Source organism: Mycoplasmopsis glycophila (assembly GCF_900660605.1).
GTDB classification, from domain to species: Bacteria; Bacillota_I; Bacilli_A; order Mycoplasmatales; family Metamycoplasmataceae; genus Mycoplasmopsis; species Mycoplasmopsis glycophila.
This window is the reverse complement of record NZ_LR215024.1, coordinates 403,700-461,370: the sequence shown is the minus strand read 5'-3', so window position 1 is coordinate 461,370 and position 57,671 is coordinate 403,700. Positions and strand designations below refer to the sequence as shown.

The following is a 57,671-nucleotide window of genomic DNA, read 5'->3' as shown; positions in this document are numbered from 1 at the left end:
AGTATAATAAGAACATGAATAAATATAAGGCTAAAATTGTATGTTTAACAGTCTTAACTTTTGGACTTATTTGAATTAAATGAAGAAAACAAAAAAAACATACCAAGAACACAATTTATCAAGTGGACAAAATTCCATTTGACATAAAACAACTTAAAAACTTTTTAGGTGAAAAAGATAATATTTTAGAAATCGAAACTAAACCATCAAGAATTAATATTTTTGTGCAAGATGTTAAAAAAATTAAAGCAGAACAAATCAAAAATCTAAAAGGTATCACTGGAGTTTTTCTTAAAAGCAATAGTATTTCTTTAATTTTAGGAGAATTTTCACAAGCAGTAGCAAAGGAGCTTAAAAATGATTAATAATCAAAATAAATACAAAGTTATATTAGATAATCTACTAGAAGTATCAAATAATGATTCAGCAATTTTTACAAAAGTAAATGACAAGGATTACTTCGATATTTTATCTTTAATGACACTTGATGAATTTAAAAGAATTTGTAATGAAGAGGCTTTTGAAGTTAGCTTATATGAAATTGGATTAAGTAAAGTTATTACAAAATTAAAAGCATCAAATAATGTTGAAGAATTCGTGAATGTTTTAAAAAATTGAACCAATATTTCAAGTGAAGAAATTGCACAAATTAAAGCAAACTATAAAAAAATGCGTGAGCATACAATTGGTAGTTTAGAAGTTAAAATTCAAAAATCGCTTTTGAAATGAAAAATTTTAAATGATAAAACCACAAATATCTTGGACGAAACAAATATTTGACCATTACATTTAGGTTTTCTTTTTGTATCTCTTCGAAAAGAAGATAAAGCTATTTATGCTCCTTTATTTTTTAAAGAAGTACACATTCATTTTAAAAATGGGCGTCCTTTTCTACGTTCAAATGGAGATATTAAAATTAATGAAAAATTACTTTTCTTTTTAAACAACCAAGGTTTTGACCTTTATTTAGATAGTGAAGTTAAGGAAAGCGAAATTAATACACTTCTTAAAAATTTACAAACAAACTGAAATGGTTTATATAGCATTCCATTAAATATTTGCGAAAACTTCAAGAAGTTTAGACCAGATGAAATCGAAAATCAATCATTAAGCTTTTATCCTGGTGCTGTGCTTGGGATCTTTCAACCTGGTGGCGGATTTTCTAGAACAAGAATGAAAGAAATCATTCAAAATGGTGAAATGGAAGAAATTATTGATGTAGAATTTAATAAAAATATTTATAAAAACAGAATTGATCGTTCAATTTTCAATCCAACTCTTGGTCTTTTTAAAATCACAGAGTCAAACTTTTCACAAGATCGTGCAATTTTAAGTGCTCTTAATCAAAACACTGTTATTTGAGGTCCTCCTGGAACAGGTAAATCACAAACAATTGTTAACCTTTTAGCTAATGTTTTAGTTTATGGTAAAACTGCAATTGTAGCATCACAAAAAAGAGCTGCTCTTGAAGTAATTTATCAAAGATTAAATAAATTAAACTGTTTTGCTCTTTTTGTTTCTAATTCAAAAGAAATGAAGAAAAATAGTTTTTATGAACCAATTCAAAATTATTTAGAATTAATTGAAAATTTTGATCAATATAACGAAATTAAACGTTGCAGTACTATAACAGAAGAAGAATTATCATTTATTTCAAAGGCAAGTGAATATCTTGGTGATCCTACTTCACAATTAGTCTTAAAAGCTTACTATTACATTAGTGTCCACAAAAAAGATATTAACTTTGAAAAAGATATCGATTTCTTACTCAGTTTACCAAAAGATATTTTCTATCCTGATCAACAATATAAAGGTAATACAGGTGAAGAATTAGCAAAAATCAATTTAGAATTGCCTAAATTTTTACACTTTGTTTCTAAATATTATCGTGAACTTAAAAAACTAGGAGACCAAATTGATAAAAATTTAGTTGGCTTTACAGGTAACTTACATGACTTAATCCAATTTATTAAACAAATTGGTTATGATAAAGAACAAGAAAATAATCCTTTTTCAAGAATTAATGAATTAATTGCTCTTGAAGATAAAATTTCATATGAAAATTCAATTTCAGATGAAAATTCAATCCGTAACATTGTACTTGAGAGAATCTTTAAGACTATTGCAAACTTTACAGATGAAGAAAAAGCTTTATACCGTGAGTTTGCTCAAAGCATTAGAATCGTCAACTATGAGCCTTATCGTTTCATTAAAAAATACGCTCCAATTATTAAGAAAATTTTCCCAATTATTATCGCAACACCTAACACAGATTTATCAGGATGAACAAAAAATGAGTTTGATTACGCAATTTTAGATGAATCAAGTCAAATTTACATTGAAAATGGATTACCAATTTTATATCTTGCTAAACGTAAGATTTTAGCTGGTGATACACAACAAATGAAACCAAGTAATTGATTTGGTGCAAGACAATCAGATGATTCTATTTTTGGTCAAGTAGATTCAATTTTAGATTACGCTTTATCTTTAGGAGTTTATCCAATCTTACTTGATAAAAACTATCGTTCAAACCATGCTGCTTTAATGACTTTTTCAAGTAAACACTTTTATAATTCAACTTTAGATGCAATCGATTCAGCAGATTCATGAAGTACAAACCCTGTTGAAGTGATCGAAGTTAAAGATGGGGTTTGAGAAAATCAAAAAAATGTAGCTGAAGCTAAAAAAGCAATTGAAATAGCTATTGAAAATCTAAATAAATACGAAAAAATTATCATCCTTGCTTTTAACGGAAAACAAAGCGATTATATAACATGATTAATTTTTAGAAATCATCCTGAATTAGAAGAAGCAATTAAAAAACGTAAACTTTTAATCAGAAATATCGAAAACATTCAAGGAGATGAAGCTGATTTAGTTATTGCTACTTTAGCATATGATAAAAACACAAAAATTGGTTACTCTTATGTAGCTAGACCGGGCGGAAAGAACGCTCTTAACGTTGCAATTTCACGTGCTAAAGATAAAATGATTGTTTTAAAAACAATTAAATCGAGCGATATTCCTTTAACTCCAAATATGCAAGACGACCTTAAAATTTTCAAAAAATGATTAGACTTTTTAGAATTATCAATTGAAGGTCGTAGAACACTTTTAAAAGATTCGTTTAAACAACCTGAAATTGTAAACCAAGTCTTAACAGAAAAAGAAAAATGATTCAAACTTGCTGTTTACACATACTTAAGAGAACTTGCTGTTCAAATTCCAAACTGTGAGATTTTTAGAGATTATGTCGTTGGATCGATGACTTTGGATATTGTTATTACAATTAACAAAATTCCATACAAAAGCTTTATTTTTGATACTTATAATTATTCATTTAAACCAGTAAATTATGCTCTTATGAGAGATAAAATTAGATTCTTTAAATCTAAAAAATACGACGTTTATGTAATCACTCCTATTTCATGAATTAAATTACAAAATGAAATTCTCAAAGATTTTAATCCAGGTGCAATCAACAGATTTTACACTAACTCAATAGCGAGTGCTACAAGTACTTACTTTATAAATAAAGAAATTGAACAAGAACAAGATAAAGATAGTGTCAAAAGCGAAATTGATATGTGAGTTGGTGTAGATGCAAATCAAATCGAAAACGCAACTAAAACAGTTCAAATTAACAAAGAAGAAATTGATAGTTTTAAAGAATTAAATAAATTCGAAATAAATTCACAAAATGTAAGTTGAAACAGTAGAAATACCGAAGAATACTTTAAAACAGTGAAAGTTTTTGTTGATGAAGAAACTGACACTAACCAAAATATTGAAGAGAATAACACCATAAACCCAGAACAAGAAAAACAAAATATTGAATCAAGTGCAAAACAAGAAGCAAATGATATTGATGAAATTAAATTCTAAACTGAAGAGTAGGTAATATGGAAACAACGAAAATACTAACAATTTTATCAAAGGAAGTTAAACTCAAACTTCTTATTCATTTATTTTCATGTGTTGACAATGAATGTGAAGTTAATACTTTCGTTGAAATATTTCAAGAAAAACAAGCTAATATTTCAAAACATCTAAATGATTTAAAGAAAGCTAATCTAGTAGGGAGCAGAAAAGTTAGTACTTCTGTTTATTACTACATGCTAGATGAAGCCAAACAAAAATATGGCAAACTTTTAGAAGAAATTATGAATTTAGAAGCTCTTGAGAAACTTACTTGTAAATGTAATTTAAAATAATAAAAAAGACTAGGTTGTAAGTTAGTTTGCTTACAGCCTAGTTTTTATATATTATTCAAAAGTGATTTTAGCCATTCTTAATCTATTATTAATATCTTTTCTTAATTCGATTTTAAGTTCTTTAGCTAATGAAATTCAAAATTCTTCATGCAAAGGATTGATTTCAAAATACAAAACACCTTTTTGATCCTTTAAATATTCTGGTGCATTCTTGATAATCTCTTTATAAAAGTAAAGTCCGTTGTCACGAGCAAATAAAGCTTCGTGTGGTTCATAATTTAACACACTTTTTGATAAAACTTCACTCTCTATTAAATAAGGAGGATTAGAAACTATTACATCATAGCTATTTTTTTGTAAATTTGAAAATAAGTCAGATTTAATAATTTCTACCTCTAAATTATTTAGATTAGCATTTTCACGAGCTTGCAAAATAGCTTGATCTGAAATATCAGAAAGTATCAAAAAATTATTAGGTAAAGTCTTTTTTAGTGCAAGTCCGATAAAACCGCTCCCTGTACATAAATCTAAAATTCTCAAATTAAAAGAAGATTTCAAATCTTCTTTAACTCATAAAATTAGCTCTTCTGTTTCATATCTTGGAATCAAAACATTGCGACTTACTTGAATTTTAACTTCCTGCATCTCAATATATCCAATAATTTTTTGAACCGGCATATCTTGAGCTAAAAGTTTAAGTTCCAGTTCAGAAACAACTTCAGGAAGTCCATACCTTCTTTTTTCTAAAAGTAAATCTGCTTTGGTTGGCATTAAATACCTGCTTCTTTGATTTTTTCGTTTTGTTCTTCTGCTAAAAGTGCATCAATAATAGGATTTAATTTCCCTTCCATGATTGGAGATAAGCTAGTTGAAAAACCTATTCTATGATCAGTTACACGATCTTGTGGATAGTTATAAGTTCTGATTTTTTCACTTCTTGCTCCACTACCTGCAAGTTTACGATAACCAGCTTCTTCTTGCTGTTTTTTTTGTATTTCAATATCATAAAGTTTAGATTTTAAAATTCTCATTGCTATTTCTTTGTTTTGAATTTGACTTTTTCCTTCTTGACAAGAAACTACAATTCCACTTGGAAAGTGTGTGATTCTAACGGCGGAATCAGTTGTATTAACTGATTGACCACCATTTCCACTTGAACGGAAAACATCAATTCTTAAATCTTCTGATTTGATTTCAATTTCAACATCATCATCTATTTCAGGCATGATAGTGACTGTTGCTGTTGAAGTGTGAACACGACCTTTAGTTTCTGTAACTGGTACACGTTGAACTCTATGAACACCGCTTTCAAATTTAAGTTTTGAATAAGGTTTATCACCCTTTACCGAAAAAGTCACTAATGAAAAACCTCCCCCTTCAGCAGCTGAAGATTCTAAAAGTGTTGTTTTCATGTCGTTTTGTGAACATCATTTTTGATACATTCTAAATAAATCACCAGCAAAAATATTAGCCTCATCTCCACCTGCAGCTCCACGAATTTCAACAATAACGTCTTTATTGTCGTTTTCATCTTTAGGTAAAATTAAAATTTTAAGTTCATCTGCTAGTTTAGACATTTTTGCTTCAGATTCTGAAATTTCACTTTTAGCAAGAAAAATAAGATCTTCATCTTTTTCTACAATTAAAATTTCTTTAGCATTTTTTAAATTTTCTTCAGCTTGCAAATATTGATCGAAAGCTTTGACAATATCTTTAATTGAGTTTATCTCTTTAGTAATTTTAGTGTAATTTTTAATGTCAGAAACAACATCAGGATTTAATAATTGTTTTTCTAATTCATCATGTTTTTGTTTAATTTGTAATAAAGAGTTATACATTGTATTTTCCATAGTGTTATTATTTTACCATTTAAATTAATCAAAAACTTAAAAACCCTTTTAAAAGCTAAATATTTTGGCTTAAAGTATAAAAAACATAAAAGGGGGTGAACCTTTTATGTCTCTTTGCGTTGTTTTAGATTAAATCTTTTTTATTAAATTTAACTAGCTCGATTTTACCTTCAAGAAGTTCTTTTTCAAGTGGTAAAATCATGTTTAGTTCACTTTCCAGTTCAAGAGCTACTTCTAAACTAGGTCTTGTAACTGGTTCTTTTGGAGCAAAAAGTTCACATGTTTCATTAGCTTGAATGATAGAAATATCATGTGTATCTATTTTTTTAGCAATATCAATGATTTCGTTTTTATCAAAAGTAAGTAATGGTCTTAAAATTTCCATTTGTGTAGCACTACCAATCACTGATAAAGATTCTAAAGTTTGAGAAGCAACTTGACCTAAATTATCACCATTACTGATTGCTAATTGACCGTATTTATGAGCAATTTGTTCAGCAATTCGATAGAAACTACGACGCATTAGAGTGATTTTATATGACTCTTTTGAAACCATAGCAATATAGTTCATTAAATGCGAATAATCAGCAATTAATAAATTTGAACTCACTTGATATCTATTAAGAGTTTTGACTAAATTTGAAATTTTATCAATTGTTCTTTGGTCAGTTTGAGGTGGTGTAATGAATGTTAAAAAATCTACCTTAAGTCCTCTTTTCATCATTTGAAATGCTGCCACAGGTGAATCGAACCCTCCTGAAATAAGATGTAAAACTTTCCCAGAAACTCCAACAGGTAGACCACCAAGGCCTTTTTGATAGTTTGAGAAAATATAAGTTTGATTATGTCTTACCTCAACGTAAAAAATTTGATCTGGACTGTGAACATCTACTTTTAAATCAGTATTTTTAAGAACATGTCCACCTAATAAATGATTAATTTGATCGCTTGTATATTCAAATTTTTTGAAATTTCTACGTGCTTGAATTTTGAACGTTTTTGTTGTTGGCAAAATCATTTCTAGAACTTTTTCTTTGAAAAGTTCTACATCATTTTGAACAACCACAACAGGTGAGTATGAACTAATTCCGAAAATATAATTTAGCTTTGAAAAATTTTCGTCTGTATAGTCAAGATACATACGGTCAAATTCAACTGTCGGTTGAGACCCAACAATATGTTTGATGTTATTTGTTAACTGATTGATGAATGCTTTCCGATTTTTCTTTTTTAAAACTAGTTCACCGTAGCGAATTAAAATTTTGTCGTATTTCATAATTCATTCCTTTTGTTTTTGCTTATATATTTTTTTAATGAAAAGTAAGCTTCTTTAAAGTTTTTTTGATTTAAAAATTCATAAGAACTAGTAAGTATCTCATGCACTTCTTTTGTTTTATTACGATATTTAGAATTTGAAACTAAATAACTTTCAAGTTTTTTAAACATTAATAAAAACATTTCATTTTGAGCAATGACCCCAAGTGAAGTGCTTAATAATTTAATTCAATCAAGTCAAATTTTTTCAATAACTTCTTTTTCAATTTTTTTAGAAAAATAACTATTATAAAAAGATTTTAAATGAGCTAATAACTCAGCTGAATCTTTGCTATTATCTCAATAGATACTAGTTGCAAGTTTATAATAAATGTTTAAACTATTAAAAATTTCTTTTGCCTCTTCTTTGATTGCAAAATCTTTTAAAGTATTCTTGTTTAAAACATAAAAGTATTCTTTCTCAATTCTTTTAGCATGAAAAATAAATTGCTCCACTTTTTGTTTATATGTTTCGGTGTTATCAAGAGTATCATCCTTAAATTGATTTTGAATAAGATTTAAAGAGTCAATCATTTTATCATTCGGTTCTTTTAACCTATTTAATTTGTCTTTGATGTCTAAAATAATTTTTTGAATTAATGCCTTATTGTTTCTTTGAAACTTTTGAATCAGTGCTCTTTTATTAATTTCGCTTTGTTTATCATATAAAACTTCATATGAACTCTTAATTTTTAAGATAGTTGAATTTATATCAAAATCCTGAATATTTTTATGACTATTTTTAATATCAGAAAGTAATAGACCATAATATTCTTTATCACTTTGAGATAAAATATTGTCTTGGACATATCTTTGCAATGTAGCTGGAAGTTTATAAAATCAAACATATTCAATTTTCTCGATTTTATTAATTTCAACCAATAATTTAGCAATTAATTCTTTTGCTTTCGCAATATCTTCGTGAGCTTTTTCGAAGTCTGCACTTAATTTAGATTTTTCGATTGCATTTAAACTTTCTCTAAATGACTGAATTTTTGTTTTTCAAAGCGGATGAAGGATTGTTAGGTTATATTTTTTATTTTCAAGTAAATTAAGAAGATTTTGCGAAATATCAAGCATGTTCGAAAAGTCATCATCAATAATTAACCAAGGGATATTGAAACTTTTTGATTTTTCGATTAATTTTTCCTCATACTTTGAAAATGCAGCTTCAACATTATTGATTTTGTCTTTTTCTTTGAAAAACTTACTTAATTTACGATTTTTAAGAAGGTCTAAAAGTTCTTCTTTATCTTCTTTAAATTTATAAGCAATTTGATTCATATTTTTTAATATTTTAGTAAGTTCTTCGTAAAGTGCGCCATACTCTATTTTTTTAGTTCTTTGTAATGATTCTGCTTTTTTAACAGTAGCTTCCGATGTGTTTAATGATCTTTGTATCTTTAAGAAAAGATTATTAATTTTATTTTTATTTTTCTTAATAATTAAATTTTGAACAAACTTAAAAATGAAGAAAAATAACAAAATAAACAATAAAATAACAATAAAAATAAGTAATGATAGAATGTATTTTGGCATTTGACCTCTGTTTTCCTTTTTTATTTAAAAGTAATATTTTAATTATAAATAAATTTAATTTATATCTTTCATTTTTTAACAAAACTTATTAAAAGAATCTAAATTTACTGAATTTTGTATTGGTGCTGATTTTGGATTTTGGAATATCAAAAAAAGAAAATAAACAATTTCTCTTTTTAGATGTATAACTGTATCTGTCATAAATACAATTTAACAAAGAAAGGTAGTTTATAAATAATGTTAAACTGTCTGTTGCTATTCACATTTTGATTATGCTTTCTAAACCCAAGGAAAAATTAACATCAGAACAAATAGCAAAAAGCATCAATACAAATGCAAGTTTTGTGCGAAAAGTAATAGGTATGCTTGTTAGTTCTAATCTTATTCAAAAAGAAAAAGGTTCATTCAACTTTAATATTCATAAACTTAAAATCAAACCTTCTGTGGATACTGTTTTTGATTTTATCAATATAAATAGTGCGCTAGATAAAGTTGCTAAAGGAAATTCAAAAGTAAAAACAATAATTAAGTTTTCATAATTAATTTGTAAATTACAATCACAAAACAATAAGAAAAAAAACACCTTTTAAGGTGTTTTTTTGCAAAAACTAGATTTTTAATATATCTGGTGTTTAAGTGTTGAATCTATTTTTTAATTAAATATTTTTCATCAAAAACACCAACAAAAGGTAAATTACGTAATTGTTCTTGATAGTCAAGTCCATAACCAACCAAAAATTCATCTGGTACTTGAAAACCATAAAAATCAGCATGTAGATCTACTTTACGATTATATGGTTTGTCCATTAAAGTAATTATTTTAAGAGACCTTGGGTGACGAGCAAGTAAGATTTCTTTAATTTTTGAAAGTGTAATTCCGCTATCAATAATATCTTCAACAACAAGAACATCCTTACCTGTAATATCTTGTGCTAGATCCATAATAATTTTAACATTACCTGTTGATGCGTGAGTTCCAGCGTAACTACTTGCTGTCATAAAATCAATTGCATGATCAATTTTGACATTTTTAATAAGTTGAGCTAAAAATGGTACAGAACCTTTTAATAAACCAACAAGAATTAAATTATCAGAATTAGCATAAGTTTGATTAATTCAATTTGAACAATCTAAAATTCTTTGTTCGATAAATTCTTGATCAAAAAGAATTTTTTTGATTTTTGGATGATTTTTCATAATTATTTTTCCTTTTTGTGCTTTTCAATTAATTCGACTGCTTTTTCAAAAACTTGTTGTTCTGTTAAATCATTTGTATCAATAATTTCGAATTTAATTTGATATCTATTAGCTACTTTTTCAAAAGTATCTTTGTAAATTCTTAAAAGATGGTCGAAATAATCTTTATTTTGGTCAAAACTATCAATTTCAACCTTTCTTCCTCTAGCAAAAAGCCTCTTTTTAAATTCAGTTGGAGAAACATCTAAAAAAATTGCAAATTCAGGAATATCTTCTTTAGTAACCATTTTCGCAAAAAGAGCTTCATAAGCGTCTTTAATTTTTTGACTTGAATGCGAAAGATTTACGGTTGCAAAAACATAGTGCTCTGCAATAAAACGATCTAAAAAGATAATGTCTTTTGCAGGATTCATTGCTTTATTTTTAAAATCATTTTTAATTTGTTCCACCATACCTAAATGGTGCTCGATTGCATAAGTTTGAAATGTTATATCAAAATTAGGTTTACGATCATAAAGTCATTTTAACATTGTGTTAAAAACTTCATCTTCTTCTTCGAATTCATTAAGTAAAAGTGCATTTTTCTTGTAATGTTTAATCAATTTTTCTGATAAAACACTTTTACCGCTACCTATCATTCCTGAAATTCCAATTAACATATTGTTTCTCCTTTTAAAATTTGTATTTAGTATTTAAATTAATAAATTTTTAATTGAGAGAGCAAAAAGAGACAAGCTGTTTCTGCTCTTAAAATTCGACTACCAAGAGAAACAGAGTTAACTCCATTTTCAATTGCTAATAAATTTTCTTTGTCGCTAAATCCACCTTCTGGTCCAACTAAAAAAAGTACATTACCATCAATATTGTTCTTGATTGGCATAGATAAATTATTTTTTTCATGAGCAAGAAATCTAAAATCAGCTTGAATTTTGATAACTTCCTCAAATTTCATCAACTTGGTTAAGTGAGGGATAATATTTCGAAAAGATTGTTCCGCTGCGTTTTTCAGAATTGTTTCAAAACGCTCTCTTTTCTTTTCGAATTTGTCATATTTTAAGAGTTCAAAATTAGTGTGTTCACTAATCATCGGGATAATTTTGGTAACTCCAAGTTCGGTTGCTTTTTGTAAAAGTCATTCGAATCTTTCAAATTTAATTACACTAATTGCTAAAATCACTTCAAAAGGATATTCGTGATTCTCGCTAATTTTTCGAATAATTTTAGCTTTTTCTATTTCTAAAACACATTCATAAAATTCATTTTGGTAAACGCAAATAAATGGTTTTTCACCAATTCGAATTACTTTAAGATGTTGCAAATTTTCTTTTGACAAAAGAAAACTTTCGCCTTGTTTTTCAGTAACGAAAAAACGATTCATTCTTAATTATCTTCTTCCATAATGGCTTCGTAATCTTCTAAACTTCCTCTAAATAAGAAGCTTTCTGTTGGTGATTTGAGTTCTAAAATAACATCTGCACATTGATTAACAAAAGCTCTATTATATGTTGTGAAAATTGCTCCACCTTTGTATGATTTAACACCTTCAATTACAGAATCGATGCTTTCTGCATCCAAATGGTCAAGTGGTTGATCTAAAATAATGAAATTACTTTCAAGTAACATCATTCTAGAAAACATTAATCTTGCTTTTTCTCCCCCGCTTGTAACATTAACTTTTTTAAATACTGAATCATTGCTAAAAAGCATTCTTCCTAAAAATCCACGCATTCTAGCATCATCGTTTTCACGATTTTCTTTTTCTTTATTTTCAAGTGGTCATTTTGAAATTCACTCTAAAATTGTTTCATCAGTATTGAAATACTTTGCATTATCATTTGGAAAATAACTAAAGGTAATAGTTTGTCCTCATTCAATGTTTCCAGCAAGTGGTTTTCTAATTCCGACAAGGCATTCCAATAATCTTGTTTTAGCGATATCGTCATCACCTACAATAACCATTTTTTCACCAGGTCTTAATGTAAAACTTACATTTTCAAAAAGAGTTTCTCCCTTTTCATTTTTATAAGTTAAATTTTCAACTGTTAAAATTTGTTTTCCGTGATCACGGTTCATATCTCATCTAACATAAGGATACTTACGATTTGATGGTTTAATTTCATCAAGTTGAATTTTAGCTAATGATTTTTTTCTCGAAGTTGCTTGTCTTGATTTAGATGCATTAGCACTAAAACGAGCAATGAAATCTTTTAATTTTTCAATTTGTGCTTCTTTTTTCAAGTTGCTTTGTTTCATCATTTCACGTGCTAATTCTGATGATTCTTTTCAAAATGTATAGTTACCTGTATAGATTTTAGCTTCATTATAATCAATATCGACAATATGAGTACAAATAGCGTCTAAAAAGTCGCTGTCGTGGCTAACTACAATAACAACATTTTCATAATCAATTAAAAAGTTTTCTAATCATCTAATGCTTCTTAAATCAAGGTGGTTTGTTGGCTCATCCATAATTAAAATGTCCGGGTTACCAAATAAAGCTTTAGCAAGAAGAACTTTAATTTTTTGATTAGCTGTCAGTTCAGACATTTTAGAATTTCATTTGTCTTTTGGAATGTGTAAATTACTTAATAATTCTTGAGCATCATTTTCAGCTGTTCAACCACCAAGTTCACCAAATTTATCCTCTAAATCTGCTGCTCTTTCATAATCTTCCATGGTTGCTTCTGGATTAGCGTAAATTGCATCTTTCTCTTCTTTAATTTTATATAAGTCAGTATTACCCATAATCACAACTTCTGTAACTTCATAATCATCATAAGCGTTATGATCTTGACTAAGTACAGAAATTCTTTTATTTTTTTCTCTTAAAATTTGTCCACTTGTTGCTTCGATATCCCCAGCTAGAATTTTTAAAAAAGTACTCTTTCCAGCCCCGTTTGCTCCAATTATTCCGTATGTATTACCTGCAGTAAATTTTAAATTAACATTTTCAAATAGCTTTTTATCTGTAAAAATTTTGCTTAAATTTTGAACTTCTAACATATTTCTCCTTAATTATTTTTAAAACTAGCTCTTCATAATTTGAAGATTAAAGTACTGATATTTATTAATTATTATAATTGAATTTTATTAAAACAATTTGACTTTTAAAACATATTAAAAAAACTGGTAAAAAACGAAGTTGCTTGTTAAAAACTTAATCAGAGTTTTCAAATTTTTGATAGCAGAATTAGCTTGCTCATCTTGTATTTTCATTTTTAAAAATATGTAATATAATCTAAATATGAAAAAATTAGGTATTATCATCGACTCTTTCTCAGGATTAACTGTAGAAGAAGCAAATCAATTAGGATTCTATTTTTTACCTTTACAAGTAGAAATAGATGGACAAAAATACCAAGATGGTAAAGATGATCATCTTAGTATTTTACTTAAGCTACAAAGCGCAAAAAGCTTCTTTAGTAGCCTTCCTGTTCTTGACACAATTGAAAAAACAGTTCAAGAAGCTTCAGAAAAGTATGATGATGTAATAGTTCTAACATTGCATGAAAATCTTTCTTCGACAAATAAGTATTTAAAAACCTTTGCTGCAGAAAAAGCGAATGTACATGTAATTGACAATCATTTTTCAGGGATTCAATTTGTCAATGTTGCTCTTTTTGCTCGTAAAAATTACGAAGAAAAGAACATGCCTATCGATAAGCTTATTAAAAGTATTGCAGAAATTAATCAAGACTCACTCACTTTACTTGTTCCTAAAAATTTAGATTACATGATTAAAGGCGGTAGACTAACTGGTGTTAAAAAACTTATTTTAAGCACAATTTCAATGGTTCCACTTCTTAATTATGATATCGAAGGTAAAGTAAGCGTGCTTGGTTTAAAACGTACTCTTAAAGGAGTAATCGGTAAATTATTTGATAAAACAAATGATTTTATTATTCAAAACAATTTAACCCAAGTTGAATTTAATTGAATGCATGGGATTGATGAAGAAGTTAATAATTTAGTCAAAAAAATAGCTAGCGAAAAAGCAATTGCATTCAAACACGAACAGTTAACTTCGTCTGTTGTTGCTGTTCATACTGGCCCAGAAGCATTCAGTGTAACTGTGATGCCAAAACTTGAAACTAATTAATTTATGAAAAGCACAAAAAAGAAAAGAAAAACAATTTTACCAATTAATCATAACTACAAAATTGACAAAAAACAGCAAAAACTAGTTGAACAAATTATTCAAGAAAACAATTTTGATTCTCTTGATCAAGAAAAATTAAATGAACTAAAAAGGTTCCGTCGAACTTATATTTGAGCAATAATAGTTGTTGTTTTAGTCTTCTTAACTTGTATACTTTGCGTTGGTTATTTCTTCTACCGTAGCTTCTTTTAATTAAACTCTGGTGCAAATATAAATAAGCACAAAACTTATAAAACTACCTGCTATATCCCAGGTGGTTTTTATTTTGCATTTTTAACAAAACATAGTTATAAAGTCTAAATTAATAAAGGTATTTACTGTTAAATAAGATAACTATACGCTATTTATGTGGTTTAGATACTAAATTCTATGTAGTAAAATTCAAAAAAAATCCAATTTTTTTCAAATTTAATGCATAAATGTAGTAAAAATAAAAAATTTTGCAATTTTTTTAAAATTTAGTACATTAATGTAGTAAAATTAAAAAAAAGAAGGTTTTTTTTAAAATTTAGTACATAAATGTAGTAAAAATGAAAAATTTAGCCATTTTTTTCAAATTTAGTACATGAATGTATTAAAATGTACATTTTACAAGAAGACAATGGACTTGTGGATATAAGAAAAGGAAAAAATATGAAAGATCATGTTTTTAAAAGAGAGAAATATATAAATCAATTAATTTCAAAAATAAACAATAATTTAATCAAAATAGTAACTGGTATTAGAAGATCCGGGAAATCATATCTTGTTTTTAAATTATTTAAAAATTATTTGCTATCAAATAATATTAAATCAGAACAAATAATTGAAATTAAATTAGATTTTTTTAGCAATTTAAAATATCAAGAACCAGAAGAATTTTTAAAATTTGTATATTCAAAAACCGAAAAAGAAGGTAACTATTTTATTCTTGTTGATGAAATTCAATTATTAAGTGATTTTCCCGCAGTTTTGAATGAGCTTTTAGGAAACGACAAATATGATATCTATGTGACCGGTAGCAACTCTAAATTTCTTTCAAAAGATATAGAAACAGCATTAAGAGGGAGAGGAGATGTTGTTCATTTATTTCCATTGTCTTTTAAAGAAGTTTGAGAAAACGAACAACACCATAATCAAATTGAAAAAGTTTGAGAAGAATACTTTTTATATGGAGGAATACCTCTTGTTAATAAAATGGAAGATGATTATGACAAGAGAGAGTATTTAAGAAGACTTTTTAACGAAACATACATAAAAGATATTCTGGAAAGAAATAAATTAGTCAATACATTAGAAATTAACCAACTAACCGATGTGCTTGCTTCTAATATTGGTTGTCTTACTAATTTACAAAAATTGAGTAATACCTTTAAAAGTGTGCATAAATCAGATATATCAGCACACACTTTAAATAAATATGTTGAATATTTAAAAGATTCTTTTTTAATTGATGAAATAATTAGATATGATATCAAAGGGAAAAAATATATTAGAAATGTGAGCGGACAATTTAGGCCAACTGGCGTCAAGTCCATTAAGGTATTAGCAAGAATTTAACTTGCCTTTCACTTAAATTCTAACACATCGCCAGACAAATTTTCAAAAATAAATCATTTTTTTCACGACAAAAATGACTTTACGAATTTCTCGCAAAATCTTTCCATTCCTAAAAAATTTTCTTTGAATTTGTGGAAACTGTGTTAAGCGCGCACGTGCTCACCCGCACATGCTTTTAAGCACAAGATAACATTTTGGAAAAAGCATCTAACGATACCCAAAATTAGCAATTTAGTATTTATGTAATAAATACTATTTTTTTATTTTTTGAAAAGCAGTTTTTCCAACGCTCTTTAAAAAGTGGTCATTTTTTCCAAAATTTTTCCAAAACTTGTTCAAAAATCAAAAATATATACTACGTATATAAGAAAAAGGTCAATTTTCCAAAAATCTTCCAACGACAATTTTGATTTAAAAAATTTGAAGCAGCCCATTTTCATAATTAAAGTTATTTTTTACAAGTTCAGTCATAGTCTCAAAACCATAAGAAGCGTTACGTTTATCAAGGTAAATTTTAAAGAAATTGCGAATGTAACTTTCTGTATGTGATGTTCTCTCTATACCGTCTAAAATTCCAAAAATTGCTCGTTTATTATTGTTCAAATAATTCAAAAATTTCTCAAATTGCTTCTTAAAATTTGTCTTAAATTCAAAATTATCAAATCATTTTTTGAGCTTTAAGTACAAATTATCTCAGTCATTTATGCTGTAATAATTAATCGCATTCTTTCAAAATGTTGGACTTTTGATTTGATAAAATTGAGCATTTAGCTCTTTTAAATCTTTGTTTTGAATGTATTTTTTGAGAGTAAATGTGTCTTTTACATATTTCAAAACGTGAAATTTATCAAGTATATAATAGTCAAAATTCTTTGCTAAATTCTTGATATTATATGCTCCATCTCCTTTCACACAAACTTTCATTTTGCTATCATAATATGTATTTTTGATGTAATTTGTAAGCTCGATAAGTTTGTTCTTTTCGTCATATTTGGTTAATCTTTTGTCTTGTTCAAAGTAAATTTGAACATTATTTAATGCTTCATATTTTCCTGTTTTGCTATTAAAAAGATTAAAGGTCATCATTCTACACATAAATTTTTTGTTCATTTTCTTGTATTGAATTCTCTTATATGTATCGTCAATTTCAACAAAAAGAATGTTATTATGTTCAGGTTTAATCTCAAATTTTTTCAATTTATTGAATGACGATTTTAAACTTTGTTTGATTTTCTCGTCTAAATCTGTTTTAAGTTCAATATTCTTTTTAGTCATTCAGCTTCAATATAAAAATGTTGATTTAGGCAAAAATTCAGGTCTTTTACCACCATTTTTCCTAATTTCATAAGCAATCTTTTTGATTTCAAGAGAGTATTTACTGCGTTTCATTTGAGCTAAATATTCATTATGATAGTAAGTAAATTCACGTCTCTTTTCCTTACCATTTTCGTCAAAATAACGCACATAATAAACTCCAAGGTTATATTGATATTCCTTACCGTCAATATCAATAATCTTTCTTGTTTTAACCTTTTTAAGACATCAATCAGGGTGTTCTAATTTCCTTTTTATGGTTCTAAATTTATATTCTTTTTCATTTCATTCTTGAATACACATTGCTAATAAGCTAATAGATTTGTCCATAATTTAACTCCATTTTATAATCAAAAAAGAATTTATCACTATACTTTTATATTAATATGATTTGCTGTTAAAAGCTCTAAAAATAAAAAAAATTATTAAAAATATTGTTCATTTTTTCAATAATTAATAGAAAAAAGCAACAGAATTTGTTGCTTCTTTTTCTATTTGAGTTTGTTTCTAAAACGTCTAATTCAAACTATAAACCCTGCCGAAATTAAACCAAGTAGTGCTGTTCCACCAGTTAAACCAAGTCAAATTTTCTTATTTCTTGCTGCTTTTTGCTTTTGAATTTTATTTTCTTCTTCAATAATATTGATAATATTATTATCGTTTTTTATTGAAATCGCATTATCATAAGAAGCATTTTCAGTGGTTGTATTTATGATTTCAAAAGGTATTACACCACTACTAAAACCATAAAGACCACGAATAATTAATTGTGTCTTGTTTTCTCTACTTGGAATAAGTAATTGCTTTAATGCTTGATTAAATTCATATTCATTAACTGTAAATTTAACAGTTAAATTTTGATTGATATGGTCTCAAATAGCATTTGCTAAATCAACAGAATTATCATAATATGTTCTTAATAAAGGGACTTTAAAATCATTAAGATTAATGATATTGTTATCTAAAATCTTCACTAAATCGTCATTTGAGATTAGATTTATTCCGTCTTTATCAACTTTATTTGCTATCTCTGTATTATTGTTTAAAACATCTGTAATGCTTGTTTCAGGGTTATAATCTGGTTCTTTTTTAGCTTCACCTATTACTTTGTTAGTGAATTCTTCAATGATTTTGTTTCATTTTTCTTGCTCTTTTTCGGTTAATAATTCTGTTAAAGTATTATTAACAATTAAGCTTGTTTCACCATTAGATTTCTTGTTTAATGACTTAATTTTGATATTAATTGTATTCTCTAAATCATTCACAAGACCTTTTAAAAAGAGCGGGTTATTAATATTTTCAATGTAATAATCATAGTTTCAAAACAAATTAAATGAAGCAAAGTAATTAGAAACATAAAGAATTATTTCGTTTTGAATGTCTTTAAATTCTCGTTTGTTATTCAAATTTAGAGCAGGAATTGATATTTTAGTTAAGTCAATTGCTGTTCTTTCATTTAATTTTGTTTCATTGATTTTTAAGTCAAATTTGTAATTATTTTGAATTTCCAGCTTAAAATTGTTAATTAGTTGATAGTGATTTGAACCAATTATTAAGCTTACTTTATTGTTTTTTGCGATTAAGTGTCTTAAAACATCTTCCAAGTTTATTAGTCTTAAATCGCTTATAGAGATGTTTCTTTGGTTGCTAATTTCTTGAACTTTATCTCAAATTGTCTTTGAAATTAGCTCCTTATCATTTGTATTAAGTAATAATAAATCTATTTTAATTTCACTTAAATCAAATTGCTTATTGTATTTATGAGCAACATAATTATAAATAGCTATTTTAAATACTTTGCTATCTATTTCCTTTTGATGTTTAAAACTTTGTAAAAGAGTGGAACATCACTTGCTAAATTAATGTTAGAAAGATAAGGTAAAATATCATTTAAATTTGTAAGCTCATAATCATAAATAGAAGCTAAATCACTTAAAGTTTCTTGGATTTCCTTTTTAATAAACTTTGTGATTTGGTCATTTTCGGTAAGGCCAGCAAGATTGATTTTGTGTTTTTTAAACGCATCTCTCATTGGTCTTCTTCAAGATTAATTGCTCTTTTTTCTAAATTTAAGTCAAACACTTTAATTTTAGGAACAATTTGGATTTCGCTTTCAAATTCACTTTTAGCAGCACCTAAAATCTTGATTTTAAAATCTTTGCTTCCAACTTTTTCTCATTCTAAAAATCAAGAAGCTTTTTGGTAATCTTCCAAACTAATATCTTTTAATCAGTCATAATTTACAATTAAACTGTTTCAATTTTCAGGGTTAGAATTTAATAAAATGTCTTCAATTTTGGATTGATTTAGCTCAAAGCTAACTTGTTTAGCAAAAATTTCAGGAACATCATTATCAATAAATGAAACAGGAATTGTAATTTCACTTTGTACAAGTTCATAACCAAAAATATTAGTATTCGGGTTGTACTTTAAGCTTACATTAATAATCAAATTTCTTCTGTCTTGTGAAATTCTCATATCGCTAATATTGATTAGCTCTTTATACTTAAAATCACCGCTATATTCATTAAAGAACTTATTAAAACCATTTTCAGCAAGAATATATTTATTCTTGAATGTTTCATAAGAATACACCCTTGGAACATTTTTGAAAAATGGTGAAATATATTTAACGTTCTTTTGTGTGTAGTATTGAATTTTGTAAATGTAGTTAGTAAATAAAACAAAATATTGTAAAACCATTTCATAGCTCATTTTTTTAGCTCTTTCGCTTCCTATATTATGTTTAAGCTCTAAATAATTTAAAAATTCATTACCAACAGGAGTTTCTCAAAAGCTTTGAACTCTTGTTAAACCATTAATAGTTTCAATAAATTTAGTTTTTTGAGCATTAAGATTTTTATCAATTAAAACTAATTTATAGTTATCAATACTTGAAGAAGCGTGTGCTGTAAAAAGGTAGAGACCACTATCACTAAAATAACTATTTTCGCTTGTATTTAATGGTAAATCTTTGTATTTTTGACCATTTTCAAAGCGTTCATATGAAATTTCGTCGTTATATGATAAGTTGTTTTGATTAAGTTTAAAAACACGATATTGACCATTTTTAGTCTCACCATTAAGAATTTGTAATGCTCCGCTTCCTAATACAGAAGCTTCCGCTAAAAATCCTTGAATGATTTGATTACCATTTTTTAGTAAAAGGGTTTTAGTTCCATAAGGTAAATGACTTTTTTGTGTATATTCGTCATTAGCTAAAAGCTCTGTATTTGAAGAAACATCAACTCATACAAGCTGCTTTTTAGTTCCAGTACTTTTATCAATTTCAGGATCATAAAATTCATTTTTGATTTTTCTACCTTGCTCGTCTTTTAGTAAATTACCATTAGCATCTTTTTATATTCTTCAATAAGTTTCTTTTGGTCAGGGTTTTCTTCCGGGTTTCAAGCATAAAATTTATAATCAATACTTAAAGCGTTTGAGTTGATTAAAAGGTCTATTTTATATTCGTATTCGAGCTTACTATCAACATTACCTGAATTCTTTTCGTATTTGAGAATTTTGATTTCATAGCTCTTGATTTTGTTTTCTTCTTCTTTGGAAGAATTATCAATAATCAAGCTTTCATTCGATAAAATTTCGCTAAAATGTCTATCAAGCACCTCAATTCTTTTGCCGTTAATTAAAAGAATTTCGCTTTCGTCAATTGTTGTAAAATCAACACTTGCTGGCGAGTGGTAAAGTCATTTACCACCATAAAAGCTTTTTTCACCTTTTTTAGCTTGTGGTTCTAAAAGCACAGGAACATCATCGACTAATTCAGTTGTATTTGTTTTAAAATCAACTCATTTATTAGCTTTGATAATTAGTCTATTTTTGATTTCCTTATCAATTGCTCTTACACTTGGTGAAATTTTCACAGGGTAATTAGAAGCAATTTTATAAGACTTATTAATTAAAGAATTGGTTTTATTAGAAAGATAAAGGTCAATTTTATCTTCGTCAATCACTTTATATTCAATGAAAAAATTGTATTCCATTAGCTTCTTATTAATCTCATTGATTTTTTGATTAAGTAAGCTTTGGTTTTCTAATGAATATAAAGTTCTATCACCAATTCTTTCACTTACAATGTTTAATGTTTGTGTGTTTTTCAGTTCATTTTGTGCTTTTAAGAAAGCTTTCTCATAGTTAGAAACAATTTGAGAAATTTTAGCATTATCATTATTGATAACAACGTAATTTGTTTGTGGAGCATAAATTTCAACATTCAATTTTAAGTTGTCTTCTCATAAGATAAAATTATCTCTTAATTGTCTGTTATTATTAATTATCATATTAGGAGCATATGGTAATCAATCTCTTTGGTTTTTGTTTTCATTATCACTTAAAATGAAAGCTTTTACGACTACTTGATAATCTTTTTCTATTTTGGTTTCATTTATCAAAATATCTTCATTATCAGCAATTTTAGACTTTGCTTTTTCTAATAAAATGTTTTGAATTCCACTGCTATTCAACGAACTTTTACTATATTTTCTATTTTCAAAATGAAGTGGAATAACACTATCATACAGTCCTAAATGGTTAATATGTTTTGCTACTCCATTTTCTCAACCATAATAGCTATCGTGATTAATTTTCGGCGAAATGATTGCTTCACTTGATAATAACGCTTCTGCTTGTTTTTCATTTATTTTAACATTCTCAAAAGCAAGTTGTCTCACTATATATTTATAGTCTTGAAGCACCGTATTCATATACTTTTCAGCATTAGTTTTTTTCTCAATTAAAGCATATGAAAAGGCAGTTCTTTTAATGTCTAATTTCTTATAGAACATATTCGGTTTTTAATTTTATTAGCTTCTTCGCTATTAAAATCTATATTTTCGTCATATGTAATTTCAATTCTACGACCGTCTCTATCAGCAATATTATCTAAAAACCTTACAGTGTTTTCGAAACCAGCATCATAGTAAATACTAATGCTTTTTGTATCAAGTGGAATAGCTTTGGTTTCGTATTTAGCTAAAAGCAATTCGTCTCTATCAAGCGCAATATTTCGCTTGATTTGAGTGTTTTTAATTAAATCATAAAATTCATTTGGTAAGTTATGAAAGGTCAAAATGCGAGTGTTTGTTTCATTTGAATTATTGATAGCAGAAGATATTGCTACGCTAGTTGGTATTGTTATTAATGGAGCAAGAGAAATAAAAATGGTATCTTTAAGTTTCATTTAATTATTTCTCCTTTGCTTTTTTAATACGTTCTGCTATATCTTTGTCTGTATCAAATGCGACTTTTTGAAAGTTTTCAAACGTTTTTAATACTTGCTTATTACTATCGTCTTCTTCTTGTTTATCAGTCATAAGCTTTGTTATTTTCTCATTTCTTAATCGAATGAAATAATCAAGCTCTCTGGTGTATTCTTCTTTTGGACTATTTAAGTTTAAATTACCACTTAAAGCAAGTAAATTGAGTATAATATCAAGCTTCTTATTGATAGCTTCAAGTTCAATGTTTTGAAGATTTATTCAATACTTTATATTTGAATGATAAGGACTTAAACTTGCGAAAATGCTCTTTCTAAAAGCATAGAAAATACTTGTTTGAAACTCTTTAAAAAGTTCTTGTGAATTGTTCTCGGTTAAATATTGAAATAAAATCTTCTGTAATTCACCATTCACGCTCTTTTTTTGAGCTTTTAAATTTTCAATTCACTTTGTTAATAAAACTTGTTCTGTTTCAGTTAAGTTCGATAACTTAACCGAAAGACTTTTAATACTTTCGTCTTTTTTGCTCATATTAAATATAATCTCCTTTACTTTTGAATAATAATTCTTGTTCATAGTCATTGTAATGAAGCTTTACAATATATCTTAAATTAGCTCCAATATTTAAAATACCTTGACCAACACTTGCTCTTTCTAAAAAGTCTTGTTCTGTTTGAGTTAAAACTTTATTTGTGCTAAATAGCTTTTCGTTAATATCTTCAATCTCACTACTTTTTTGTCTTAAAAAGAGCGAGTAATCACAGTTAGAAAGTAAAGCATTCGCATTGTCTTTCTCACGGTAAAAATCACTTAAATTTTGTGTGTCCATTACAACAGAAAGTCCATACTTTCTTGCTGTCTTAATTGTGAAGAATAAGAAATCAAAAAGAATTTGATTTTTGCTTTTTACGAAAAAGTGTGCTTCACCAATAAATAAGCTCATTTGCTTTTTGTTTTCTCTGTTTTTAGCAATTTTGTCTTGTAAAAAGTTAAGTAAAACAAAAAGAATAATTTGGTCGTTATAACTTTCACCACTTTCGCTTGTGTTGATTATGTTGTGTAAGTCAAAGATTGTATATTGACTATTAATATCAAAGTTTGTGTGGTTATTAAATAATGTTGATAATACATTTTGAGTTTCAAAATAAAGTTTTAATTGATGTGAGAGTAATTTGATTTGTTCTTCAAAATTTGCTTTTTCTCACTTTGTCTCAAAAGTATAATTTTCAAGTTTCTTAATTAAATCACTAATTGTTATTCATTTATCGTTAGGAATTTTGCTTAAATCAACATTATCGTCAAAATAACCATTTTCTTTATATAACTGACCAAGTGCTTTTTTAAGGTAGCTTATTAAACTTTGAGAAATCTCTTCTTTAAAAACTAAACGGAAAAATTTCTCTAAATAGTCAATATGTCGATTAATCTTTGTAAGATTATTTGAATAGTTGTGTGATTTTTCAGCTTCAAAAACATCTCTTACTTGTAAAACGTTAATTGAAAGTGGGTTGTTTTTTGCTTGTAAAATCTAAAATTGTTGCTCCAAGCATTAGTCCATTTTGCTTATACTCTTGTTGTAAATCTAATACAATTACATCTCTATTATTAGCGATATCATTTAATATCATTTTTTCAGCAAAAGTACTTTTACCCGCTCCACTTGTTCCAGTGATAAACATATTAGCATTTGTTCTGTCTTGTGTTTTCTTAAATCTATCAAAGAAAATATATTCACCATTAATACCTTTACCCACAAATAAATTGTTGTAATCATTAAATGAGTTTTGTAAAAATGCTCACCCTTGAATGATATTTTCAACAAAAACAGTTTTATTGTTGTCTTTGAAAAAGTTTTTACATAATTTGTTTGATAAAAATGCTTCGTTGATGTTAAAGGTAGGAACATCTAATTTGATTTTGTTGTTGCGAGCAAAACTTTGATTTCTCTTACTTTGCTTTTTAGCTCTTGTAAGCTTTTTGCTTTGATTTCAACATAACAATTGAATGTATATAAGTTTTTACCTTTTTCAACAACATTATCTAAAATTTCTTGGAGTGTATTAACGTATGTATCATTCATACGATTAATGGTTGCTTTTTTATTAATTTCAATTTCCATTGTCTTTTTGAGAGCATAATTAATTACATCGTCAGTCTTTTTATCATTCATTTTTTCGAATTTAAAAAAGGTGTTTCCGTAATTTGTTAGAAAAGCATTTAAATACCCATAATTCAAATTAAATGGTAAGCTTTTTAAAGATAAGAATGTTTGATAATCACCGTCTTTATATTTGATATATTTTTTTTGATTTCAAACTCTTCTTGATAATAAATTTCATTAAGTGTAATTACCTTTTTAGTTTCTTTTGTTTGTGATAAAGCTTTGTTTTTTGCTGCTTTTCTTATCACATCAATTTCAATTTGTAATTCTTTTAGTTTTGTTTTATTAAATTTGTTTTTAAGAATTTTTCAAAATGAAAGCTTAATGTTAGCTTCTTGGTATAAGATTAAATCTTCGTATTTTGTTATTGCGTTTAAGTTTAAAGCTTTAAGTCTTTTTCTTTGGAAAGATTAATTCAAAGACACTTAATGCTTTCTCAAAAGGTAAATTGTGTTTGTGTTTTTTGTTTAACCTTTTGGTTAATAGCAAGGTTTTCACTTTCTTGTTTAAGAAATTTTTCTAAAATCTCAAAGTTGATTTCATAGTTATTTAAAACGCCAAGCAAATCAATAATTTCTAACTTATTTAGAACATTATTATTGATACCGATGTTATATAAGTTTCTGGTAAGGTTTGTTGTTTCAGTTTCTAAATTTTGTAAGTCCATTGCTTTTAAAACAACATAGTAATTTTCTTTTTGAATATTTTCGTTTTCATAATTAATATCTTTTACTAAATTTTCAAAATAATCAATTTGTGTTTTGTTTCAATCATTTTTTGCGTCAATTGTTTCTTCTAAATGTTGTAAGTTAATACTTAAATCGTTTTTCTCATTTGTTTTAATGATTTCAAAATCAGTATTGATATTCTCGAAAGCAAATTAAGTTCTTCAAGCTTTTTGGTAATATCAATTTCATTTTGTGTTCAAATATCAAAACCTTGAAACTTAACAATCTTTATATATTTATTAAGATTGCTTTCGTATAAATTAAAACATTATCATTAATGATATTCTTGTAGGGAATTAATTGATTAAGCTCTTGCTTTTTGTATTTTCTTTTCGAAAAGAGAAAGACAAGCGCTTTATACAATCATTTATAGCTTCTTATACCATTAAATGGTATGAAAAAGAAAGTTGAAATAATTATTGAACCAAAAATGAAAGCAAACTTAATTTTAGGTGAAAAACTTTTTAAGGTTAAGCTTCAAAAAAAGAAAATAAAGCAACTAACTAATAGAAAACAGAAAAATTCTTTAAATGATAAACCGAACTTAACTTCGGTAGATATCTTTGTTAAATCTTTATTTGTATGTTTCATTTATGCTCCTTAATTTTTTAAGTTGTCTTTCATTTGGTTAAGTTTGTCGAGTAGTTTGCTTGATGTTTCTTGTCTTTTTGCGAATTTTTGGTTAGCGTCTTTAAATGGAGTTGAGAAAGTTTGTTTTAAATCTTTAAATAATCTTCTTCCACTTTCTTTATGTAATCTTGCGGCCATTCCATATTTTTATTCATATCTAATGATTGAATATTTTTACTTGCTTCACTAAATTTACTAAATGCTCCTTTAACTCCTTGCGAGACAGAACCAAAGTTTCGCACTAAATTTGCTCCACCACGCGCGGCCATTCCAACTCCGCTTTTAGCTTTCAATACACCAACACCAGTTTTTTTAGCTATTCCGTAAGCAAGAGCTCCAGCTCCCATTGTTGCTGCTCCTAATTGTCTAATTTGAGAAATTTGTTGAATTCCTTCGCGTGCTGAAAGATTATCACCAAAGAAAGCAGTTGTTATAATTCCAGCACCATTGATTGATAAAGTAGCAGCAATTAAAATTATGATTTTCATAAATGTATGTGAAATTGTTCCGCCGTCATTTGTATCTCAATAAGACAAAGTCCTATTAATGAAAAAGACATAAATTTGTATTACAACAGGGTATAAGATAATGGTCATAAATTTCGAGAAGAACATTGCTCACCATTTTTTCATTACTTTACCATTATCAATAATAGAATAAGCGTGAATTCAAGGACTTAATATGAACATATAAAGAATTTCAAAACATTTTATGATAACTGAAAGCAAAGTAAAAGCAAAAAGAATAGTTGGAACAATAACACCAATATAAGAAACGAGAATAAGTGATGTTCCGCTTTTAATTAATGTATATGTATCAAAATCGATCGAGTAACCATTTTCAATTACATTTTCTCAGTAGCTATCGTCTATTTCTTCTGGTTTGATTGCTTTAAATATCTCTTGGTCAATTGCGAGCGTATCACCGTCATACATTACTAAAATAAGTCATTTTAGACCAAACATAAATAATGCTAATATTCAAATAAAGAAAAGAAAGAATAAGTAATGTTTGAAAGCATTCTTTCACATATTAACAAAAGGTTCAGGGTTTTCTTTTTTATAACCCTTAATTGCTTGAAATATTAAAAAGATAAAAAGCAAGATAAAGCTTGTGAAGATAAAGCGAAGAAAAAGCGGTGGAACAGAAACTCCACCACTTAATAAATTTTCGCTTTTAACACCAAATAATACATAAAAAGGTAGTTCATTAGAAACACCAATAAATATTTCTTGTATTCAATGGAAAAACAAAAGACATAAGCGAACCGGAGTTCAAAATGCTTGAAAAATAAAATAGAATATACCGTCAAAAATCATTTTGTCCCTTATGCTAAATTAAATATTATTTGTAATAGTGAAACCCAACAAATTGCTAAAAATAAACATAATAAACCATTTTTTAAGTTCTTTTTCGCTGCTTCAACTTTGTGTTGGTCGGCATTATCGCCTTTTAAACCTACTTGCTTTACAAAATACATAATGATAAAGAATATACCAAGTCCAACAAGCACAATTAAACCAACAGATGTAAATAAGATATTAAGCGCACCTTTAAGGTCGCTGCTTTGACCACTTATTATTTCCGCTGCTTTTGTTAGTGTGTTGCTCCCTGCGGCTGAATTATTCATTTTTATAATTCCTTTCCGTCTTCAAGTCGTCAGTGATAGTCTAATTGAAGACTTTCAATAAATTTTTGTTTAAATTTTCAAAATGAATTATTGTTAGTATTTTCTTCAAAATTCATTTCTAAATATAGTTTTAATAACTCGTATTTTCGATTGTGATTAGTAATAATCTTTTCTCAAAAAGTCGTTTTTTGATAATCTGTTTGTTCTAAAATCATTTCAAAGATTTTTGTTAAATTGCTGTTTTCAAGCTTGTATATTCAATTGATAAAATCAAGTGAATTGTAAGTATCTTCAATACCGATAGCATTTTTATCAATATCAATGCTAATTAGTTTTTCCTTGCTATCTAAATTGAAAACATAACCAAAAAAGTAATTTGGATCAATCACTTTATAAAGTTTTTCTCTTCAATTTTCATAGAAATTAGCAAGTTCCTTTTGTTGTTTATGAACAAGAAAAAGATACCTAAATCTCTCGGCATTTCTTTTGCTCTTATAACATCTTGTTCTGTATCAAGGTTTGGACTATAAAAGTTAGTTAAAAGCTTGTTTATGATGTGTAAATAATCAAATGTATAGACAATTTCAAAATAAATTCTTTTAAGGTATAAAACGATTTGATTGTAGCTAATATACTCAAAACTATCAATTTCTGTTTCATTTGATAAAAATAAGAAAGTATGGTTATCTGCTTCTAAATATAAAAGTTGGTCGTTTAATAAGGAGAGATAAAAAAGGACACTTTGAAAATAAGGAGTATTTTTAGGAAAATCATTTAATGAGACAAAATTAGTTTTATAAAAGGAGTTTAAATTTTGAATGTAATTATGAGTGATTTGTTCAAGGAGAGTAAAATTGAAAGACTTTAACTTTGCTGGACCAATACAGAAGAACATTTGACCAAATAATCTTCCTATTTTATCAAACGGTAAATTTCTATCAATCTCTTCGTTTCTTCATACACTTAAAAATTCAGTTGTTTTAACTTTAAATTCTCATAACTTATCTTTCCAAAGCTCAAAGTCAATGTTCGTCTTATCAAAATCAAAATAATCACGAATGCTCTTTGTAAGTTTGAAAGGACTGATAAGTTTTTGCTGATTAAAATCGTCTAATGTCTTTTGATTATAAAAGTAGTAATCATTATTAGTTTCTTCTTTTTCAAAAGCATTTATAAAGTTAGTGTTATCAAGATACTGAATATTATGAAAGGTTGCTATCGTATCGTCTATGTTATTTGTATAAAAGTTGATTTTTTGTGTCTTTTTAACGGCTTTATTATTATCTTTCACAAGATAATTAGTTGAACAAGAGCTTGAAAGCAAAATAACTGGTAAAAAAGCAATTGACTTTAAGTATTTTCATTTCATTATTTTTTCGAAATGAACTTAATAATTGCTTGATTAATGATTTCGGAACGAGAGTAAATATCTGCTTTATCAAAGATATATTTAGATATTTCGTCTCTAATTTTAGGACTTGTTGAAAAAGTAATTATTACCTTATTATTCTTTCTTTTAATAATGATTACCCCCTAAAATTTCTTTTATTAATTGTTATTAAAATTTGTTAAGAATTATTATAGAAAACCAAAAGAATAAAACTTATTTACTTGCTATAAATAAGTTAAGGGTTTTCTTTTCATTTTCTACTAAATTAAGAACGATATAAATGTTGTTTTTGTTTGGAATGTGTTCAAAAACCTTATATAATAAATAAGGTATATTTTGAACAAAATGCTTATGCTGTGGTAAGTTTAAGTTTTAATTTTCAAACATACCATTAAAGCAAGGGTGATGCTCTTGCTTTTTTCTTTTCCATATTTACTCCTTTGCTTGTGTTAGTTTTTAAGCTTAATATATAAGAGTTAATATGTTCAAAAGACCTTATCAAAAATAAGGTATATTTTGAACAAAATGCTTATGCTGTGGTAAGTTTAAGTTTTTAATGTTTCTTCAAACAAATGTTAAATCTTAAATATGTTATGAAATGTAAATTTCGGTGTTATCTTCATATGATTTACCAATATACATTGAATATGTATTTAGATAATCATTAACAAGAACTAAAACAGCTTTATTGATTTCTTCATTAATTTTGTTATTAATTGATACTATTGTGCTTAATGAAACGGGTTCATTTAGTTCGTTAGTGTAATATTTATCAGCAAAAGTAACATCTATAACAAAAGTTTTTCCGTCAATTAAATAAGTGTTATTAACGTGTGGAACTAATTCTTTTGTTTTTTTATCGTAATAACGAGTTTCAAAACCAACATTTTTATAACCAAGTAAATTAAGTCCCATATAAGTAAATTCACTATAAGCTTGGCAAATGAAATGTGCTATTTCGTCTTCTAAACTTAGAAAAGTCATACCATATATTCCGTTTATTTTATAATCAGTTTTAATTATTAAATATTTAGCGATTGCTTTAACGGTTTTTTCTAAATCTCATTTTTTAGATACAATGCTTCCTAAAATGCTTTTAAGTAAAGATAAATATTTTTGTTTCTTTGCGTTAATTTTAGTATAAAGAATACGTCTTTCTTCTTCTGTTAGTTTATTATCTTCGATTGTGCTTTCTTTATTCATTTCAATTAATGATAAGTATCTTAATTTTTTGTAAATAAATTGAATTCTTTCATAATTATCGTATTCATAAAAAAGTGGAATTTGCTCCAAGTTTCAGCTGCTTGTATCAACTAAATCTTCTTGATTAGCAACAATTCAAGCATCTTTTTTAAACTCTTCAAAAGCACTGTTGAATTCTTGATATAAAATAGTTAATTCTTGTTTTTTAGGACTAATTCATTCGCTTCGATTATTTGTCTCAATAGATATATTGCGTTTTTTTAAGTTTAAATCATTTGAATAATCTATAAAATGATTTTGACCAGGTTTATAAAAATAAGAATTAAAATTTATTTCCATAAATAAAGGAATAGCAGAGTTAATCAAGTAAGGGTTTATAAGAGATTTTTCTGCGTTCTCACGTATTAATTTTTCTTTTAAAGTTGTAGAACTGTTATCTATCTTTTCAAAAAGACTTTGTAACATCTTTAAGTTATAGTTATTTCAAGAAAATGATAAAGTTTCTTTTTCATAATTTGTTCTTAAAGTAAATTCTTCCAAAAGTTTATTTTTTCATTTTAAGTAAAAATCTCTTAATTCTTTGTTTTGGAGTTTAGCATAATTTTCTTCTCAAAAGCTTTCAACTTTTTCTTGAATTTTACTATTAAAAGGAATTATGATTTTTGCTTTAATTTCGCTCATAATGTCTTTATTTTTTATTTCTTGATATTTATTAAAAGCGGCCAAAAATATTTTTTCACGCTCTTTAATAGTTTCTTGTCTTACTTTTTCTTCTTTTTGTTTTTGCTCTTGATGTTTTTTTACTGCAAAATATATTCCAGTAGATAAAGAAGATACTAAAACTAACGATGTTAAGGGTAAAATTCATTTTCACTTTTTCATAATACATTCCTTATTTTATAATTTTAATATATTAAAATTATAACAATTTATACATAACAAGTCAAGTTTTATAGTGAGTTTTAATTAAGTTGTAAAGTCATTGAACTAGGAATTGCTTCTCCGTAATCTATAAATTCATTTGGAACGGCTATTTTATCGTGTAAGAAAACACTACCTAAATATGAACTAACATCGTCAGCAGAAGAAATTGTTCCAATATTTTTATTTGTTGCTCTCATTCAACTTTCGGTATAAGAATATACAGGGTAATTCCTAATACCGTTTTGACCAGCAAGATAAAAACCAAACTTAACTAAATTATCGTCACCTGATTTTGTGGTCATACTTAATGGAACAACATAAAATTCAAACACAATATCATTACCGCTTCGAGAAATTTCAATTTTAGGTTTTCATTGAATTTCGATAACGCTTTCTCTAAAAGTAAAAGCGTGGTCATCGTTTGATTTTGGAATTCTAATAAGTTGTCTTATTGTATATTTTTTAGTGATTTCATTAGCAGTTCTATTGTAATCATAAACCTTTGATTGAAGACTTGAATAAGTTAGTGTTTTCTTTTCGTTATTGAAATTACATAAGAAATTTGAATTTCTACTTTCTCAACTTTGATTAAAACTTATTCTTGATTTAAATAAAAGAGATTTAGACATAATAGAGTTGATTTTTTCGTCGTGATAATCTTCTATGTTTCTTCTCGCTTCACCTGGATAGCTTTCATAAGAATAATCAATATTGTCCAAAGCGTAAGACCTTGAAGCTTCTCACTGGTCAATACCTATTGTTGCTCCTAAATAACCACCTAAGTCCCTAGGGTTTAAAACAAAATATTGAAAGTATGTGTCTTTTTCTTGTTTTCTGTTTTCTTTTCTATATGCTTCATAAATATCTTGAAAGTTAAAATGACGTTCATTTTCAAAATACATATCAAAAGCAAGCGCGTTGTTTTTATAACTTTCTTCATTAGTTCTATTAAATTTTTGGAATTGTGACTTAACAGTATCTCATTCGTGACCAGCTTTAAAGAAAACAGTATCTGTGTTAAAAGTATTAGTTATTTGTCCAACACTCTTAACATTAAGTGCTTCATATTTCAATTTATACTCGTCATTAGCAGTTTCTTTCCCTATAATCAAACCATTTAATTTTTTAATTTCAGCATCTTTGTCTTTAATGTCTTGATTTAGTCTATAAATTAACGAACCAGCAAGCGCATTTTCTCCATTTGTTCCTACATCAAATCACCAATTTCTGCTTCCTGTTAATTCATAAAGCTTATCTTCATAGTTAGTTAATTCAGTTGAACTAGAAGCAGAATTCCCCCTTTCACGTTCATATTTTTGTTTGTATTCTTCCGCTAACGCAAGAGCTTCCTGCTTTTCTCTTGTTAAAGTTGCTATACTCTGGTCTTTTTCAACATTTTCACGCTCTAAATTAGCTTTTTGAGTTTCTAATTCGCTAATTCTTGCTTCATTTTGAGTTTTAGTTGTTTCAAGTCTTGAAATTTCTTGTTTCTTGTTTTCTAAATCTTGGTTAAGTCCTTGATTTTGAGTTTGTAAATTAGAAATTTCTTGTTCTTTTTGTTTTAGAGCAGCATCTTTTTCTCTAATTTCAGTTTCTTTTTGTGAAATGATAGTTTGTTTATCATTTATTTCTCTTCTTAATCTTTCAACCAATGAGTTAGCTAATGCGTTTTCACCATTTTCGCCTGCTTCAAAATTCTCGTCTTCGCTTCCAACATATTCATTAAGTTTTTGCTTTGCTTTGTTAAATCTATCTTCTAAATTAGCAATTTGATTTTTAAGTGTTTGAATTACTCCACCAGTAGCATTTTCACCATTAGATCCAAAGTCTTTTAAAGGACTAATTCTTTCTCCTGTGAGTTTTTCGATTTGGTCAATTAACCGGTTAATATATTTAACAAGCTCGGTATTTCTTTCCTTGTTAAGTTCTAACATTTTGAATAAGCTATCATTAAGAACAGTAGCATTAGAATTTGCTTTATCTTTTAAAAGATTAAGCAATGTAATTTGTTCGTCATAGTTTTCTTTAATTAGATTATCGTCATTAAAGAAAAATTCTTTGTAATGTTCGTCGCTTAAATTTAAGAACTTATCATAAGGAATTTCATATTTAGCTTCAAGAGTATCGAAATTATCATAAGTAGAGTTTAATGAAATTTGCTTATTATCATTAATAGTAAGAGTTTCACCATTTAAAAGTCTTGTGTAATCACCTTGATTAACTTTAAGACTAATAATTTTTGCTAAATCACTATTTTCTTCTTCTAATAAATCATTATAGTCAGTAAATAAATTATCGACAAAGTTTGTGTTTTTCTCTTTAATAGAATTTGTTAAAGCAACAAGCTCTTTGATTGCTTTGCGGTATTCCAATAAAGAATTAAGTAACGCCTTTTTATCAATATCTCTTTGCTTTGTAAGAGTGCTTATTTGCTTTTCGTTTTCTTTGATTGTATTTTCTCTTTCAGTAATAGTATTGTTTAAATCCACAATATGATTATTTAGATTAGCAATCTCCTGCTCTTTTTCAGCAATAATTTGGTCTTTTTTATCATTTTCACCTTCTAAAAATGAAATTTCCATATTTAGCATAGCAATCTTGTGATTATTTTCTGCTATAAGGTCTTCAATTTTATTAAGAAGCATAAGGTTTTGCTGTTCTTTTTCTTCTAATTCTCTTTCTAATTCACTATAAGCATCACGTAATTCTGCTAAATCTATTTCTAACAAGCGAATAGTTTCTTCTTTTTCGGCAATATCTCTTCTTAATTCATTAACAAGGGAACCGTTTAATGCGTTTTCACCATTAGCACCAAAATCAAAATTCTCGTCTTCGCTTCCAACTAAAATAAGTAATTTAGCTCTTGCTTTGATAAGTTTGTTTCTTTCAGCTTCTAATTGATCTTTTAAAGAAGCAATTTGTTCTTCTTTATCTCTTAACTGTGCTTTTAAATTATCAACCGCATTTTCTAAATTAGTTATTTCAATATTAAGATTTAGAATTTGTTTTTTATCACTTTCAATTTGCTTAATTTGAGAACAATGTTTCATAAGGAGCGGTGGTATGATAATAGCACCAGCTACTCCCATACCTAATATTGAAGCTAAAATTAGCTTCTTTCTATTTTTCTTTTTATTCTTTTCCATTTTTATATCTCCTGTGGTAAGTTTAAGTTATCAATATTTTTTTAAATTAACTAGTTGTCTTGATTTTTGTTTCTTAATCTATAAATTAATGAACCAGGTTTAGCATTTTCACCATTTTCACCTGCTTCAAAATTCTCGTCTTCGCTTCCGGTTAATTCATTAATTTTTTCTTTCGCTTTATTAAATCTTTCTTCCAAGTTAGCAATTTGATTTTTAAGTTTATATAAAGGCCCATTTTCGATAGCAGAAATTTGGTTTTCATATGCTTCGTCGTCCATATCTTCTCTCATTATAGGTGGATTTTGATATCAAGCACCTGTAAGAAATGATAATGAATTCATTAGCAAGTAAAGATATTTAACATATGCTTCATTTCTTTTTTTGTATATTTCTAAAACTAGTTTTAAACTATCATTAAGTAACTTTATATTTAAATTTACTTTATCTTTTATGTAATTAAGAAGCTTAATTTGTTCATTATAGTTTTCGTCAATTAAGTTTTCATTATTAAAGAAAAATTCTATATATTCTTCGTCACTTAAATTCAAAATTTCATTATAAGAGATGTTGTATTTAGGTACAACACCATCAAAATTATCATAAGCATAAGGTAAAGAAATTGTTGAAAAAAAATCAATATCAACAAAATAATCGCCGCTACTTCAATAATCTTTTTCTCGCTCAATTGTTTCACCATTTAAAAGTCTTATGTATTGTTCGCTGTCAAGAGATATTCACAAAATGTCTTTTATTATATCGTTTTGATGTTCTACATATAAACTTGAATTACTTTCATATATTCCCATTACCTTTGTGAAAGTAGGAAATAAATTATCAACAAAAGCACTATTTTTCTATTTCATAGAGTTTGTTAAAAGAGCAAATTCCTTGATTGCTTTCCGGTATTCTAATAAAGAAGCGATAGCAATGTTTTTATCTATATTTATTTTAATAATTGAAGCAACTTTGCTTTCTTTTTCTTCTATTTCTCTTTCTAATTCACTATAAGCATCTTTTAACTCTTCCAAATCTATTTCTAATAGGCGAATAGTTTCTTCTTTTTCGGCAATATCTCTTCTTAATTCTTTCACAAGCGAACCGTTTAATGCGTTTTCACCATTAGCTCCAAAGTCAAAATTCTCGTCTTCGCTTCCAACTAAAATACGCAATTTAGCTCTTGCTTTATTAAGTTTGCTTTTTTCTGCTTCTAATTCATTTCTTAAAGAAGCGATTTCTTCTTCCTTTTTTGTTTGCTTTTCTTCAAGTTTATAAATAGCATTTTCTAAATTAACTGCTTTATTATTAAGCTCAAAATACTTGTTATCACTTTCAATTTGCTTACTTTGATAATAATATTTAGTAATAACTGGCGGAGTTATAATAGCACCCGTAACAGCTATTCCTAATAGCGAAGCAAGAATTAATTTTTTTCGGTTTTTCTTTTTATTGTTTTCCATTTTTACATCTCCTGTGGTAAGTTTAAGTTTAGAAAGTCATTTCGTTATAACTTTCTTTATCAAGCTCTTTCTTTAATTTTGTTTCGAGCTTTGAATGAAAATTAATTAAAAATTTGTAAAGAACAAATGTTTCTGCTTTTGTGAGCATATCATTAATATTTATGTTGTTTTTATTCTTTCACCCAAAGGTATTGAAATAATCATTTTCATTTTCAATGAAATATTCAAACTTTTTAGAAAGTTCATTTCTTAAATCGTCTTCATATCTATTAACATTATTTTCTGCTATTTCTTTGAGATTTTGATTTGCTAGAAACATAATTTCTTCAAAGGTATAAACTTGTTTATCTTTCAAGTTTTCTATTGCTCTACCAAGATATTCATTTGCTACATTTATAAATGAAAGACTTTCAAAAACAGCAATTTCTTTATTGTTATTAAGAATTTGATTAGTCAGCTTATTTATGGTATTTGTTTCTTTGAATTTATCAATTAATTCTTTGAATTCTTTTTTATTTAAAATCATTTTTCCTACTTTACATTTCAATACCTAAATCTTTTTCTTCTTCAAGACTTAATTCTTTTTCAAGTTCCTTTGTGAATTCTTTTTTAAATTCATTATGAAACTCATATAAGAAATCTTCAATAATGTATTGCTCTGCTGCTCTTAAAACATTATGAGTTGATGTTTTTTCTGGTTCAAACGTTTCAAAATATTCCAAATGATTATCAATTAAATATTTCATTTTTTCAAATGATTGAAATTCTAAATCTTCGTCATAAATATTAGCATTATCATAAGCGATATATGGTATTTGTTTTTCCATTTGTTCGAATAAATCATTTAAAGAATTTGCTTTATCATATTCGACTTTTTCACTAAATCTTTCAAAATAATCTTCACCAACTAAATCAATTTCGTAATCTCTACACCCTGTAAAGTCTAGATTATTTAAATTTAATCAATCAAATTTATTATTTTTGGTTGAAATTTTTTTTGCTAATTGATAAATTTTATATTCATTGCTTCATTTTTTTATTAAATCTCACGCTTTAAAATCTCATTCTTTATCAAAATTCATATATTCTCCTGTGGTAAGTTTAGATTACAATGTCATTTCATTGTCTTCTTCTAATTCAAGTTCATTTTCTAAAATATTTTCAAATGTGTTGTTAGAGTGATATAAAAAATAATTAATCAAGGTTTTTTCAGCAGCTTTTAAAACATCATAAATACTTGTTTTTTCTTTAATGTATTCAAAATATCAAGGGTCTTTATCAATTAAAAATTTGATTTTCTCTGTTGTTTTTTCTGCTAATTGATTTTCTTTTGTGTTTATGTGTGTTTCCGCTATGCTTGGTAGCTTTTCACATTCAATATAGTAAATACACTCACCTAACGAATTGAAATTTTCTTTTTGAATAGTTTTTTCAAAAGCATCGATGTAATCATATAAAGGACAATCATAAAAAACATCATTTATATAAGGTCAATCTTCATACAACATCACCTTTTCATATATCTGCTCAACTAAACTATCTTTGTCTTGATTTTTAAATCAATTTAAGATTTTTTCTTTATCAAAATTCATATTTTCTCCTGTGGTAAGTTTAGGTTATAAAGTCATTTCTTTATTGTTTTCTAATTCATACTCTTTTTCAAATTGATTTTGTGTGATATTTTCAAATAAATGTTTCAGCATTTTATCTTTATAGCTATATAAACACTCTTTAAGAATTTCAAATTCAGCAATTTTTAATAAACCAATTGTTTTTTGCTCTTGGAATTGTTTATCATTATTAACCATTTCAAGCGCATCGTCAAAATAATTATTTTCTTCTAAATATTCAAGTTTGAAAAACGCATTGTTTCCTAACTCAAAATCATAAATATTGATATTTCACTGTGCAACTTCGTGAATAATATCATTTGTTAAGAACTGATCTAAATCTTTTAAATTACTTATTTGTTTAAAAGATGCATTTTCAATTTGACTGTGAAAATCTTGAATTGCTTCTAATAAATTAACTGAATTTTTTAATGTTTCGCTGGTTCTTAAATCTATTTCATAAATATTAATGTCCTTTACATCAAAATCAAAATTTTCTATCAATTTTAAAATATTTTCTTTATCAAAATTCATATTTTCTCCTGTGGTAAGTTTAGGTTATAAGGTCATTTCTTTATCGTTTTCTAATTCATACTCTTTTTCAAATTGATTTTGAAATTCGTTATGAAACTCATATAAGAAATCGTCCATTATGTAATATTCTGCTGCTCGAAGCACAGCATATACATCTTTTTTAATTTCATTTTGAAAATACTCATTATGATTTTCAAAAATATAATTTAATTTTTCAAATGCTTCTTCTTGTAAATCGTGGTTGTAAATATTGATGTTACACTCAGTAAGAATTGATGTGTTATCTCACACTAAATCAAATAACTCTTCTAATGAATTAGCTTCTTTTTCTTTCACCATATATTGAATATGTTCAAGATATTCGTAAGCAACATCAATAAGCGAGACGCTGTTTAAACTAATAAGTTCGTCATTTACCTTAATAACTTTTTCTGTTATTTGATTAATTTTGTTTTGTTCGTCTCACTTATTTAATAAATCTAATGCTTTTTCTTTATTAAAATTCATATATTCTCCTGTGGTAAGTTTAAGTTAAATAGTCATTTGGTTATTGTTTTCTAATTCGAGTTCTTTTTCAAATTCACTTTTACATTCATTACTGAATTCACTTAAAAAATCAGTAAGAATATAATTATCTGCTATACCAAGTATCTCTCATGCACTTGTTATGTTGTCTTCTTCAATGACATAGTTATAGTTTCGCAATATATAATCCACTTTGTCAAAAGCATCGTCGTCTCAACTACGTCTATAAAAATTAGCATTATTGTTTGCTATGGTTGTAAGTTCATTATCGACTTCTTCAAAAATTTCATCTGTTGAATTGATTTTATTTTCTTTTATTAACGTTTCTAAATTGTCAAAATACTCATTGATTGCTTCATTAAAAGCAACACTATCTAAATCAGGTATAAAAGAATTGTAAAAAGTCCTTGATTTTAAAGTTTCTGCTTTATTTTCTTTCTCTCATTTTTGAAGTAAATTTAATGCTTGTTCTTTTTCGAATTTCATTGTTTTCTCCTGTGGTAAGTTTAAGTTTTTTTAAATAGTTAATTTAATTTGCTATCATTTTCAAATTTCATAATTATTTCTTGGATAAGACTTTTAGGTATATTGCTTCTATCTTTTCTTGAAAATCTATTGAGATTTTTTCCGTTCTTTTCAGGTTTGTCTCATTTCAAATTCAAATTAATGTTTGATAAAAAGATAGTTGGTTTATTTGTAAATTCTTCGTCATAATGACTATACATTGTGCGATTAAGAATATGTTTTTGACTAAAATTGAAAATCTCCAATATTTTTCAAATATTACTTTGGTAAGGGTTTTCAATAGCAAAATATTTTGGTTTATAATGCTTAATAATTTCAATCGTGGAAAGTGCTGTGCTAAAACCATTTAAAAATAACTTTGCTTTTGAAACGGGGTTTCTAATTTTGGTTTTTGGTGCTGCTATGTTGTGTTTATCATAAAATTCAAAAGTCTTTAACTGAATATTTGCTTTATCACCACTAACATCAATTTTTTCAACAAACATTGTGTTTGTGTCTGCTTTGCTTCAACTATTACAAGGTGGTGAAGCTAAAATGATGTCTGGTTTTGGTAATTTATCAAGTTCATTAAATAAATCGTCATTTAAAATAGATAAATTAAGTTGGTGATAATTCTCTTCATTTTTTTTGTTTATTCCAATGCTATAAATTTCATATTTATCTTTTAAACTATGATAATAACATCTGTTCGCATCGTCAAAAAGACCCCATATAACTAGCTTTTTCATTGTTTTTAATTATTTGGTTAATTTTACAATTTGCTTTGATAGTTCTTTTGACGCACTTTTTGAATTTTGAGAGATTTGTTCAATTTTTTGAAAGTAATCTTTAATTATATTTTCCAAACTATCTTTTGTGTCTTTCGAAATAAGTGTGGAGTTTTTAATTAAATTCAGTTGTTGCTGTTTGAGTTTAATTAAATTATTTAAAAAATAAATCTCATTCGAAAGAACCATAAAGTCTTGTTGTAATTGATTAAGTTTTAATAATTTATCTTCCATAAAATGCTCCTTTGCTTGTTTGTGGTAAGTTTAAGTTTTTTAATTGTTATTATTTTTCAAATGAAAAATCTTTTTCTATTTCATTAGAAATATCTGGACTATTAGGTTTTAACCCGCGATTAACATCTTCTTCTAAAACAAAAGTTCTTTTAAAATCTTGTGGTTCTATATTTGGAAAATTAATCACGTAATCTTCTTCTGTAAGTTCTTTTACTTTTGTTTCTTTGTTTTGTTTTTGTGGTTCAGTAGTTGTATTTGATAAGAAATCTTCTCTTTTTGCTTGAATTTGAGATTGTTTAGCTGCTTGATAATAAGCATAATTATCAATTACAGGAACATATTCTTTTTTATTTGTATTTTCATTAAGCATTCAAGCAGAAACTTTCTTAATAACATTAATTACTGTTCCGCTTGAACTTGGTTCTTGTTCAAAAGAAACTGCGCAAAAATTATGAATTAATGATTGAATTGTTGCGTCCATTGATTGACCAGTGACTTTTTGATAATCTTTTGGTTGGAAATATCAAAAAGGGTAGTATTTAACTTGTTCTCCCTTTTGAATTTTAAGAGTTAAGATGTAGTAAATTTGGTTAGGGTCTTTTTGAGATGTATATTTCTCAACATTAGATGTAAATGTTCCATACATTTCATTTTGGAATTGTTTGTTTTGATTTTTTCTTTCGTAAGTCATAAATTACTCCTTTAATTATTTAATATTCTTGATATCTTCTATAAGACTTATTCTTACGTTCTTGATATCTCTACTTTTCTGTTGTTTTTGACGTTCTTTAAATTCTTCTAACGGTTTTTCTTTGTTTTCTTGTATTAATGAATTAATAAATTGTTTTTCATTAAATTTAATTAGTGAAAGAAATATAAAATTAATTCTTGTTATTACTTTCACTTTTAAATTAATGTCTAAATTATTAAAATTAGTCATTGCTTTTGTGAGCTTGATTTCGTTTTGCTTATTCATTGAATGATAAAGGTAAGAATTAAGGTATTTATTGATTACTCACCAGCTCAAAAATAAAGTTAGCTTTTTAACATTATCAATTTCGATTTCAAGTTCGCTAAATAAGTTTCTTACTCATTCATAAAAGATGTTTTTAAACACTCTTTCATAGTTAAATTTCAACGTTTCATTAATATTGTTTATGAGACAAAATTTAGTTTTATCAATTTCGATCAAGATTTGTTCTCTCTTTTTATCACCAAGATTAGCAGCAGCAAGCAAAAATTGTTTATCACCTAATTTTTGAATTGAGTTTCTAAAAAAGGTAAGGAAACTGAATTTGTTATTAAGATTAGATATTGCTTCTTTTTGCTTTAAGATGTTTTGTTTTAAAACAGATTTATAATCTTCGAATAAATTTGGTATTTCATAGCAAAAATATTCTCTTTTGGTTTTTGCTGTTTCGCTATTTTCTTTAACAAAAATAACAGGAACATTAATTTGATTAAATAAACTGTTTAAAAAGTTTTTGGTGCTAAAATGAATAGTTCTTTCACAAAGTTTGGGAAAGGTTAAATTTAATTCACTATTTAAGTTATTTAAAATGGTTTGACTATTAGGTGAAATGTTAATTAGCTTCTCAAAATATGTTTCAAAATCTTCGTATGTTTCTGGTAGCTTTTCAACTCTTCACATAATTTGAGCTGAATTTTCTTTTTCGTTAAGACTTTTTAATTTTTCGTCTAATAGTTCATTAAATTTACTTAACATCATTTTTACTCTTTCTTTTTCTCTTGAAATCTTTGATTGTCTTTTCGATAATTTTTAAATTGATTTCATTTGAAAGATTTTTATAGATATTAGCGTTTTCAAATAAATTTAAATTATGAATTCCAAAAAGCTCTTTATATTCTTGTGAGTTTGAAAATTCATTCGACATAATTGCTTCTTCAATATCTGTTAGATAGTTTTCATTTTTTACAAGCTTTTTAGTTTTCTTTCTTTCTTGAATAATCAATTTCTCTTTGTCTTTGTGAATTTTTTTCAAACTTTCGCTCACTTGATATTCAAAGCTTCTTTGGTCATTCATAATTTCAGTAAAACCTTTGTAAAAAGGTATCATAGTTCAAATAAAAGGTTTCTCATTTGGAATATCAATTAAAACATCTTCTTTTGGTTTTTCTTTAAGATTGTTGATATCTAAAATTGATTTTTCTTGTATTGAAGAAGAGAAACCGCCATTTTTATCTTTTTCTTGATATGAACGATTAATGATTTCCTTTTTACCAATTGATTTAATAACGCTTTCCATAGTTTCAACTGACGAGCTTGAAATAAAGTATGTAAGCGCAGTGTTATCAATAATTGTTGTGCTTTCTCCTTTACCTGTATCATATTTTTTGAGTTGAGCATATGATTGAATGATAATAAGAAAGAATATTCACCTTGAACGCGCAATACTGATTGCTTTATCAAAGTTATCAATTCTTACTAAATTAGCAAACTCTTCAAGGTAGAATTGAAATTTACGTGCTAAATGTTTGTTTGGACTTTTATTTGCTTCTTTGGTAGCGTAGTTGTAAAGTTGCTTTACAAATAAAGAGTTAAATTTATTAACACTTTCTTCTTCGTCAGGATAACAAATAAAAATCACAAATGGTTTTTCGCTGATGTTATCAAAAAGATTTTGAAGACTTAATGAACAAGAAGAGATAATTTCAGCAAGCTTATAGTTTCTTGAATAACCATTAATCACATCTTGCGCATTACTTAAAAAACCTTCAAGTGTGTTTTGTGCTTGGTCTGGTAAAGTAGCGAAGATGTTATAAAGTCTTTCCCAATAAATGTTATTGTGAGACATTTTTTCAATCTCTGTTCTTCAAGCTCCATTTTTGAAAGTCTTCGGGTTAAGATAATCAGCAGCTTTTAAAATATGAAAGTCTTTAACATTTAATCTTTGAATTCCAAGTTCCTTAAATAAAGGGTTATTTTGAGTTTTTAAAAGTAAATAAATGTAAATAGCAGTTAGAATGTTTTTACTTGCTCTTAATCAAATATCACTTTTCCCGTCTGGTCACCCTAAATCTTCAACAATTTCATTAATTGAAGAGATAGCTTTTTCATAGTCGCTTGGTAAAACACTTTCAAATGTTTTGCTATTTAAAATCTCAAAAGAATAAACGAGCGGGTTTCAAGTCTCACCAGTGCTATCAATTAAGTCAATTAACTTAATTTCATAACCATTATCATTAAAGAAATTACTCATTGTTTCATATAGTTCCTTTTTAGGGTCAGTAATGAACATACAAGGTTTTTCTTCAAATGGTAATGAAGCGTTATAAGTAATGTTAGGTAAAACTAAAAATTGACTTTTACCGCTTCCAGTTCCACCAATGATTTTTGCGTGAGTGTCTTGATTATTCACCAATCAAACTTTTTCTTTCTTTTTGTTTTCGTAATAACCTAAAACTCAGTTTGCTTTCGGTTTTGGTTTAATAAACTTTTCTTGAACTCTTTTTCAATTCCCTTTTCCTGTTCGTGAGTTTCAAAGGAAAACATCATTCTCATTTTTATCTTTGGTATATTTCTTTTCAAAGTCGCCAATATTCGCAACAAAGATAAGCATTGAATAACCTAAAAGATATAAAGCAACAAAAGTTAATGATAGTTTTCACTTGCTTACTAAAAAGGTTTTGAAAGCAGTAAAAAATGGTTCTTTTTGAATAATCAGTTTATTAATGTTTAACAATGTAAAGAACATAAAATATAAAACTGGTAAGCTAATAAAGAAAATTAAGATTGTTTTGATTAATGCTTTCTTAAAATCATTTTTAAAATCAAAAATCTTATCAAGAGTTTTCGATAACATAATCAATTACATCTTCCATATCAATATCGAATTGTTTATAGAATTCTCGAATAGCTTTGGTTTGTTTATATTTTTCTTTTCATAAGAAATTCATATTGTATTCATTTGTTGAGCTATATTTACCCCCTTTCGAGTTCATTTTAGATAAAACAACAAGAGCTTTTGCTTTTTGTATATCTTCAACAAACTCGCTTTGAATTTGATAACCATTTGATTTAGCTTTATAATCAGTTAATTTAGAAATCTTTTCATTAAAAGCATTTAGCATTTCGTCATATTTGGTTTCAAAAATTTGAAATTCAGTGTTGTATTTTGAAAGGTAGCTTAATATTTCATTCATTTCATTTGTTTTAACAATTTGATTTAATGAACATTTTTCAGTTTTGATTTTGTTTTTTAATTTAGCTCACGAAACTTTAAAGCTTTTTAAATCTTCAAGGTCAATTTGATTATGTTGAACAAAATCGTCAATTTCACTCTTAAATGAAATTTCAAGCTTCTCAACTATCTCAACTTTCTTGTATTGAAGAAAGCTATTTAAATCTTTCAGTTTTGGTAAATCTAATTCTTTTGTCCAATCAATTCTATTTTCTGTATAAAAGTTGCTAAGATATCTTTGGTAAGGTGATTTTTCCATTTTGTATTTCCTATCAAGATTTAAGCAAGTTTGAATAACAAAGTTATAAAGTTTAGTTTGCTTATCTTTTGTTTCCTTTTCAAAGATATCACCAAGCTCTTTCAAAGCTCTTTTATCGTAAGCTTGAATATTTGAAATTGAATTTAAAAATTGTTCATATCTTCAATCAAAATCACGATATGAAGAATGATCTTTCTTAATAGCATTATGTATCTTCACAATGCTCTTTTTAACATCGTCGTCAGTAATACGATTAAAGGTTTTGATTTTGTTGCTATAACAGTAAAGAGCAACCTTTTCAATTTCACTTTGAAGCTTTAAATGTTCCAAGTTTAAATTAAGTTTATTAACATTCTGCTTAAAGTTTCTTTTAAAGTCATATAATGAACCTTTACTTTTAACAAGGATTGTTTGATATTCTTTATAAAGCTTATGGTCAATTTCTCTTTGTGTGTTTTCTTTAAATTCAAAAATTGTTTTGTATGGAAAATAGTTTCTATTAAACCAAACTTTTTCTTTGCTATTCTTTTTTGAAAATGCTGGTTCAGTCTCAAAAAAGATTAAATGAGCGTGTGGTGTTTTAGTATTGACGTGAATTCCCATATAACCTTTAATCTTGTTTTGGTCAAGTCCATTTTTAGCACAGAGTGTTTTTATCTCTTTTTGTAAAATACGCACTCACTCTTTTTTGCTAAATAATCTGTTCTCAATTACAAGAGAAGATTTAGGTGAGAATACCATACTGTATATTCTTTGTTTATCGTCTAAACCTTGTAATGTTCGTTTAGCTTCTTCAATGCTCACATCATTAGCGTCTTTTGTGAATTCATAAATACCAGTAAGTTTTTCGTCTTTGGAATATTTCTTTAAAAAGGTATTCATAAATTCAATTTCTTCCTTTCCGCTTTTAAGGAAAATGTGATTGAGCTTGTCTTGGTTAAAGTTGTTAGGTTGAACCAATACAGCATCTGCACGAGCAATGTAATCTATTGCTTGACCAGAACGAAATCAATGATAACCAACTTTGGTTTCAAGACCGTGCTTCTTAATTGTTATCTTTTCATTTTTACCAATTGAGTGAAACATTGCTATGACGTCTAAACTATCTCTCTTAATTGCTTTATTCATATCTTGCTTTATATATATTTAGTAATATATACATTCTTAATAGTCCCTTACACATTCTTTGTGTTTGAATTTTTATACTTATAAAAAATGATTGAAGAAAAGTATGTTTTTAGGTGTTTTTGAAAACAATTTTTCTCAATTTTTTAAAATACACATTCTATAAGTCCCACACTTTAAAGAAATTGCTTAATAAAATTGTTTTTATAAATGAAGAACAATGAATTTAAATTTACATATCTGGTTGTCTTTGGAGTTTTACAAAGTTTGTCGTACTCTATTTTTCAAAAATCAACAGCATCACGCACTAACGAATTGATAAATTTGAAAAACTTTCAAGCTCTAAATTGCTTCATTTTGATAAATGAATTTGTAATTTTTGTAAAACTCCTTACACGTGATAAAAAGCTTTGTTTAGAATGAGCTTTTTTCGATTTAGCTTCGTTTAAGAAATTTCTATCACACTTGAAAACAAAATCTTTATTATTTCAGTATTTTGTTTTCATTATTCTCAAAAAAGAAACAAAATTCTTACCATTCAAAAGCAGACATAAAGCAATTTGGTTAAATTCATTAAATTTAATAAATTTTCTTGTGGTAGGTGTATATTTGCTTTTTGTCTTTTTGAATGAAATTCTAAAAGTTCCTTTTTTGTTTTTGTTTGTAATTCTTTCTCTAATAATTTTGATTTGCTTCGAATGAGCTTCAATCTTTTTTAGAGTTTTATAAAATTCGTCTTTTGTAAAATTGAACTTTTTGTAAAAGTCATAACAATTAATGCTTCCGTTTTTTGAAATCTGGTGAAAAATCAAAAGAGCGATAAGCAATTGTTTATTTTTTAAATTAACCAAAGCTTCTTCATTTATGAAAAAGTTTGGACTTTCTTTTAATTCTTTTAATAATTGCTCAATTTCAACAGAAGCAAATTTACTTTTTATGCTTTCTTTGATTTTTTGAGCAGTATCAATTTTTGATTGTGTTTCAAAAGTTTCTTCTTGCGAATAACCAAACTCCAAAAGCTCTCTTGTGGAGTATTTCAATTTGAATTATTCTCCTTTCGTAGAAAATGAAAAGCAAGCCCCTTTTAGGACTTGCTTTTGTCTTGTTGGCTTAAACTGTTCGCTCACTCAAAAAATAAAAAAAAAAAATCGCCTTTCGACGATATGGCTGCCCCAGTTAGATTCGAACTAACGCATGGCGGAACCAAAACCCGCTGCCTTACCGCTTGGCTATGGGGCAAAAATGGTGGGGGGAGAGGGATTCGAACCCCCGAATCCTAAGAAAGTGGGTTACAGCCACCCGCATTTGGCCGCTTTGCTATCCCCCCAAGTTTGCAATATAATTATATATCAATTTTTACTAAATCAAATAAATTTTATGTTTTTTTATTTAAGTGATTTAATTTTGAAACTCACTGCTTAAATAGCGAAAGTTTCATAAATATTTTAGCAAAAAAATAAAAAAGATAAATATAATTTTTAAGATATGAAGATTGTTTCTCAAAATAAAAAAGCTCACCACGATTATGAAATTCTTGAAAAGTATGAAGCAGGTCTTGTTTTAGAAGGATGAGAAGTCAAAACAGCAAGAAGTAATAAAATAGATATTTCTAATGCTTATTGCTCGATTTATAAAAATGAAGTTTATCTTAAAGATTCTTTCTTTAAACAATACATGCTTTTAAAAAATGATGAATATCGTGATAGAAAATTATTGTTACATAAAAGAGAAATTCGTAAAATTAAACAAAAAATTGAAACTTTACAATTAACAATAATTCCATTAAAAATTTACTTTCACAAAAGTTATTTAAAAATTGAAATAGCTCTTGCTAAAGGGTTAAGAAAATATGACAAAAGAGCTAAAATAGCAAAAGAAGAAACAGAAAAGAAATTAAAACAAGTCTTAAAATCTTATTTATAAAGATTTTTATGGGGATGTAATGGTTTCGACAAATATAGGCAGTTGAACATCGCAGTAGTGTGGCAGACTATAATTGCTACTAGGCTTTCTTAAACGGAAAATCTGAAGAAAAAACTGAATTTGCATTCAGTAACCCAGCATTTGCTGGATCACAAGCCTTTGCATTCGCTTAATAACTAGCGGCAAAGCCATTTCAAACGACTCCTTTAAGTTTGAAATGAGTCATAAAGGATAGTTTTGAGAATTGATCGTAATCAAAACGAAGAAAGATCAATTACTAAATAATATTTTTGTTTATTTTATATTTTAGTAATTAATAAAAATAAACTAAACTGTAGAAGTGCGATACTTGTTTATGTTTGGACACGGGTTCGACTCCCGTCATCTCCACCACGCTCTTTTAGTTAAGTGGTATAACGGTTGACTCGTAATCAACTATCGCAAGTTCGATCCTTGTAAAGAGCACCATATAACAAAAGTTATCTAGAAGAAAAAAAGCGCCTTGTGCGCTTTTTATTTTGCTAAAATCTTTCGCTGATTAGTCTTTTTCTTGGTGGTTTTGCCTTGGAAATTATCTTTGAGAAAATTGAGTTTTCATTCGCGTTCTTTTGTAATTTTTTGATGTTTAATAATTACATTATTGATTGTACGACAATTTTGTTCTTTTTGGAGAAAATTAATTAAAAGTTCTTTTTGCTTAATGCTTTTTTGTAAAAATTCTTGATTTTGATCATATTTGTGTGAATTTTTATCTAACTCTTCTTGTTTCTTTTGGTTTTTATAAACTCAAGATTGTAAATTTTCAATGTATTTATTTACAAAAATATTTCGATTTCGTTTACCTAGATCAAGCTTAATTAATTCAAGCATTTTTTTACCACGCTGTAATTCACGAGAAAGCTGGTTGATTTTGTCGCGTTTGACAATTAATGAATCAATTATTTTTTGAGCTTTTGGTAAATTTTTAAGAATAAAAATGGTTTGTTTAACATCAGCTTCATTATAATTTTTCACCATTTCTTTAATTAAAAGAATATCATCGTAATTAAGTTTATCAATTTGTTTAGTTTCGTTATTATAATATGCAAAAAGAATATAACCTAAATAAGCTGCAATCTTACCTTTTTTATCAGTTTGAGAACTTAATTTTAAATTAATCTTATCTAATTCTAGAAAATGATCAACATCTTGGTAACCAAGTTTTAAAGCAACATTATCAAGCGAAATGTGATTATCATCAATTGAATTTGTTTGAATTTTAAGATATTTTGATGTTATTTTATTTTCAAGATGTGCATTTCAACCTAAAAATTGAATCGTTTGATTTGAAATAGTTAAATTTGGACCTACAAAATCATAAATAGCTTGTTCAAGTGTTTTAGTTAAATTATCTGAATATATTTTTACATCAAAGTTACTTAAATCAATAAAATATGTTTTAAAAATTGTTTTATCCTTATTAATTACTTTCCCTAAAGTAAAACAATAAACGATTTCATCTTTAATGTTTTTGTATTTTGGAATTTTATGTAAAAAATTAGGTGTAATTGCTTCAAAATCTACGAATAAAATTTGTTGAGTAAGTTTTTTACTCATATTTTCTTCTAGTTCTAAATTTTATTTTAGCTAAATATTTAAACGCAAATCCTAAAGCAATTGGTAAAGATGTTCCGATAATTAAAATTAAAATATTAAAGATAACAACATATAAAATAGAATTACCTTTGTAGAAAAGTGGATATTCAAAATTTAAAAATGGATAAATAGTTAAACCTGAAAGATCTTGAATTTTTGCTAAATGATATTCATTATTTGAAGCTTCAAGATGAATTTGTTTGGTTCAAGAATTACCAATAAAATACATTCCCATTGCAAAAAAGTAATAAATAAACATCGGAGCAAGAGATCAGAAGATTAACTTATTACTAAAAGTTAATTTTTTAGAATTAAATAAAAGAAAAGAAATACCAATAATTGGATTGACAAAGTGAGTAGTGATTGAAACAAGCATTCTTGTAGGTGAATAAACTTTTTCGATAAATAGCCCCGGGAAAATTAAACCTCAAAAAATAAGAAAAGTTACTGAAATATAAATGCCTGATAAAATTAAAAAATTATTAGTTTTAATTGAATTTGGTCTTAAAGCGTAAAGAAGTAAAGCCAAACCAATTGAAAAATTACTAATATAAGTAAATGTTAGTGTTTTTTTTCAAAAGTTTGCTTGGAGACTTGGGATTAAATTATGTCTTACAATTTCTAACTTACTTTGCTCTGAAAGTGCATTTCAGCGTGCTTGATTTTCTGAAACAACATCAAACCAAGAAATAATAAATCCGATTAATAAAATCAATAAAATTGTTGCTCCAGCAAAGAATGTTAGTCTTCGTGATTTAGTTTGTAGTTTGTCTAATAATTTTGTCATAAAGATCCTCCTTTCTTATAAAAAAGTTTATAAAAACCTTCATTTTGAGAATGAAGGTTTTTAAATTATTTATTAAATTGATTGTAAGTGTCAATTCTTGATAAAGTTTTTTTAAGCTTCACTTCTAATTTTGATAAATCAATGTTGTCTTTTTTAGCACTTGAAAGTTGTGCCATAATTAAATCGCGATCTTTTTGAGCACGAGCTAAATCAATATTTCGAGCATCAATGATGTCTTCAGTAATTATATTAACTTTTTCAGAATCAGCGTAAACTATTCCGCCACCAATTGAACATTTAATTGAATTAGGGTCACTTTCATAACCAATTACTAATTTACCAATCTCAATATTACTAAAAAGCGGTGTACGATGAGCTTGAAGTCCGATGTATCCTAATGCAGTTTTTAAAGAAACAATCTCTGTTTCTCCTTCATAAAAAATACCATTAGGTGTAGTGATTGTTAATTTAACTTTTGACATATTTAATTATTTTCTTGCAGTTTTTTATCAGATTCTTTAGATTCGATTTTTGAATATCTTTTTTTAACATCTTCGATGCTTCCAGCATATCTAAAGATTTCTTCAGGATATTCATCATATTGACCTGAAAGAATTTCTTTAAAGCTTCTAATAGTCTCTGAAAGTGGCACATAAGCACCAATAATACCAGAGAATTTTTCGGCTACGTGGAATGGTTGTGATAAAAAGTTTCTAATTCTACGTGCACGAGCAACGATTTTTTTATCTTCTTCTGATAATTCACCCATTCCTAAAATAGCAATAATATCTTGCAATTCTTTAAATCTTTGTAAAATAGCTACAACTTCTTGTGCTACATCATAGTGTTCTTGACCAACTACAAGTGGATCTAAAAGTCTTGATGATGAATTGAGCGGATCAATTGCAGGATAAATCCCTAATGCTGCAATTCCACGATCTAGAACAGTTTTAGCATCAAGGTGGTTAAATGTTGTAGCAGGTGCTGGGTCAGTTAAATCGTCAGCAGGAACATAGACAGCCTGCACAGAAGTAATTGAACCTCTTCTTGTTGAAGTAATTCTCTCTTGAAGCGCCCCCATTTCAGTTGCTAGTGTTGGTTGGTACCCAACAGCTGAAGGCATACGTCCTAAAAGAGCAGAAACCTCACTACCTGCTTGTGTAAATCTAAAAATATTATCAATGAATAAAAGCACATCTTGATTTTGTTGATCTCTAAAGTATTCGGCCATAGTAAGACCTGAAAGAGCAACTCTCATACGTGCACCTGGTGGTTCATTCATTTGTCCAAAAACAAGTGCTGTTTTATCAAGAACACCAGCTAATTTCATTTCATAGTAAAGGTCATTACCTTCACGTGTTCTTTCTCCAACTCCAGCAAAAACAGAAAGACCGTTGTGTTCTTTAGCAATGTTGTTAATTAATTCTTGAACAAGAACTGTTTTACCAACTCCAGCTCCACCAAATAAACCAATTTTTCCTCCTTTTGCGTAAGGAATTAAAAGGTCAATAACTTTAATACCTGTTTCTAAAATTTCAGAAGTAGTTTTTTGTTCTTCGTAACTTGGACTTGGTGCATGAATTGGTGCTCTTTCAACATTCGGATCAAGTGGTAAATCATCAATTGGATTACCTAAAACATCAAACATTCTACCAAGCACAACATTACCAACAGGAACTGAAATAGCATGTCCTGTATCTTCAACTACCATACCTCTTTGTAAACCATTTGTTGACACCATTGAAATAGTTCTAACAGTATCATCACCTATGTGCTGTGCAACTTCAAGAGTAAAGATTTTACCATCAGCTTCAATTGTAAGTGCATTAAGTAATTTTGGTAATTTACCTTCATCAAACCGAACATCGACAACAGGCCCTAAAATTTGAATAACTGTACCTTTGTTTTTTGTCATTTCTGGTTCTCCTTTCTATGTAGCATCAGCTCCTGCTACAATTTCATTAATTTCTTGTGTAATAACTCTTTGACGCTCACGGTTAAATTGTAAATGTAAGTTTGAAATAAGTTCATTTGCATTATTAGTAGCATTTTCCATGGCGTTTCTACGCGATGCCATTTCTGAAATTTTTGAACTACTTCCCAAGCAGTAAATTAAACTTCCAATATATAAAGGAATTGAGTTTTTGAGAACAACTTCTGCATTTGGCTCAAATTCAATATTTTGTGAAATTGTTTTTGTTTTATGCTCAATATCAAGTGGAAAAAGTTTTTTAAGAATTGCTTCTTGATTAATATTGTTAACAAATTTAGTATAAATTAAATTAATTTCACCAACTTGTCCTTTTGCATATAAATCCAAAGTTTCTTTTGTAATTTTATTAGCAATTGAATAGTCAACTTTTTCGCCGTAATTTAAATAATGATCAATAATTTGATCTTTAAGAGCAGTAGAATGTAAAATACTATATCCTTTTGTTCCTAATACAATCACCTTATCTTCTGAGGTGATATTTTTTTTGAGTAAATTAATTACATTTGTGTTGTAAGAACCACATAGTCCTAAATCACTTGTTATAACGATATAGATTTTTGATTTTACATTTTCATTTTTAGGAAAAATAGAATAAAAATCTTCAGGTTGAACGTGCTCGATTAAGCTATCAAAAGTATCATTTAATAAATTTAAGTATGAATCAATGCTTTCGAATTCTTTTTTAATTCTTCTTAATTTTGCCGTCGACACAAGTTGCATAGCATTTGTGATCTTTGAAGTGTTAGAAACAACTGAAATTCTATTTTTTAAACTGTTTAAATTAGCCATTATAAGTCTCTAAATTTTTCAGGAAAAGACTTGTACATTCTTTCATCATAATTCGGAACTGTTAAAATAATATCTTTAACAATGTGCACTAAAGCAACTTCAATTTTATGATAATCTTCTTCTGAAATTAAACCAGTTGTTTCGATGTGAGCATAAATTTCTTGACCTTCATGTTTAGTTCATGAAAGAACAGCATCACGATATTCGTGAATATATTCTGTTGGTAATGGGTTTACAATTCTTTCTTTAATTCCAACTAGTAAAATAATTTGATCTGGTTGAGAAATCGGGAAGTATTGCTCTTGTTTTAAAAGTTCATATACTTTTGCACCATGATTTAAAATATTTTTTGTTGAATCATCAAGGTCAGAACCGAACTGCGCAAAGGCTAACATTTCGTTATATTGAGCTAATTCAAGTTTAAGCGATCCAACCACTTTTTTCATAGCTTTAGTTTGAGCAGCTGAACCAACACGTGAAACACTAAACCCAATATCTACAGCTGGTCTTTGACCTGAATTGAAGAGACTTTCTTTGGTGAAAATTTGACCATCAGTAATTGAAATAACATTTGTAGGGATATAAGCTGAAATATCACCTTGTTGTGTTTCGATAATTGGTAAAGCAGTAATTGAACCACCACCATAGTTTTGATTCAATCTAGCTGCTCTTTCTAAAAGTTGCGAGTGTAAGTAGAAAACATCTCCAGGATAAGCTTCACGTCCAGGTGGACGACGTAAAAGAAGTGATAATGTTCTATAAGCGATCGCATGTTTAGATAAATCATCATAAACAATAAGAACATCCTCTCCTTTTGACATTCACTCTTCAGCTATAGTAACACCAGTGTAAGGTGCAATATATTGTTGTGGAGCTAATTCACTAGCACCAGCAACTACTACTGTTGTATATTTAAGTGCATCTGCATCTAAAAGTTTTTGAACAATTTGAGCAACAGTTGAATTTTTTTGTCCAATTGCAACATAAACACACTTAACATTTTTACCTTTTTGGTTAATGATTGTGTCTATCGCAATAGCAGTTTTTCCTGTTTGACGGTCACCAATAATAAGCTCTCTTTGTCCTTTTCCAATTGGAATCATTGAATCAATTGCGATAATTCCTGTTTCAAGTGGTTGATTAACCTCTTTTCTTGACATAACACCAGAAGCAACTTTAAAAATTTCACTTCTTTTTTTTGCGTTAATTGCTCCTTTACCATCAATTGGGTTTCCAAGAGCATCAACTACTCTCCCTAAAAGTTCATCTCCAACTTCAACAGAAATAACAGAACCTGTTCTTTTGACTGTATCACCTTCTGAAACACTATTAGCATCACCAAATAAAGCAACACCAACTGTTTCTTCTTCCAAGTTTAAAACAAGTCCATAAACACCGTTTTGAAATTCAACAATTTCAGAGTTTTTAACTTTTTCTAAACCAGAAACAACAGCAATACCATCACCGATCGAAATTACTTGTCCGATTTCACTTCTATCAGCTGTATTTCCGACATTTTTAATACGATCTTTAATAATCGCAGAAATATCATCTAAACGAATTGCCATATTCTATTTTCCTTTCTGTAAATCTGTTTTTAAAATATCTAACTTAATCTTTTCAAGATCATGTTTAATATTCATTTCTAAAATTTCTGTACGAGATTCAATTCTAATTCCACTAATTAAGTTAGGATCAATGGAATGTTTTAATTTTATTGTTCTTCTTGTAACTTTTTGTAGCTTATTCTTAATTTCTTCAAGTTGGTTATCATCCAACGGAAAAGCTGACACTACACGAACAAAGCGGATTTTGAGTTCTTTATTTGAAAGTTTAAGATATTCGATGATAATTTTTTTCAAATATGGACTCATTCTTCTTTGAACTATAACTTTTAATGTATTTAAAATAATCCAATGAAAATCTTTAAATACAAGTTCAATTGTTTTTAATCTTTCTTTTTCAGAAATTAAGTCATTCCCTAAATAAGTAACTAACTCTGGGTTTAATTTAATTATTTCTAATAAATTCTCAAATTCAGGTTGAATTTTAGATAATTCGTGTTCTTCTTTAACTAAGTCAAAAATCGCAACTGAATAAGCTGCTATATTTCTTTTAGCATACATAATTAAATTTCATCCACTTCTTTATCTGAATTTAAAAATTTATCGATAATTTCTGATTGAGTTTCTTGCGAAATTTCACGTTTTAAAATTTTGTCAGCAAGTTCTGTTGCTACTTGCACAACATATTTTTTCGAATTTTCTTCAAATTCTCTTTTTTGCGCTTCAATATCTAAATGTGTTTCTTCAAGTAAACGTTTAGATTGAGCTTTTGCTTTTAATGTATATAAATCAGAAACTTTTTCTGCTCTTAATTTTGCCTTAGTGATAATAATGTCAGCTTGTTTACGTGAATTAATTAAATTTGCATTTGCTTCATCTAATTTTGCTAAACTAATTTCAGTTTGTTTAACAGATTGATTAATATTTTCTTGAATATAATTTTGTCTCTCTTGAATCATTTTTTTAACTGGTTTATAAACAAGTTTAGTAAGCACAGTGAAGACGATGACAAACGAAATAATTGTGGCCAACATCATTGGTCATGATGGGAAAATTTGATTAAATTTTTCAGCAATTTTACTTACTGTTGATTCATTTTCCGCTAGTAATAAGTTAATGTTAGTTAACATACTTTGAATTATCCAACGAATTTAACAATTAAAGCAACAACAAAAGCATAAATAGCTGCAGTTTCAGCAATACCTGCTCCGATAATTAACATTGTACGAATTTTTCCTTCGGCTTCTGGGTTTCTTCCAACAGCTTCACAAGCTTTACCAGCTGCATAACCTTGTCCAACTCCAGTTCCGATAACACCAATTGCTGCTAAACCAGCACCAACTGCTACTAAACCTGCTTTTAATCCGCTTCCGCTAGTTGCTGCTTCAGTAGTAGCTGCTGTTGCAGTATTTGTTGTTTCTGCTAATAATTTTGTTACACTTTCAATCATTTTATCCTCCTAATAGATTGTTGCACTTTGTTTTTTTGTGAAAGTTTTTTTAAATACTAAAATTCTTCTTCTCTTTTCTGCTTTTGGTTTTTCATCTTGTTCAGATTCAATTAATCAATAAACTGATGTTAAAAGGGTAAAAATATAAGCTTGCAATGTTGAACCAAAAACATCAAAATAAAAGTGGAATGCTGCTGTTAAAGGAGATGCTATAAAAGTCACAGGTCCAAAACCTTTACCTGCGATAGCATCAGCATTACCGATCGAACCAAAAATCGCATAGATTAAGAAAAGAATACATGAACCACCTATAATATTTCCGTAAATACGGAAACTTAAAGAAATTAAAGGTGAAATTTTACCAATAACATCTGTTGGTAACATAAAAGCTTTAAGATATTTTCACTTACGGTAAATCATACCGCTTGCTAAAATACCAAGCCAACTTGCTAGAGCAAGAGTGAATGGAACGCTATATGAAGTAACAATTGGTTCTAAACCAATAAATGCTACTGCATTTCCAACAAGTAGAAAAGTTGCTAGTGCAAAAATATAAGTTTTTGCCTTTTGCAGCCTTTTGTCTCCCACAACGTCATGAAACTGTTTATCAATTACACCAACATAAGCTTCTGCAATAAAAGCAATTCCTGTTGGAGCTTTATTATGTTTAACTTTCTTAACTTTAAAATAGATTAAGAAAGATAATATCAAAATAACTAAAACAGTTACAACTAAAGAAAGGAGTTGCGGTTGAGCTCATTCTTTAAGTTTTTCTAGCATTCATCTCCTTTCTGGATTTTCTTTGTTTAATTTTGTTAATTAAGTAATCACAAACATGCACAAAGATTGGTAAAACAAAATTGAGCGATAAACCAACTATCATGGTTAAAAAGTTAATTGGATTAAAGTAGATATTTTTACCTAATTCATGATGCAAATTGTGATAAGTTTGATTAATTTTTAAACTTAAATAAAAAATTAAAAATAAAAAAACGTAATAAAAAAGATATTTTAAAAAATAAAAAATATACCTGTGTGCTTTTTTAGTAGTTGTTAAAATTCAAATTGCTCCGCAGACATTGATTTTATAAAACAAATAACTAACCAAGCTTCCTATAGCAAAACCAAAGAATAAACCTTTGTGATGTTTTCAAAAACATAGAAAGATAGATGAAAAAAATAATAAAAAAAATCAAAACAAGACTTCATAGTATTTATTATATTTTTTTCAAAACATGAGTCTCCTTTAGTATGCTTATATTTATTTTATAACTTTTATAAAGTTATAAAAAAATAATCAAGTTATTTTTCACATTTTGTGCTTGATTATTATTTTACTAATTGAAATAATTTTTGCCCTGATTTTGCTTCTTTAACAAGTTCTTCAATTGTTTGGAATTTTGAATCTTGTGTAAGAACAAAAACAAATTTATTATCAATATTTTCTGATTTGAATCTATTTAAATCTAATGTTACTAAAGATTTTCCTTGTTCAACAAATGAGTTTAAACCATAATGAGCATCAAAACCAATTCCATCTAATTTGTGACTATCTTGCCCTAATAAAAGCACAACTTCAGCACCATTTGAAGCTGATAATAAAATTTGGTTTTTTGTCGCAGGCATCATTGCGATTTTTCCTGAAAATGGAGCTAAAACTTCAACTTTTCCTGCTGCAAGATCCATTTCAATTGCGAATCCTTTTCCAACAAGTCCAGCAGAAAATACACCATCATTAAGTTCTTCTAATGAAATTACTTTTCCAGAAACAGGAGCGATAACTTCTAACGAGCTAACAACTTGTTCTTCTTTATCTGAACATTTGCAATCTTCTTTTTTAGCTTCTTGTGTTTCTGATGTAGATTCTTCTTTTAATTTTGATAAATATTTTTTAATAAGTTGATTGATTATTTCGGTTCCAACACCAAAGCAAATTTGAACGTGTCTTTCACGATCAAACATAACAATTTTTGTAGCACCCATGTCTTTTAATGCTGCTTCATTAACTAATGATAAGTCTTTAAGGTCGTATCTTAATTCAGAAACGCTGTTATTGAATGATAAAATGTTATTTACACCACCTAATGCTTCGACAACTTCTTTTACTTCGTTT

Annotated in this window: 61 protein-coding genes, 3 tRNA genes and 1 other RNA gene (1 of these 65 cut by a window edge); 11 read left to right on the top strand and 54 right to left on the bottom strand. The window is 27.2% G+C overall.

Annotation, left to right across the window (positions count from 1 at the left end; all coding sequences use genetic code 4):
* The first annotated feature begins 14 nt into the window (after positions 1-14).
* Genes EXC46_RS01880 through EXC46_RS01870 form a run of 3 tightly spaced genes read left to right on the top strand, consistent with a single transcriptional unit; the run spans position 15 to position 4,217 of the window.
* Positions 15-365: a hypothetical protein gene (locus tag EXC46_RS01880; RefSeq protein WP_027333513.1), complete on the top strand. Its 351-nt coding sequence runs from the start codon at positions 15-17 to the stop codon at positions 363-365.
* Positions 358-3,888: a DEAD/DEAH box helicase gene (locus EXC46_RS01875; RefSeq protein WP_052353006.1), complete on the top strand. Its 3,531-nt coding sequence runs from the start codon at positions 358-360 to the stop codon at positions 3,886-3,888. Before EXC46_RS01880 ends, EXC46_RS01875 begins: the two co-directional genes overlap by 8 nt.
* 17 nt (positions 3,889-3,905) lie before the next feature.
* On the top strand, positions 3,906-4,217 hold the full coding sequence (locus EXC46_RS01870) for an ArsR/SmtB family transcription factor (RefSeq protein WP_044888863.1): 312 nt from the start codon (positions 3,906-3,908) through the stop codon (positions 4,215-4,217).
* 51 nt (positions 4,218-4,268) lie between these two features.
* Here the strand turns inward: EXC46_RS01870 and prmC are convergent, their stop codons facing one another.
* From prmC to EXC46_RS01850, 4 genes are all read right to left on the bottom strand, one after another.
* Complete coding sequence (gene prmC / locus EXC46_RS01865) at positions 4,269-4,988, bottom strand: peptide chain release factor N(5)-glutamine methyltransferase (protein ID WP_027333512.1); 720 nt, start codon at positions 4,986-4,988, stop codon at positions 4,269-4,271.
* The gene (gene prfA / locus EXC46_RS01860) at positions 4,988-6,067 is read right to left on the bottom strand and encodes a peptide chain release factor 1 (protein ID WP_027333511.1); all 1,080 of its coding nucleotides are present in this window, start codon (positions 6,065-6,067) and stop codon (positions 4,988-4,990) included. The genes prmC and prfA overlap by 1 nt, the downstream gene beginning before the upstream one ends.
* Positions 6,068-6,191: 124 nt before the next feature.
* Complete coding sequence (gene thiI, locus EXC46_RS01855) at positions 6,192-7,343, bottom strand: tRNA uracil 4-sulfurtransferase ThiI (RefSeq protein ID WP_044888862.1); 1,152 nt, start codon at positions 7,341-7,343, stop codon at positions 6,192-6,194.
* Positions 7,322-8,920, bottom strand: a complete 1,599-nt coding sequence (locus tag EXC46_RS01850) for a hypothetical protein (protein WP_027333509.1) — start codon at positions 8,918-8,920, stop codon at positions 7,322-7,324. The genes thiI and EXC46_RS01850 overlap by 22 nt, the downstream gene beginning before the upstream one ends.
* A 230-nt stretch (positions 8,921-9,150) precedes the next feature.
* Between EXC46_RS01850 and EXC46_RS01845 the strand changes: the two genes are divergently transcribed.
* Positions 9,151-9,459: an Rrf2 family transcriptional regulator gene (locus EXC46_RS01845; protein WP_223211558.1), complete on the top strand. Its 309-nt coding sequence runs from the start codon at positions 9,151-9,153 to the stop codon at positions 9,457-9,459.
* 106 nt (positions 9,460-9,565) lie between these two features.
* Here EXC46_RS01845 and hpt read toward each other — a convergent pair whose 3' ends face one another.
* From hpt to EXC46_RS01825, 4 genes are read right to left on the bottom strand one after another with little or no spacing between them, the layout of a single operon-like run.
* A complete protein-coding gene (hpt, locus tag EXC46_RS01840; RefSeq protein ID WP_027333507.1) occupies positions 9,566-10,117 on the bottom strand; it encodes a hypoxanthine phosphoribosyltransferase in 552 nt (183 codons plus the stop codon).
* A 2-nt stretch (positions 10,118-10,119) separates the two neighbouring features.
* Positions 10,120-10,776 (bottom strand): deoxynucleoside kinase, encoded by a 657-nt coding sequence (locus EXC46_RS01835; protein ID WP_027333506.1) that lies wholly within the window; start codon positions 10,774-10,776, stop codon positions 10,120-10,122.
* Between the two features lie 38 nt (positions 10,777-10,814).
* Complete coding sequence (locus EXC46_RS01830) at positions 10,815-11,495, bottom strand: 16S rRNA (uracil(1498)-N(3))-methyltransferase (protein ID WP_027333505.1); 681 nt, start codon at positions 11,493-11,495, stop codon at positions 10,815-10,817.
* A gap of 2 nt (positions 11,496-11,497) precedes the next feature.
* The gene (locus tag EXC46_RS01825; RefSeq protein ID WP_027333504.1) at positions 11,498-13,120 is read right to left on the bottom strand and encodes an ABC-F family ATP-binding cassette domain-containing protein; all 1,623 of its coding nucleotides are present in this window, start codon (positions 13,118-13,120) and stop codon (positions 11,498-11,500) included.
* Positions 13,121-13,361: 241 nt separating this feature from the next.
* Here EXC46_RS01825 and EXC46_RS01820 point away from each other — a divergent pair, with 241 nt between their 5' ends.
* From EXC46_RS01820 to EXC46_RS01810, 3 genes are all read left to right on the top strand, one after another.
* Entirely contained in the window at positions 13,362-14,216 is an 855-nt protein-coding gene (locus tag EXC46_RS01820) for a DegV family protein (RefSeq protein ID WP_027333503.1), read from the top strand.
* Between the two features lie 3 nt (positions 14,217-14,219).
* Entirely contained in the window at positions 14,220-14,468 is a 249-nt protein-coding gene (locus EXC46_RS01815) for a hypothetical protein (RefSeq protein ID WP_027333502.1), read from the top strand.
* A gap of 441 nt (positions 14,469-14,909) precedes the next feature.
* Positions 14,910-15,815, top strand: coding sequence for an ATP-binding protein (locus tag EXC46_RS01810; RefSeq protein WP_084262940.1), 906 nt, complete (start codon positions 14,910-14,912; stop codon positions 15,813-15,815).
* 411 nt (positions 15,816-16,226) lie between these two features.
* Here the strand turns inward: EXC46_RS01810 and EXC46_RS01805 are convergent, their stop codons facing one another.
* From EXC46_RS01805 to EXC46_RS01760, 11 genes are all read right to left on the bottom strand, one after another.
* On the bottom strand, positions 16,227-17,459 hold the full coding sequence (locus EXC46_RS01805; RefSeq protein ID WP_129622149.1) for an Mbov_0401 family ICE element transposase-like protein: 1,233 nt from the start codon (positions 17,457-17,459) through the stop codon (positions 16,227-16,229).
* Between the two features lie 161 nt (positions 17,460-17,620).
* Positions 17,621-18,733: a hypothetical protein gene (locus EXC46_RS01800; RefSeq protein WP_129622148.1), complete on the bottom strand. Its 1,113-nt coding sequence runs from the start codon at positions 18,731-18,733 to the stop codon at positions 17,621-17,623.
* A gap of 328 nt (positions 18,734-19,061) precedes the next feature.
* Positions 19,062-20,444 (bottom strand): Mbov_0399 family ICE element protein, encoded by a 1,383-nt coding sequence (locus EXC46_RS03805; protein WP_408634005.1) that lies wholly within the window; start codon positions 20,442-20,444, stop codon positions 19,062-19,064.
* A gap of 20 nt (positions 20,445-20,464) precedes the next feature.
* Positions 20,465-21,934, bottom strand: coding sequence for an Mbov_0399 family ICE element protein (locus EXC46_RS01790; RefSeq protein ID WP_129622146.1), 1,470 nt, complete (start codon positions 21,932-21,934; stop codon positions 20,465-20,467).
* A complete protein-coding gene (locus EXC46_RS01785) occupies positions 21,916-22,329 on the bottom strand; it encodes a hypothetical protein (RefSeq protein ID WP_129622145.1) in 414 nt (137 codons plus the stop codon). The genes EXC46_RS01790 and EXC46_RS01785 overlap by 19 nt, the downstream gene beginning before the upstream one ends.
* Before the next feature lie 4 nt (positions 22,330-22,333).
* The gene (locus EXC46_RS01780; RefSeq protein ID WP_129622144.1) at positions 22,334-22,897 is read right to left on the bottom strand and encodes an Mbov_0398 family ICE element protein; all 564 of its coding nucleotides are present in this window, start codon (positions 22,895-22,897) and stop codon (positions 22,334-22,336) included.
* 1 nt (position 22,898) lies between these two features.
* Entirely contained in the window at positions 22,899-23,309 is a 411-nt protein-coding gene (locus EXC46_RS01775; protein WP_129622143.1) for a TraM recognition domain-containing protein, read from the bottom strand.
* A 550-nt stretch (positions 23,310-23,859) separates the two neighbouring features.
* A complete protein-coding gene (locus EXC46_RS01770) occupies positions 23,860-24,366 on the bottom strand; it encodes a TraG/VirB4 family ATPase (protein WP_129622142.1) in 507 nt (168 codons plus the stop codon).
* Entirely contained in the window at positions 24,273-24,536 is a 264-nt protein-coding gene (locus tag EXC46_RS01765) for a hypothetical protein (RefSeq protein WP_129622141.1), read from the bottom strand. The genes EXC46_RS01770 and EXC46_RS01765 overlap by 94 nt, the downstream gene beginning before the upstream one ends.
* Positions 24,537-24,619: 83 nt before the next feature.
* Positions 24,620-24,775: a hypothetical protein gene (locus EXC46_RS03735; RefSeq protein ID WP_165005591.1), complete on the bottom strand. Its 156-nt coding sequence runs from the start codon at positions 24,773-24,775 to the stop codon at positions 24,620-24,622.
* Between the two features lie 131 nt (positions 24,776-24,906).
* Positions 24,907-25,194, bottom strand: coding sequence for a hypothetical protein (locus tag EXC46_RS01760; RefSeq protein ID WP_129622140.1), 288 nt, complete (start codon positions 25,192-25,194; stop codon positions 24,907-24,909).
* A 455-nt stretch (positions 25,195-25,649) separates the two neighbouring features.
* Here EXC46_RS01760 and EXC46_RS01755 point away from each other — a divergent pair, with 455 nt between their 5' ends.
* On the top strand, positions 25,650-25,859 hold the full coding sequence (locus EXC46_RS01755) for a hypothetical protein (protein ID WP_129622139.1): 210 nt from the start codon (positions 25,650-25,652) through the stop codon (positions 25,857-25,859).
* Here the strand turns inward: EXC46_RS01755 and EXC46_RS03730 are convergent.
* From EXC46_RS03730 to EXC46_RS01640, 24 genes are all read right to left on the bottom strand, one after another.
* Positions 25,856-26,023, bottom strand: a complete 168-nt coding sequence (locus EXC46_RS03730; RefSeq protein WP_165005588.1) for a hypothetical protein — start codon at positions 26,021-26,023, stop codon at positions 25,856-25,858. The genes EXC46_RS01755 and EXC46_RS03730 overlap by 4 nt on opposite strands.
* Positions 25,972-27,204, bottom strand: a complete 1,233-nt coding sequence (locus tag EXC46_RS01750) for an Mbov_0396 family ICE element transmembrane protein (RefSeq protein WP_129622138.1) — start codon at positions 27,202-27,204, stop codon at positions 25,972-25,974. Before EXC46_RS01750 ends, EXC46_RS03730 begins: the two co-directional genes overlap by 52 nt.
* Positions 27,205-27,212: 8 nt before the next feature.
* On the bottom strand, positions 27,213-27,515 hold the full coding sequence (locus EXC46_RS01745) for a hypothetical protein (RefSeq protein WP_129622137.1): 303 nt from the start codon (positions 27,513-27,515) through the stop codon (positions 27,213-27,215).
* A gap of 2 nt (positions 27,516-27,517) precedes the next feature.
* Positions 27,518-27,904 (bottom strand): hypothetical protein, encoded by a 387-nt coding sequence (locus EXC46_RS01740; protein ID WP_129622136.1) that lies wholly within the window; start codon positions 27,902-27,904, stop codon positions 27,518-27,520.
* The gene (locus EXC46_RS01735) at positions 27,862-28,884 is read right to left on the bottom strand and encodes a hypothetical protein (RefSeq protein WP_129622135.1); all 1,023 of its coding nucleotides are present in this window, start codon (positions 28,882-28,884) and stop codon (positions 27,862-27,864) included. Before EXC46_RS01735 ends, EXC46_RS01740 begins: the two co-directional genes overlap by 43 nt.
* A 612-nt stretch (positions 28,885-29,496) precedes the next feature.
* Positions 29,497-30,990 (bottom strand): hypothetical protein, encoded by a 1,494-nt coding sequence (locus EXC46_RS01730; RefSeq protein ID WP_129622134.1) that lies wholly within the window; start codon positions 30,988-30,990, stop codon positions 29,497-29,499.
* An 80-nt stretch (positions 30,991-31,070) separates the two neighbouring features.
* Positions 31,071-34,178 (bottom strand): coiled-coil domain-containing protein, encoded by a 3,108-nt coding sequence (locus EXC46_RS01725; protein ID WP_129622133.1) that lies wholly within the window; start codon positions 34,176-34,178, stop codon positions 31,071-31,073.
* Positions 34,179-34,228: 50 nt separating this feature from the next.
* Positions 34,229-34,984, bottom strand: a complete 756-nt coding sequence (locus EXC46_RS01720) for a hypothetical protein (RefSeq protein ID WP_129622132.1) — start codon at positions 34,982-34,984, stop codon at positions 34,229-34,231.
* A gap of 48 nt (positions 34,985-35,032) precedes the next feature.
* A complete protein-coding gene (locus EXC46_RS01715) occupies positions 35,033-35,635 on the bottom strand; it encodes a hypothetical protein (RefSeq protein WP_129622131.1) in 603 nt (200 codons plus the stop codon).
* A gap of 28 nt (positions 35,636-35,663) precedes the next feature.
* A complete protein-coding gene (locus tag EXC46_RS01710; RefSeq protein ID WP_129622130.1) occupies positions 35,664-36,161 on the bottom strand; it encodes a hypothetical protein in 498 nt (165 codons plus the stop codon).
* A 10-nt stretch (positions 36,162-36,171) separates the two neighbouring features.
* Positions 36,172-36,717, bottom strand: a complete 546-nt coding sequence (locus EXC46_RS01705) for a hypothetical protein (protein WP_129622129.1) — start codon at positions 36,715-36,717, stop codon at positions 36,172-36,174.
* Positions 36,718-36,741: 24 nt separating this feature from the next.
* Entirely contained in the window at positions 36,742-37,227 is a 486-nt protein-coding gene (locus EXC46_RS01700; RefSeq protein WP_129622128.1) for a hypothetical protein, read from the bottom strand.
* A gap of 24 nt (positions 37,228-37,251) precedes the next feature.
* Complete coding sequence (locus EXC46_RS01695; RefSeq protein ID WP_129622127.1) at positions 37,252-37,779, bottom strand: hypothetical protein; 528 nt, start codon at positions 37,777-37,779, stop codon at positions 37,252-37,254.
* Positions 37,780-37,803: 24 nt separating this feature from the next.
* A complete protein-coding gene (locus EXC46_RS01690) occupies positions 37,804-38,286 on the bottom strand; it encodes a hypothetical protein (RefSeq protein ID WP_027333921.1) in 483 nt (160 codons plus the stop codon).
* Between the two features lie 24 nt (positions 38,287-38,310).
* Positions 38,311-38,790 (bottom strand): PIN domain-containing protein, encoded by a 480-nt coding sequence (locus EXC46_RS01685; RefSeq protein ID WP_027333922.1) that lies wholly within the window; start codon positions 38,788-38,790, stop codon positions 38,311-38,313.
* Positions 38,791-38,828: 38 nt separating this feature from the next.
* On the bottom strand, positions 38,829-39,557 hold the full coding sequence (locus EXC46_RS01680; RefSeq protein ID WP_129622126.1) for a class I SAM-dependent methyltransferase: 729 nt from the start codon (positions 39,555-39,557) through the stop codon (positions 38,829-38,831).
* Between the two features lie 9 nt (positions 39,558-39,566).
* Positions 39,567-39,830, bottom strand: coding sequence for a hypothetical protein (locus EXC46_RS01675; protein WP_129622125.1), 264 nt, complete (start codon positions 39,828-39,830; stop codon positions 39,567-39,569).
* 49 nt (positions 39,831-39,879) lie between these two features.
* Positions 39,880-40,521: a hypothetical protein gene (locus EXC46_RS01670; RefSeq protein ID WP_129622124.1), complete on the bottom strand. Its 642-nt coding sequence runs from the start codon at positions 40,519-40,521 to the stop codon at positions 39,880-39,882.
* A gap of 15 nt (positions 40,522-40,536) precedes the next feature.
* Positions 40,537-41,559 (bottom strand): hypothetical protein, encoded by a 1,023-nt coding sequence (locus EXC46_RS01665; protein ID WP_129622123.1) that lies wholly within the window; start codon positions 41,557-41,559, stop codon positions 40,537-40,539.
* Positions 41,546-43,654 carry a type IV secretory system conjugative DNA transfer family protein gene (locus EXC46_RS01660; protein ID WP_129622122.1) on the bottom strand — a complete coding sequence of 703 codons (2,109 nt, stop codon included), beginning with the start codon at positions 43,652-43,654 and terminating at the stop codon, positions 41,546-41,548. The genes EXC46_RS01665 and EXC46_RS01660 overlap by 14 nt, the downstream gene beginning before the upstream one ends.
* Positions 43,632-45,419: a hypothetical protein gene (locus EXC46_RS01655; RefSeq protein WP_129622121.1), complete on the bottom strand. Its 1,788-nt coding sequence runs from the start codon at positions 45,417-45,419 to the stop codon at positions 43,632-43,634. The genes EXC46_RS01660 and EXC46_RS01655 overlap by 23 nt, the downstream gene beginning before the upstream one ends.
* A gap of 173 nt (positions 45,420-45,592) precedes the next feature.
* Positions 45,593-46,456 carry a hypothetical protein gene (locus tag EXC46_RS01650; protein ID WP_129622120.1) on the bottom strand — a complete coding sequence of 288 codons (864 nt, stop codon included), beginning with the start codon at positions 46,454-46,456 and terminating at the stop codon, positions 45,593-45,595.
* Positions 46,457-46,580: 124 nt separating this feature from the next.
* Positions 46,581-46,655: transfer RNA gene (locus EXC46_RS01645), tRNA-Gln, on the bottom strand.
* A 4-nt stretch (positions 46,656-46,659) separates the two neighbouring features.
* Positions 46,660-46,743, bottom strand: a tRNA-Tyr gene (locus EXC46_RS01640).
* A 158-nt stretch (positions 46,744-46,901) separates the two neighbouring features.
* On the opposite strand from EXC46_RS01640, the gene smpB reads away from it, so the two are divergent.
* The 3 genes from smpB to EXC46_RS01625 all read left to right on the top strand — a co-directional run bounded on the left by smpB (position 46,902) and on the right by EXC46_RS01625 (position 47,807).
* Positions 46,902-47,339 (top strand): SsrA-binding protein, encoded by a 438-nt coding sequence (gene smpB, locus EXC46_RS01635; RefSeq protein ID WP_027333811.1) that lies wholly within the window; start codon positions 46,902-46,904, stop codon positions 47,337-47,339.
* A 10-nt stretch (positions 47,340-47,349) separates the two neighbouring features.
* Positions 47,350-47,732, top strand: a transfer-messenger RNA (tmRNA) gene (gene ssrA, locus EXC46_RS01630).
* A gap of 1 nt (position 47,733) precedes the next feature.
* Positions 47,734-47,807: transfer RNA gene (locus EXC46_RS01625), tRNA-Thr, on the top strand.
* A 45-nt stretch (positions 47,808-47,852) separates the two neighbouring features.
* On the opposite strand, the gene EXC46_RS01620 is transcribed toward EXC46_RS01625, so the two are convergent.
* The 11 genes from EXC46_RS01620 to EXC46_RS01570 form a co-directional block, all read right to left on the bottom strand.
* The gene (locus EXC46_RS01620) at positions 47,853-48,935 is read right to left on the bottom strand and encodes a hypothetical protein (RefSeq protein ID WP_027333810.1); all 1,083 of its coding nucleotides are present in this window, start codon (positions 48,933-48,935) and stop codon (positions 47,853-47,855) included.
* Complete coding sequence (locus EXC46_RS01615) at positions 48,928-49,761, bottom strand: MAGa3780 family membrane protein (protein WP_027333809.1); 834 nt, start codon at positions 49,759-49,761, stop codon at positions 48,928-48,930. The genes EXC46_RS01620 and EXC46_RS01615 overlap by 8 nt, the downstream gene beginning before the upstream one ends.
* Positions 49,762-49,826: 65 nt before the next feature.
* On the bottom strand, positions 49,827-50,243 hold the full coding sequence (atpC, locus tag EXC46_RS01610; RefSeq protein WP_027333808.1) for an ATP synthase F1 subunit epsilon: 417 nt from the start codon (positions 50,241-50,243) through the stop codon (positions 49,827-49,829).
* Between the two features lie 2 nt (positions 50,244-50,245).
* On the bottom strand, positions 50,246-51,676 hold the full coding sequence (gene atpD / locus EXC46_RS01605; RefSeq protein ID WP_027333807.1) for a F0F1 ATP synthase subunit beta: 1,431 nt from the start codon (positions 51,674-51,676) through the stop codon (positions 50,246-50,248).
* 15 nt (positions 51,677-51,691) lie between these two features.
* Positions 51,692-52,543: an ATP synthase F1 subunit gamma gene (gene atpG / locus EXC46_RS01600; protein ID WP_027333806.1), complete on the bottom strand. Its 852-nt coding sequence runs from the start codon at positions 52,541-52,543 to the stop codon at positions 51,692-51,694.
* The gene (gene atpA, locus EXC46_RS01595) at positions 52,543-54,111 is read right to left on the bottom strand and encodes a F0F1 ATP synthase subunit alpha (protein ID WP_027333805.1); all 1,569 of its coding nucleotides are present in this window, start codon (positions 54,109-54,111) and stop codon (positions 52,543-52,545) included. Before atpA ends, atpG begins: the two co-directional genes overlap by 1 nt.
* A 3-nt stretch (positions 54,112-54,114) precedes the next feature.
* Positions 54,115-54,669, bottom strand: a complete 555-nt coding sequence (atpH, locus tag EXC46_RS01590) for an ATP synthase F1 subunit delta (protein ID WP_027333804.1) — start codon at positions 54,667-54,669, stop codon at positions 54,115-54,117.
* 2 nt (positions 54,670-54,671) lie between these two features.
* Positions 54,672-55,238, bottom strand: a complete 567-nt coding sequence (gene atpF / locus EXC46_RS01585) for a F0F1 ATP synthase subunit B (RefSeq protein WP_027333803.1) — start codon at positions 55,236-55,238, stop codon at positions 54,672-54,674.
* Positions 55,239-55,246: 8 nt separating this feature from the next.
* Positions 55,247-55,558, bottom strand: a complete 312-nt coding sequence (gene atpE, locus EXC46_RS01580) for an ATP synthase F0 subunit C (protein WP_027333802.1) — start codon at positions 55,556-55,558, stop codon at positions 55,247-55,249.
* A 9-nt stretch (positions 55,559-55,567) separates the two neighbouring features.
* Positions 55,568-56,338: a F0F1 ATP synthase subunit A gene (locus EXC46_RS01575; protein WP_027333801.1), complete on the bottom strand. Its 771-nt coding sequence runs from the start codon at positions 56,336-56,338 to the stop codon at positions 55,568-55,570.
* Positions 56,339-56,887: 549 nt separating this feature from the next.
* Positions 56,888-57,671 carry the 3' portion of a PTS glucose transporter subunit IIA gene (locus tag EXC46_RS01570; protein WP_044888937.1) on the bottom strand. Its footprint extends 62 nt past the window's final position, so 784 of the gene's 846 nt are visible here — the last part of the coding sequence; the start codon falls outside the window, past its right edge; its stop codon occupies positions 56,888-56,890.